Raw genomic sequence first — 57141 nt, forward strand, 5'->3', positions numbered from 1 at the left:
CGACGACCTGGTGACACATTCGATGGCGACATCGTTGATCTCCGCCGGGATCCCGGCGGTCCTGGGCTGGGACGGGTCGGTCGGCGACCGGGCCGCGACGCTCTTCGCCGAACAGCTCTACCGGCAACTGAGCAACAAAGCCGATCTCGCCGCGGCGGTCGGGGACGCCCGGCGTTCCGTGCTCGCCGCCGAAGACCAGGGGGTACGGGCGGCCTGGCACCTCGCCCGATTGTGGGTCGGCCCGACCGGGGGCGGGCCACTCGTGGGCGGCGTGCGACGGCGCTCCCGGGTCTCGGCGATCGCCGGCACCAAAGTCTTCCTGGACCGCAAGGAACACGTCCCCGTCGCGGCGCCCGAGATGTTCGTCGGACGGCGGCCGGAGCTCCAGCAGGCGCTGCGTGCGCTGCGGTCACCAGATCGCTCAGGCGCACTGCTGCACGGCCAGGGCCGGCTCGGCAAGTCGAGCCTCGCGGCCCGGCTCGCGGACCGCAGCCCCCAGCTGATCCCGGCCGTTGTCTTCGGTGAGTACACCGCTGCCGCGATCCTGGATGTGATCGAGCAGGCGGTCCGGACCATTCCGGCCGCCCGCGACATGATCGCGCAACGCCGTGGAGAGGTACGGGAGCGGCCGGAAGCATTCGAGCCGCTGCTGACAGACCTTCTCGTGGGGCCGTTGAGCCGAGCTGACGAGGGCCAGCGGGCCCTGCTGCTGATCATCGACGACCTGGAACAGGTCCTTCTCCCGGACTCACAGAACCTGCATCGGGTCGATCCCGAGGTGGCGCCCGTGCTGGCGGCCGTCCTGCGCGCTTTCGAACCCGCCGAGACGGACAGCCGGCTCCTGTTGACCAGCCGGTACCAGTTCACCCTCGACGGGCTGCAGCATCGGCTGGAGCAGGTTCACCTGCGTCCGCTGTCTTTGGTCGCCCGGCTCAAGCTGTTGAATCGGCAGCAGGCGCAGGCGCGCCCGGGGTTGCAGACGGAGAGGTCCGCACTCGCCGTCCGCGCTGCCGAGGTGAGCCGGGGAAACCCCGGACTCCAGGACCTCATCGGGTTGCGCCTGGTCTTCAGCGATCAGGTCGACACCGATCGCGCCACAGCGGCGATCACCGACATGGAGGCCTATCTGAGTCAGGGCGATCTGCCCGCCGAGGCACAGGTGCGGCAGTTCCTGGAAGACCTGGCCCTGGACACCCTGCTCGACCTGGCCGGCCCCGAGCATCGTGCACTTCTGCGCGACCTGACGCTCTTCGATCTTCCAGTTCCGGAGCCGGTCGTCGCTGCCGTCGCGCAGCACAGCGGCGGATCAGCGGCCCGGCTGCGCGGGCTCGGGCTACTCGACACCTTCCCGGACCCTTACCAGCCACAACGGACGGCCGTGGCGGTCAACACGCTGGCCGCGGGCCGCATCACGCCGCTGAACGACGACGAGATCGCCACCCTGACCAAACTGGCGGTCGCCCCGCTCTTCGCTGCCTGGGGCGGCAGCGACGGCAGGCGCGCCTATTCGATGGACCTGGAGCTAACCAGGTTGGCGTTGCCCGCCGAGAATCCTGAGGTTACGGCGGCCTGCGCCGCTGGTGCGGTGCAGGCGCTGACTGCGGGGCCGGCCGCCACGGCATTCCAGCTCGGCCAAAGTGCGATCGCGCTTCTCGACGAGCATCACCATGCTGTCCCGCTCTCGCTGTTACGCCAAGCCGCAGAAGCCGCACGAATCAGCGGAGATGGCGAGAATGCCCTCCACCTGTTCAACCGCGCCAGCAGCCACACCGGTGACCACCCGCCAGAAGGCCCGCTCGAACTGGCCCGCGTGGCCGCCCAATACGCCGACTACCTCATCCAGCGCGGCGATTTCGACCATGCCGAACAACTCCTGAACCAAGCTCACCAGACATTCGCTGACGGTGGCGCCGCCGACGAAGCCGCCGCTTGCCAAGGTAGTCTCGCCGACATCCTGTTCCGGCGAGGTGAGTTCGACGAGGCCCTGCGCATTCGTCGTGAGGTCGAGTTGCCGGTGTATGAGCGCCTCGGTGACGCCCGTTCGGTCGCGCTCACCTGGAGCAAGGTTGCTGACGTTCTGTTCCGGCGAGGTGAGTTCGACGAAGCTTTGCGCATTCGTCGTGAGGTCGAGTTGCCGGTGTACGAGCGGCTCGGCGATGCTCGTTCGGTGGCGGTCGCTTGGGGCAAGGTTGCTGACGTTCTGTTCCGGCGAGGTGAGTTCGACGAGGCCCTGCGCATTCGTCGTGATGTGCAGTTGCCGGTGTACGAGCGGCTCGGCGATGCTCGTTCGGTGGCGGTCGCCTGGGGCAAGATTGCTGACGTCCTGTTTCAGCGAGGTGAGTTCGACGAAGCTTTGCGCATTCGTCGTGATGTGCAGTTGCCGGTGTATGAGCGCCTCGGAGACACCCGCGAGGTGGCGCTTACCTGGGGCAGGGTTGCTGACTTCCTATCCCGGCGAGGCGATCATGCCGAGGCTGTCGATCTCTACACCAAGGCGTTACATGCCAGCGAGGCCCTGAAGGACGTCGACGGAATCGCGGCAGTCAAGTGGGGACTTGCTCAGATCGAGCTGGCACGGCAAGACTACGCAGCTGCATTGCCCCTTCTCGACGATTCCTTCCGGATTCTTCAACAGCTCCAGCGTCTCGACGGGATAGCGGTCGTGGGAAATCACCTAGGGCAGATCCTGATGGCGGCAGGGAGCCGTGAGAAAGCAATCGCTGTATTCGAGATGAGCATATTTGCGGCTAAAAAAATAGGCGATACTGAGCTTTCTGCGTATATCGAAGATCTGCTTGCGCGGGCGGCGTTCTCGGAATGACTCGCGGTATGGACGGCCTTGAACGGCAACTGCGTTACCGGCACGTTCGTACAACTGTGGAACATCGTCTGGGCGGGACGCGTCAGCGCAGGGCGGAACGTGTCGTCGGGGACAGCCGGAGGCCGTCGATCGAGGTGATGCCGAAGCGGGTGGGCACCTCGACCGTGTCGTCATGGCGGGCGAACCACACGAAGGCGTGCTCGTCGCGGACCGGCAGCGCCGGGAAGTCGTTCGCCGCATACTCCGTCGACAACACCGCCACCGCGCCGGTGTCCTGACTCGTGAACCATGCGGTGAACTCGTCGTCGAACGGCCGGTCTCGAAACCACACGGTTGCCGTCAAGTAACCGGACGGAGCGGGGATGATGCGGTCCAGCGGCACGATCTCCCGGAGCAGCAGCACGTCGTCCGAATCCAGCATCGTGTCGTTGGCGGCCGGGCCGTGCTCCTTCCACACCGGGCCGCCGTAGAACTCGCGCAGACCCCGCAGCCGCACCGCCATGTCCGCGAAACCGCGCAACCACACGAACCGGTCCGGCCGGTCGAGATCGCGGAACTGTCCGAGAACCATCATCCCCAGCTCCTGCTGGGACTCGACGAACTCGGCGTCGAACAACTCGACCAGGTCATCCCGCCGACCCGGCCGCAACGTGTACTGCCGCAGCTCCACGATCATGAGTTGAGGATCTTCTCCAGAATCCCGGCGATGGTACGGCGTGCGAGCGCCGCCCGGAACGCCTCGGTGGCCTCGTCATAGGTGTCGGTCAGGGCCGGCTTGATCCCCGCCCCGACCGGGCACTCCTGGTTGGGCTCGCTCCGGTGCAGGGCGAGGAGGGGCTCGGGGGAGACCGCGTTCCACACGTCCAGCATGGTGATCTCCTCGGCCGCCCTGGCCAGCGCGAACCCGGCCCCGGCACCCCGCCGTGACTTGACCAGCCCCGCCTTGTGCAGATCACCGAGGCTGCGCCGCAGGATCACCGGATTGGTCTTCACACTGGCCGCCACCTCGTCGGAGGTCAGCCACGGCCGCCCACGCTGCCGCGCCAGCTCCAGCCACGCCAGTGCGTGGGCCGCTATCGTCACCCTGCTGTTCGCCGCCATCGTAACCATTTCTATTACAACGACGCGCCCCGCGCAATGCCCGCCGGGTCCATGGTCATAGGGAACGCCGGGCCCGGCGTGTCGGGACGCCAGCCCCGGGCGTGGGCCTCGCGGATCGTCGCGGCCACGATCGAGGGGACGGCCGGTGCGCTGCCGGTGGCGTGCCACCCGGCGGGGAGTGTGGCGATCAGGACGGTGCCGCGGCGGCCGGCGCGCTCGATCGCGAACGAGAGCGGGCCCTGGTGGGCGGGGCGCCGGCGGACGCGCCAGCGGTAGACGACGCCGTCGACGGTGATCAGCCGGGAACGCTTCTTCACCACAGTCATACGTCGATCCATGCCCGGTTCGGGACGGGGTCAATCGGACCGCCTCACCCCGGCGGCCGCGTTGCGGCCGGGACGGACCGCTGACCTCGCGGTGTAGTCAGGGGACTGCGGTGGCCGTACCCCATTGCGGTGTTGATTTGAACCGTGATTCACTCCTTGCCTTGAGTTGAATCGGGATTCAGAGTTTGGGGTGCTCCGGGTGCCTTACCGACCGACCGCGTTGACCAGGAAGAACGCGGAGGACAAGCGCGACGGGTTCCTGCGTGCCGCCCGCGGTCTGGTGGCCGCCGACGGTTTCCGGGCCGCCACCGTCGCCGCCATCGCCGCCCGGTGCCAGGCCAGCGTCGGCTCGGTGTATTCGTATTTCGACAGCCGCGACCGGCTGCTCGCCGAGGTGTTCCGCAGTGCCGCGAGTCACGAGATCGACCTGGTGCGCGCCGCCGTGTCCGATGCCGGTCAGCAGGCGTCGGAGCGGCTCGGCGAGCTGGTGCGGATCTTCAGCGGGCGGGCGCTGCACGGTCGGCGGATGGCGTGGGCGCTGCTGTTCGAGCCGGTCAGCCCGGTCGTTGAGGCCGAGCGGCTGGTCTACCGCAGCTCCTACACCGACATCGGCGAGCAGATCATCCGCGACGGCCTGGCCAGCGGTGTCTTCGTGCCGCAGGACGCGCGGCTGGCGTCGTCGGCGGTGATGGGCGCCGTGTCGGAGGCGCTCGTCGGGTGGATCCGGCCGGACAGCCCGGAGCCGTCCGCCGGTGAGCTGGAGAGCGTGATCGAGGGGATCCGGTCGTTCTGCTTCCGGGCACTCGGAGTTTCGTACAGTGGGGGAATCTGATGACCGTGTCGCCAACCTTGGCCACCGCGCAGCAGGCGCTGGCCGACCAGTCCGTCACCCGGATGCTCGGGACGCGGCTCGTCGCGTTCGGCCGGGGCAGCGCCGTCATCGAGCTCGACATCCGGCCCGACATCAGCAACCAGCACGGCGCCGTGCACGGCGGGATCGTCGCCTATGCGGCCGACACGGCGATCGCGTTCGCCGGGGGCGCCGCCCTCGGGCCCGACGTCGTCACCTCGGGGCTGACCATCGACTACCTCGCACCGGCCCGGGGCCGCACGCTGCGCGCCACCGGCACCGTCCTGCGGGCCGAGGGCCGCCGGGCCGCCTGCCGCTGTGAGCTGCACGCGGTCGACGACGACGGCAGCGCGATCCTGGTGGCGGTGGCGCAGGGCACGATCATCGCTCCGCCGCCCGCGCCGGCACCGGCGGCGAAAGCGCGGACCGGCCGTCGCGGGCCGACCATCCAGGAGGTGCTCACCGAGCGCCGCCGCAGCGGCAGCAACGACGACGGCGCCACCGTCGCGCTGGTCATCGAGGGTGGCGGCATGCGCGGCATCGTGTCGGCCGCGATGGCCGCCGCGATCGAGGAGGAGGGCTTCCTCGACGCCGTCGACATGATCGTCGGCACGTCGGCGGGCGCGGTCAATGCCACCGCCGTCGCGGTCGGCGCGGCCGGGCCGATGGCCGACTCCTACGCCGAGATCTTCTCCTCACCCGAGTTCATCGACGTGCGCCGGTTCGTCCGCGGCCGCCCGGTCATCGACGGTCCGTTACTGGTGCAGCGGGTCGACGAGCTGTTCGGGTTCGGGGCGCTGGCCGGCACCGCCCAGGCCGAGAAACTCGTCATGGTCGCCACCGACGTGGCGACCGGCCGGGCCGAGGCGCTCACCGGGTTCACCGACCGTGACGACCTGGTCGGCTGCCTGCACGCGTCCGGCCTGCTGCCGCTGCTCGCCGGCGACCCGGTCGAGCTGCGCGGGCGCCGATGGCTGGACGGCGGCATCGTCGAGGCCGTGCCGATCGTCACCGCCGCCGCGCGGGGCGCGACCCACGCGATCGTGCTGGCCACCCGGCCGCCGGGCACACAGCCCGCCTACGGCGCCGCCGACGTCGTCGTCGAGCGCTACCTGCGCCGCCTCAACCCGGAGCTGGCCGCCGCCTACCGGGGCCGGCCGCACCGCTACCGTGAGACGTTGCAGCAGGTCAGGGACGGCTGGTCGCACGGTCTGAGCACCCTGTGCATGGCACCGCGCATCGACGACCCGCTGCCCGGCCGCCTCGAACGGGACCAGACCGCGCTGCGTGCCGCCCGGGACGCCGCGGCGGCCGTCGCCCGCACCGTCCTGAAGGAGCTGCGGTGACCCACGACGTCGTCAACCAGGTCCCGCCCCGGGCCGGCCTCAACGAATACCTGATCAACCCGGCGCTGACCGAGGCGGTCCAACGCTACGACGCACAGTGGGCGTCCCCGGCGCTGACCGAGGTCGGTGAGCTGGTCGGACGTGCGGACTTCCAGCGCGACGCCGAGCTGGCCAACACGCATCCGCCGGTCTTCTCCTCGCACGACCGCTGGGGGCACCGGGTCGACGCCGTCGACTTCCACCCCGGCTATCACCGGGTCATCGGCGCGGCCATCGAGCACGGCGCGCACACCAGCTGCTGGTCGGCGCCACGGCCGGGCGCCCACGTGGCGCGGGCCGCGACGTTCATGCTGTTCGCCCAGATCGAACCCGGTCACGGCTGCCCGGTCAGCATGACCCACGCCGTGGTGCCGTCGCTGCGCTTCACCCCCGAGCTCGCCGACGCCTGGCTGCCCAAGGTCTATTCGCGGGTCTACGACCCGGTTCTTGCCGATCCGGCGGTCAAGGTCTCCGCCATCTTCGGCATGGCGATGACCGAGAAACAGGGCGGTTCAGATGTACGGGCGAACGCGACCCGCGCCGAACCACTCACCGACGGAACGTGGCGCCTGACCGGGCACAAGTGGTTCTGCTCGGCGCCCCAGTCGGATGCGTTCCTCGTCCTGGCCCAGGCCCCCGGTGGGTTGTCCTGCTTCCTGGTCCCCAGGGTGCTGCCCGGCGGGGACCGCAACGTGTTCCGTATCCAGCGGCTCAAGGACAAACTCGGCAACAAGTCGAACGCGTCCAGCGAGATCGAACTCGACGGCACCATCGGCTGGCTCCTCGGCGAACAGGGCCGTGGCGTGCGGACGATCATCGAGATGGTGGCGCAGACCCGCCTCGACTGCGTGCTCGGCAGCGCCGCCGGGATGCGGCAGTCGGTCGCCGAGGCGGCCTGGCACGTGCGGCATCGCAGCGCGTTCGGGGCGGTGCTGATCGACCAGCCGGCCATGACAGCGGTGATCGCCGACCTGCAGCTGGAGGCCGAGGCCGCCACCTGGACGGCGTTGCGCCTGGCCGCCGCCTACGACAGCGACGACGACGAGTCGGCCGCCTTCCGGCGCCTGGCCACCGCGGTCGGCAAGTACTGGGTGTGCAAACGTGGGCCGAACCACGCCTACGAGGCGCTCGAATGCCTCGGCGGGAACGGGTACACGGAGAGTTTCCCGCTCGCCCGTCGCTATCGGGAGCAGCCGGTCATGGCCGTGTGGGAGGGGTCCGGCAACGTCATCGCGCTCGACGTGCTGCGGGCCATGTCCCGGGAGCCCGCGTCGGTGGAGGCGGTCGACCGGGAGTTGTCGTCGGCGCTGGGGGTGCATGCGGCGTACGACGCCCACGTCGCCTCCACCCGCAAACTGATCGCCGGTGTCGCCGCGGATCCGTCCGCGGCCGCCGGCTCGGCCCGCCGGGTCGTCGAGGCCCTCGCTCTCGGCCTGCAGGGCGCGGTCCTGATCCGCGAGGCCCCGGCCGCCGTCGCCGACGCCTTCGTCGCCGCACGTCTCGGTTCGGACCGGAGCCTGGAGTACGGCGCCCTCGACCCCGGCCTGTCTTTGGCCGCCATCGCGAGCCGCGCATGACGACGGCCCGCTGGCGGCTCCTGGACAGCTTCGACGACGAACCCGTCGCTGAATGCGCGGAGATCGACGGCCTGTTCGCCGACCTCCCGCCCCGGCCGCGGGAGCCGTTCACCCTGATCGGCTGCTCGCCCGAAGGAACACTCGCGACCTGCTCCGACGGCGACTGGCTGGGCAACATCTGGCTGGCGGCCAGCGAGAGCGATGGTGAGGAACTCTGCGACCTCGTAGTCCGCGCCCGGCGCCCGAGCGAGACCGTCCCGGGCACCGTCGACATCGACCTCGACGGGTTCGTCGACGTCCCCGAGCGCATGGACGAGGTCCGTCGCCCACGCGACACCACGGAGTTCGAGCTGACCGGTCCGGACGACACGGCGTTCGGGCGCTGCACGGACGTCACCGGGGTGTACCGGGAGACGGGGCCGCCCCTCGTTCCGCGGCTGCGCCTGCTCGGCTGCCGGCCTGCGGCCACCCTCCAGGCCGCGATCGAGTCGATCGGACAGACGAGCAACGCGGCGCGTCAGCGCCGGATGATCTGTACCTCGGTCGAGCGGCTGGCGGCCGACGGCACGATCCACACCGTCTTCGGAGGCCATGTCCGGGGGATGATCAGTGCCGCCGTCCCGTCGCCACTCGGTGACGGCCTGGTCGACGTGACCGTCGACAGCAGCGGCGGCGATCCGTTGCCGACCGGCTACCTCGACATCCTCGGGCAGTGGCCGCCCACGGAGAAGAACCTCTGGGCGCGGTACGGCCGGGAGCTCCGCCACGAGTGGTGCGGAGTCGCGCTCGCCCACCGCGCCGGCCGCCCCGACCGGCCGCCAGGAGTCACCTACCACCTGGACGGCCGCTTCGTCACCGACGTCGAGGGCTTCTACGCCGCTCTCGGCGAGGCGATCAACGGCCCCGGCGGCTACTTCGGCTGGAACCTCGACGCGGTCGACGACTGCTGCGGGGGCGGCTTCGGCGCGACGACCCCGTTCCGCATCGTCTGGCACGACTCCGCCGTCGCCCGCACCCACCTGACCGCCGGCTACGACCACCGGCGCCTGCGGCCCGCCGTCACCCTCGACTACCTCCTCGACCTGCTGGCCCGGGAGAGGGTCGAGGTCGAACTGAGGTGATGGTCGCATGGTGCGGGGACCTGGATCCGGCCGCATAGCAGCGCATGACCATGGACGACTGGCTACTACTCGGTGATCAGTTCACGACGCCACTCCGCGAACCTGTTCAGCAACTCGTCGAGGCTCTGGTCGGTGACGCCGTACTGGGCGAAATCCGCAGGGTCCAGCAGGCCCGCCTGACCGAGAGCGTCGGCGAAGATACGCCGGTCAAAGCCGGAATCGGCGCGTTCAGCAAGGCGAAGGAGATCCTCGCCGGTGTATCTGCCCGAGCGGAGAGTGGCATCGATGTCGATGAAGTCCCGGGCGAACGCCCTGCCGTAGAGTGCACTCATCTTGCTGGCCACCGCATCGTCGGGGTGCAGCACTGGTCCGATGGACATCAGGATCGGATCGTTGGCACGCCAATCTACGCCGAGCTCCACCTTTGCGGTGTGGCCGTCATCGGTCGCCATCAACCGTGCGAATGTGTCGTATTGCCGTTCGATTTCGACCGTGACACCGTCGTCTCGGTATGCCTGAACGACGGAGGTGACCGCCGAGCCGAATTCGTCGCGGCGGTCCCAGGCGGTGAAAAGGTCAACGTCCTCGCTCGGTCTCTCGAGGAGACCGGCGGCCTGGACCGCGTAACCGCCGGCAAGTGCGAAACCATAACGTCCGACCGCCCTGAGCCCGACCCGAGCGAGCCGCTCGTGAAAAGGATCCACCTATGCAGCAATCCTGCGGGTTTCGGCAAGCTCCGGGAAACGTTCCTCCCAGAGCCGCCGTAGCTGCGGCGGCAACCACAGTGTGGGCCAGAGCCGGACGAGGAGGTCACCGTCGAGCCAGTCACACAGATCCTTGACCTTGCCGGCCTCGCTGAGCACGACCTTGTACATGCCCGCCAGACGAGCGGGTCGGCTCAAGTCGTAATCTGCGCGGCCCGACCAGTCCAGATGGGGTGGCAGAGTCACCACACCTCGAGTCGGCCCCGCCAGCGCTGCGAGCGAGTCGGCCACGACATACGCCTTTCGATCACCGTAGGGGCGATATCCCACCGGCGGTCGGGCCGTATCCGAATCCATGTGCTCCGAGAACTCGCCCACCGCGTCAGCCTACTCGTTTACCTCATCGATCTGCTGGCCCGGGAGAGGGTCGAGGTCGAACTGCGCTGACCCGCACGCGGGACCGGAATGTGGGTCCGGCCCCGCAGCAGCGCGTCCAGGTCGGCGACCAGTTCGGCGATCCAGGCCTGATCGACGCCGGGCATGCAGATGATGCGGCCGGTGCGGTCGTCGCCGCCGAGCACCCACGGGTGGGGCAACCGGCTCGGCTGGGCGAGCGTGATCGTGAACGCGTCCGGCAACCGTTGCGCCGGCCAGCCGATCCGGCGCAACGCGTAGTACGTGTCGGCGGCCAGGTCCCGGGACCGCTGCGCACGCCGCCGATGCCCACTGCGACCCTGCCCCAGCAGTGACGCCGCCAGCAACAACGGCGTGTGCCCGGACCGTGAGCCACTGATCGTCGTGTCCGCCGAACCGATGTAGGAGATGGGCTGCTGGTTCTGTGCCGACGGCCGGCGCGGATAGAGGATCACCGCGCACGGCATCAGCGTCGACAGGAACTTGTGCCCGCTGATCACCAGGCTCGTCGCCCCCGCGTCGAACCCGAATCCGGATGTCGCGCCGCCGGCCAGCAATGCCCGCGGCACACCGGCCAGTGCCGCGTCGACGTGGATGCGCCGCCGTACGATCCCCAGGTCGTCGCAGAGCCCGGCGACACCTGCGACGTCGTCGACGGCCTCCCGTTCGGTCGTACCGACAGTGGCGACGATCATCGCCGCCCGCCCGGGGTGGGCCCGCAGCCGATCCCGCAGATGGTCCAGGCTCATCCGGTCGTTCTCGTCGACCTCGACCCGCACCAGCGGCGCACGGACCAGCCGGGCCGCCTTGGCGATCGAGTAGTGGGCGGCCGCCGACGCGTAGACCACCACGTCCGGGTGGGCGGTGGCGGCCTCGTCTACGGCGTGCAACGTGCCCTCGGTGGCGCCACCGGTCACATAGCCCCACACGTCGTCGCCGGCCCCGAACAGGTCACCCAGCCACCGCACCACCTGGACCTCGGCGTCCTTGGTGTGGTTGCGGCCGTGGCCCTCCTGGAACGGGTCGCCGACGTTGTTGAGCAGTTTGCCGGTGACGAGTTCGGCCAGGTGCGGGTAGGTCAGGTCGGTGGCGCCGGGGAACGCCAGCTCGTACCGGCGATCCCCCAGAACCGGCCCGCAGATCGCTGCGCGTGCGGCCATCAGACGCCCTTCCACCACGACGACGTGTCGGTGCCGGTGACGCGCCGCTGCGCGTCCGCGGCGTGGATCTCCCGGTCGAGCTCGGTCATCGCCTGCAACACCCGCCCATATCCAGACCTTTCATACAACAACGAAAGAGCCACCCGGGTGTACGGCCACCGCGACAGGATCACCGGGGTGCTGAGCGCCTCATGACTGGAGATGGTCAGCGCGTTGTGGCCGTCGGTGCCCCGGCGGTCGGCGACCAGGGCACGCTGCCCGCCCGGCATCGCCGGATCTCCGGCCAGGTAGAGGATGGTCCCGGGGATCTGGAGCTCCGAGCGGGCGGTCGCGCACGCCTGGGCGAACGTGCCGGTGCGGGTGTCCAGGCTGGAGAACGCCAGCCCGGTGTAGGCGGCCTCGTCGGGCACGTCGTGACGGTTGGCGAGGGCGGTCCGCACGTCCCACGGCCGCCGCGGGTCACGGGTGCGGGCGATCTGGACGAGCGCGGCCAGCAGGTCGACCGGGTCGGACGGTTCGGGTCCGGCCAGCCACAGCCGGGTGGCCGCGGTGACCACCATGCTGTTGCCGTCCGGGGTGCGCTGACGGAAGAGGGCGGCCAGCGCGTACGGCACGAGCGGGCGGTTGAACCGGCGTTCCCAGGCGGCGGACGCGTGCCGGGCACTGAGCGCGTGCGCCCGCTCGAACAGCGACCATTCGAGGTTCTGGCGTACCAGGGTCTCGGCGTCGGCGGCCTCGCGGGCGCGCTGCTGCTCACCCGGCGGCTGCCACACGACACCGCCGGTCTGGGGCGGGTAGGGCGTACGGGGATGCGGGATGGGGAGGTGCGGCTGGTAAGCCCCCGATTGAGGCTCGGCCAAGGCGGTCATCGGTTCCTACCGGGATAGTCCGGCCGGCGGGCCGGCGGGGAATGGGAATGTCCTGCGGGCAAGGGTCAGACTTCGATGTCTTCCAGGGCCGGGTCCAGCACGGTGCGGGAGTCGGGGATGCCCCGGCCGATGCCGCGGTAGACGTCGGGGCGGGTACGGCGCAGGTGCACGCCGACCAGCATCGCCGTCACGCCGCCGCCGCCGACGACCCCGGACACCAGCCAGGGCAGGGCCGAGCCGGGTTCGGTGCCGAGGAGGGTGCCGACGCTGCCGGCCATGAAGAAGAGGGCCAGGACGCCGAAGGTGCCGCCGGCGACCGGGCAGACGCGGCGGACGAGGATGTTCTCGCTGCCGCCGAGGCCCTTCTCGAAGAACGTGAACGCCGACCACGACGTGGCCGTCAGCAGGGCCAGTACGCAGACCGCGCCGATGGTCGACAGCCACGGGAAGATGGTGGCCATCGGGTCGGCGCCGGCGAGCGCCATGGTGGTCAGCACGACCGCGGAGGTGGCGGCCTGGACGGCGGTGCCACCGAGCGGGGCGCCGCCCTTGGCGCCGGGGCTGACCTTCTGCCAGGAGGCGGGCAGGACACCTTCGCGGGCGAGGGCGAACACGTTGCGGGCGATGGCGGCGCCGAACGAGGACTGCGCGGCCAGGATGCTGGTGACCAGCAGGACCGTGGACAGTTCGGCGATGCCCGAGCCGTACACCTCGCCGAGCAGCGCGAGCGGTTGCCGGGCGTTCTGCACGTCGGCGAAGCCGATCCATGCGCCGTACGCCCACGAGGCGACGCAGTACAGGAGTCCTCCGCCGCCGATCGCGACGGCGGATCCGATCGCCATGGCCCGGTGGGAGGTGGCCTCCTCGGCGTAGGCCAGTGCCGTCTCGGTGCCGGCGAACGCGGCGGCCGCGTACACCAGCAGGGTGGAGGTGGCGCCGGCGACGATCAGGCTGGACGGGGCGAAGGCGAGGCCCGCGCCGGCCGCCGAGCCGGTGCCGGGCGCCGGGTGGGTGAACCCGGCGAGGATGAACAACAGCACCACCGCGATCTCCAGGGCCAGCAGCACCCCGAGCACGCGGGCGCCGACGGCTCCGGGGTACTGGCCGAGCAGCAGCACGATCAGCCAGGCCACGATCGCCCACATCCACCAGGCGCCGGCCCCGACCAGTTCCGCGACGGTGGCGCCGAGCAGCGGGTACAGGCTGGCCTGGAGTGCGCTGTAGCCGATGAACGTGACGGCCGCGCCGATCAGGCCCCAGGTGGGGTTGCCGCCGCGGGCCAGTTGGGCGTAGAACGGGGCGCCGTGCGGGACGTGCCGGCCGACGGCCACGTAGGGGACCGCCAGGACGGCCATCACCGACATGATGACCAGGAACGACAGCGGTACGCCGGCCGCGCCGGTGACGGCGTAGGTGGCGGGGATGCCGCCGTTGAGCACGGTCTGCGGTGACGACGCGACGATCGCCGCTCCGGCCAGTGCCGCGGGGCCCATCGAGTAGCGGGCGAGCACCGTCATCCCGGGCTTCACCGGGTCACCGCCACGACGTCGTAGCGGCATGCGGCACCAAACGATCCGCGCATTGCGGAGCCTCCCGAGAGGTCGAATACAGGGGGGTAGGACCGGGGCCTGCGAGCAGGGGAGTGCAGGGCAACGGTGGGGGCGCCGACGGGACCCGCAGGGACGGACAGGTCAACAGTCACTGCGTGTGGGTCGGGTCCGTCAAGTACGCCTTGTGGCCTCATGTCCGGGCCGTACGCAACCCTTACACACAGGTATCAACAACGCTCGCAACGTCACGACATCGAGCGACGACGTAACCGTCTAAAGCTCAGAAAGTCGACTGAAGGATCGAAACAGGCAAAATCGTGCCTATGGCGTACGCCGGAAAGGTCGCCGAACTGCGTTGATCCGATTTGGGAGCGCTCCCGTATAGCGGGGTGTAGCGCAGGTCCACTGGAGGCTCCCAATGTACAGATCACGTTTCGACATGTCTCGTTTCCGGTCCCGCCGGTGGCAGATCGGTGCGGTGGCCGGCGTCACCGTCATCGCGCTCGGGGTCGGGCTGGGGGTCGCCTCCGCGGGGGAGGCCACGCCCACGGTCAGCTGCCCGGCCGTGAAGATCGGCGTCGCCGTTGCCGCCCAGCAGCGCGCCGACGTGCAGCGCAACCTGGAGCTGCTCAACACCCAGATCGACGAGGCCAACAAGCGGATCGTCAGCACCAAGGGTCAGGGCGGCCCGAACTTCATCCAGAACGCGATCCTCGGCCCGCTGAAGGACAAGCGCTTCGCCACCATCGAGCGCATGGAGACGGCGATCGCCCGTAACGCGGCCCGCCCCAACCTGAACTCCGAGGGCCTCGCCCCCTGCAAGCTGAACACCAAGGGCGGCACCCCGGCCAAGCAGCCGACCGCGGTCCCGACCGCCGCGGCGCCCGCTCCCTCGAAGACGACGGCGAAGCCCACGACTCCGCCGACAAAGGCGCCAGTCACCACCGCACCCACCGCGGCCCCGACCACCGCCGCCCCGGTCAACGGATCACCGGTCGCCGTCAACGGCCGGCTCCGGGTCTGCGGCGTGAACCTCTGCAATCAGGCCGGCCAGCCCGTCCAGCTGCGCGGCATGAGCAGCCACGGCCTGCAGTTCTTCCCGAACTGCGTGAACGCCGGGTCGCTGAACGCGCTGCGCAACGACTGGAAGGCCGACTTCATCCGGCTCAGCATGTACGTCCAGGAGGGCGGTCTGGAGACCGACCCGGCCGGGTTCACCGCCAAGGTCAACGGGCTCGTCAACGAGGCCACCAGGCAGGGCCTGTACGTGATCGTCGACTTCCACATCCTCACGCCCGGCGACCCCAACCGGAACACCGCGCTGGCCAAGAAGTTCTTCGCCGACGTGACCGCCGCGCACCGGGCCAAGAACAACGTCATCTACGAGATCGCCAACGAGCCCAACGGCGTCAGCTGGGACGGCATCCTCAACTATGCCAACCAGGTGATCCCGGTGATCCGGCAGAACGCGCCGGACAGCGTGGTGCTCGTCGGCACCCGCGGCTTCTCCTCGCTGGGCCTGACCGACGGCGCGGACGAGACCGAGATCCTCAACGACCCCGTCGAGTTCGACAACATCATGTACACGTTCCACTTCTACGCCGCATCGCACGGCGCCGACCGGCGGGCCGTCGTGGCCCGGGCCGCGAAGAAGCTGCCGCTGTTCGTCAGCGAGTTCGGCACCCAGACCTTCACCGGTGACGGCGGCAACGACTTCGCCAGCACCAACGCCTGGCTGGACCTGCTCAAGGCCAACAAGATCGGGTACGGCATGTGGAGCCTCTCCGACGGCCGCGAGACCAACTCGGCCTTCAAGCAGGGCACCTGCTCTGGTTCGACGTTCGCCGGCACCGGCGTGCTGACCGAGTCGGGCCGCTACATCCGCAGCCGCATCCTCACCGGCGTCGGCAACCCGAACTAACCCTGCCGGTCCGCCGGGCCGGGACCGCCACCCGGCCCGGCGGACCACCCGAAGTACCGCCGTGCCGGGCGGGTCAGCAGATTCGTGGCGGGGGGGNNNNCCCCCCCCGCCACGATCGGGTTCACCACCGTCGTCAGGGTGTCCCAGACGGTCCAGGCGGTCGGGTAGGGCGTTCCCGGCGTGGAGATCGAGGTCACCTGCACGTGCGTGACGCCGATCTCGAAAACCAGCGTCAGCGCCAGGGCGAGCAGCGGGAGCGCCACGGCGGCCAGGCTCAGCCGGTACGCCACACGGCTCCCACGGCGCAATCCGTACGCCGCTGTCGCGAACCACACCGCGAGGGCCGGCAACAGGCTGTCGTCGGGACCGGACCCGGCATCGCCGAACAGTGGCCGGGACACCAGTGTGGTGATCGCACTCAGCGCGGTCATCAGGACGAGCAGCCCCGCCACGGTGAACTGGCACCTGATCGCGGTGCGTACCGGCGATGGCGGCCCCTCCGGCGTCACTGCGGCGCCGTCCGTCCGGCGGAGAGGTAGCGCCGGGACTTTCCCGGCGCAAACATCACGGGGCGTCGATTTTGGCCTGGTTCTTCCGCAATCACCGGAGAACCCTATTGGCCGGGTCCGGCGCCGGGGGAGGGCTGATCAGCCGGGGCCGGCCATTCGTCCGGGCTGGACGAGTACGCCTAACGTGTGACGAATGCGTGGATCCTTCCGGTGCGGCGGCGTGGTGGCCCTGGCGGCCCTGGTGATGGCCGGTGGTTGCGCCCGGCAGCCGACGGCCGGGCCGGTGTTCCCCGCGCCGGCCGGCACCACCGAGGCCCCCGCCCCGGCCGCGGCCTCGGCCTCGACGTCCGCTTCGGTTTCGGCGCCGCCGGTGGTGCCGGTCGACCCGGGTCCCGCCGGGGACGGGCCGCCCAACCACGCCGACAACAACGGCTGGAAGCAGCGGCACGATCTGACCGCCGCTGAGAAGAAGGAGGGCGACCGGCTCGCCGCCCGGATCCGGCCCGCCCTGGCGGAGCTACGGGAGGCGCAGGACTTCACCCCCGAGTCCACCCGCCAGGCGCTGCTCGGCCTCGGTCTCCCCGCCGAGCGGGTGGGGGTGACAGCGATGCGCCAGCCGTCATGGATGGACACGGTGCCGCCCGGTGCGGTGTTCGAGGTGCACTTCGGCGCCGCCGGATGCATCACCGGCGACGTGCGGCCCGAGCGCCTGCTGGTCCAGGTGCAGGGCGCGGCCGCCGAGTTCGGGTGCCTGGAGCCCTACACCCACTGAGCTGGTCGCGGCCTCGCCCATCGTGACCGCGACCCACGCAGCCCCCGAAGGTGTGACGCCGGCAACAGCGTTCTCCCGGGCGTGGCAGACTGTCAATCCACGCCACCTGACCGGGGTACGCAGCCGGGGAGGGTTCCATGCACGAGCTGGCGATCGCCGAGAACATCGTGGACACGGTGTGCACCCGGGCGGCGGGACGGCCCGTCCGCCGGGTCACCCTCCGGATCGGGGCACTGACCGCGGTGCTGCCCGACCACATGCGTTTCTGTTTCGACCTGGCCGCGGCCGGGACGGCGGCACACGGTGCCGCCCTCGACCTCGACCTGCGCCCGGCCGTCGTCTACTGCCGGTCGTGTCAGGTCGAGCAGAGGCTGCCCGACCTGATCCCGCTCTGCCCGTGCGGCAGCGCCGACGTCACCGTCACCACCGGCCGGGAGCTCGACATCGTCTCGATGGAGGTGGCCTGACGGCTCAGCCCACGGTCACCGAGTGCTCTGATCCCTTTCGGACGCCCCGCCACAGCAGGTAGCTGATCATCCAGAACTCGCCGATCGAGGCCGGGATGGTCAGCGGGGCGAAGTCGACGAAGGCGCTGAGGACGTAGCCGACGCCGCCGGCGATCAGCACCCAGCCCAGAGCCTGCGGCATCCAGCCGGTGCGGAGCACCGCGGTGCCCATCGGGACCAGCCACAGGCCGAAGAAGACCGCGCCGGCCGCCCACACCTCGCTGCTGATCAGGAACAGCAGCTGAACGGTGGTCGCCGCATCGCCGAACGGACTGTCGACGATCGCGCCGGCGGTCGACAGCAGCGCCGCGCTGATCAGGATGAGAACCGCGTTGACCAGGCCGAACGCGCCGATGCCGAGGGCCGAGACCGGGTCGCCGGGGCGGAACAGGCGGTAGAACCAGGCGGCGGCGAGCGCCTGCGACACGACGATGAGCAGCTCGAAGACGACCAGGGCGGTCGCCAGGGTGGGCTCGGCGGTCAGGTTGGTGAGGGTGGCGGCGGGATCGCCGGCCACGTAGAGGCGGGGGCGGGTCAGCAGGAACCCGAGCATGCCGCTGACGGCCAGGCCCAGGTAAAGCAATCCGGTGATACGGGCGGTACGGACCATTTCTGCTCCTCGTTGGCTACCTTACGGTGTAAGGTAGCTCTCGTGCGCAAGGCGTTGAGCAGGGAGCGGGTCCTTCGGGCCGCCGTCGGGATCGCCGACCGTGACGGCATCGCCGCGGTCACCATGCGTCGTCTCGGCGCCGAGCTCGGTGTCGAGGCGATGTCGCTCTACTACCACCTCAAAGGCAAGGACGCCCTGCTCGACGGTGTCGCCGAGACCCTCGTCGACGAGGTCGTCGCCGCGGCCGCCGCCGTTCCCGGTGACGGGGAGTGGCGGGCGGTGCTGCGGGCCCGGTTCCTCGCCGCCCGTGCGGTCATGCTGCGCCACCGGTGGGGCCCGGGGTTGCTCAACACGCGCAGGACCGTCCCGTTCGGGGTGCTGCGCCACTACGACGCGATCATCGGCGTGATGCTGGCCGCCGGCTTCTCCCACCGCATCGCGCACCGGGCCCTGCACGCCTTCGGGAGCATGCCGCTCGGGTTCGTGCAGGAGGTGTTCAGCCCGTCGGCCGACGACGGCGACGACGACATGAGCGCCGTCGCCGACCTGCTGCCCCACCTGGTGGCGATGGTCGCGAGCGAGGCGCACGAGGCGGAGCTCGGCTGGTGCGACAGCCAGACCGAGTTCGAGTTCACTCTGGACCTCCTTCTGGACGGTCTCGAGCGGGCACGCTGAAAATTGTCGGTGGGCTCGCGTATGCTCCGGCGCGGCGAGGTCGTAGCGCAGAGGTCGTCGCGCCTTGGCGTCAAGCAGGAGGACGCCGGTTCGAATCCGGCCGGTCTCGCCACCCGCAGATTCAGCGCGCTGTGCCACGGGGGAGGCGGCGACATGTTGGTGCGATGCCCGGCGATCACCGATCCCGACCGTGGCCTGGCCGATCCGGCCGACTTCGACGGCATCCTCGGCCGCCTCGCCGCGCCCGGCCCGGTCACCGCGATCGAGGAGTTCGCCCGCGGCCTGCTGCGCCCCGACGGTCGCGTCGACCTGTGCAAACAGGGTCTCGGCCCGGTCCAGGCGGCCCGCGTCGTCGAGGTGGCGGCTGCCTCACCACACGCCATCCACCTGCTGCTCGGCACCAACGGCCTGGGCAGCGAGGGTGCCCGCGCGGTCGCCGAGGCCATCCCCGGCGGTCACGGCATCAGTACCGTCTATCTCGGATGCAACCGGATCGGCGCCGACGGGGCCGGCGCGCTCGCCGACCGGCTCAGCGTCGACGGCGGCATCCGTGCCCTCTGGCTCAAGCGCAACCCGATCGGCGACGAGGGCGTGTCGCGGCTCGCGTCCGCGCTGCGAGCCAACCGCGTCCTGCGGACCCTCGACCTGGTCAACACCGGCCTCACCGCGGCCGGCCTGGAGCCGCTCGCCGACGCCCTTGCCGCCCGCCCGGCCGGGCTGGAGCGCCTCTTCCTCGGCGGCAACGGCCTGCGGCCCGACGCCGTCCCGGTCCTCACCCGGTTCGTCCGTGAGGGCGGTGTCCGCGAGCTCTACCTGGGCGTCAACCACCTGGGCGACACCGGCGCCGCGGCACTCGCCGACAACCTCGCGGGGTACGGGATGACGCTCGGCCTGGGCGGCAACGGCATCACCGACGTCGCCCCGCTCGCCGCGAACCTCCGCTCGTGGACGGCCCTCGACCTGTCCCGCCCGCCCTCCGAGCGGGCCCTCGGCGGCCGCCCCAACGTGGTCGGCGACACCGGTGCCGCCCAGCTCGCCGGCGCCCTGCCCGGCAGTGCCCTGCGCCGGCTCGACGTGCGGTTCACCGGCATCACCGGTCGCGGGGCGCGACTGCTGCTCGCCGCCGGCGCCGGCCTCGACCACCTGGGCATCAACGGCGGCGTGCCCCGGCGGATGCGGCGTCTCGCCCCACGCTCGGCCGGCGCGCCCCACGAGGACATCAGCGCGATCGTGAGTGTGTATCGGTGAGACGCGACCTGTTCCTGTCCGACTGGCGCCAGGTCCGCCGCTACGCGGTGCCGGCCCGGATGATCGCCGCCTGCACCGATGCCCGGGAGCGCGGCGACTGGCGGGCCGCCTGCGCCGCCGCCCGCATCGACGTCGACCCCGGCGTGACCGACGACGCCCCGGTCGCGCATCTCGCCCCCGACCTGCTGCGCTGGCACCTGCCACGGGCCCTGCACGGGAGTACGGCGTTCACCGAGGGCGTGCTCTACCTGCTGATTCCCGACGAGCCGGTCGGGCCCGAGACGGTGCTGCTCACCGTCCGGTCACCGGACACCGCGGCGAGCCCGCAGCGGCTGCGCCTCGGCGTTGTCCGCGGGGCGGCCGACCTGCGCGGCGGGCGGGCGGTGCCGGTTCCGGCGTACCTCTGGGACGCCCGGCACACCGGCGGCCTGCGCGCCGCCCTCGGTGGCTCGGCTGACCGCCTTCCGCTGCTCACCGCCACCGGCGAGGCCGTGCCGGAGGAGAGCCTCGGCCTCGGCGACGACCTGGCCGCCCGTGCCGAGCGGGTGTGGCGCGCACCCACCCGCCGGGAGGCGTTCGCCGCGGCCGGCTTCGAGTTCGCCCCCGGCCAGGACGGCGCCTGGCGCTCGGCCGACCACTCCTGGCCGCTGCAGGATCTCGACCCGCTCCGGCTCGCCCACGAGACTCGCTGGCTGGCGGCCCGCCTCGGGGAGCGGACCTGGGTCGTCTGGCAGCATTTCTACCGCCACCTGCGGGTCGTCGTGGAGCCCGGCGACGTCGTGCGGATCTCCCTGGTCTCGGACCACGGGATGAAACCCGGAACCGCCGACGAACCGCCGGGCACCAGGATCGCCATGGTGCGGTTTGCGGCCGATCTCGAACTGATCCGGCAGGGCCGCCTCAAACCGGGGGCACTGCACCCGCTCGTGCGTGACGCGCTCTTCCCCGGCGCTCCCGCCGACCTGTTCCGCCCCACCGACGGCGAGCTGGTGCGGGTCCGCTGCAACGGTGTATGGCACGAGATCGAGGCCCGCCTCGGCCGCCTCGACCCGCTCGCCCACACCGTCGACGAGCGGCAGCGCGAGCGTGCCATGCGTGCCTTCGGCGGCGCCGTCACAGGCTGCTTCGCCGTCGAGCAGTTGTGGTATGGGGCGCTCGGCCGCCTGCCACGGCAGCTGCGCGCCTACCGTAACGAGCTGTGGCAGCACCTGGTCCACGGCGGCACCGACACACTGCTGGAGTTGCTCGACACCGGTCTCGACCCGCACCTGCGCGACAGCGCCGGTGGCACGCTCATCCACCGGATCGCCGCGTTCGACCACCGGGAGCTGCTGCCCCGCCTGCTCGCCGCGGGCGTCGGCATCGACACCGTCGACAAGGAGGGCAACAGCGCCCTGCACCGGATCGTCGTTCAGTACGGCCCGGCCGACGTGATCACCACCCTCGTCGACGCCGGTGCGAACCCGCGGATCCGTAACCGTGGCGGTCACACCGTGCTCGACCACGCCAAGCGGATGGCCGGCTACGACCGGTTGCGGCCCGACTTCCGCAGAGCCCTCGACCACCTGCGCAAACACGCGCGTTGATGCCTTCGTCGCGTATGCTCCGGTCGATTCGTGAGGGGGCGCGGTGAGCGGTCATGATCCACTCTCGCTCGCCGAGTGGCAGCGAGTGCGCCGCTACGCCGTGCCCGAGCGGATGATCGCCGAGTGCGCCGAGGCCCGCTCGCGCGGCGACTGGCGGGCCGCCTGTGCGGCCGGGCGGATCGACGTCCGTGACAACCTGAGCGGCAACCTGAACGACAACCTGAACGAAAACCTGAGCGACAACGTCGGCGACCTCGTCGTGCACCTCGCGCCCGACCTGCTGCGGTGGCATCTGCCGCGCGCTCTCGGTGGCGACACCACCCTTGCGGTCGGTGTGCGATATGTCCTGGTTCCCGGCGACACGGTCATCGGGGCGGACACCGTCGTACTCGCCGTGGACGCGCCGCTGTCGGTGTATGGGTCCCAGCGCCTCACCCTTGAGGCCGTCCCCTGGGGTGATCTTCAGGTCAACCAGGTGGTGCCGGTGCCCGCCTACCTGTGGGACGTGCGGTATGCCGGTGACCTGCGCGCCGCCGTCGGTGGCCCGGCGTCCCCCGCCGGGGCGGGCGCCGGGTTCGCCGACGCCGCAGAACCACCGTTCGCGGCCGGGTTCGTCGTCGACGTCGTGCCGCCGGCGGACTGGGCGGACCTGCGCAGTGTCGACACCGTGCGGCTGGCGTATGACGTGCGGCTGCTCGCACGGCAGTTCGGTCTCGGCACGTGGACGCTCTGGTTCGACCACGGCCGGCATCTGCGGCTGGACCTCGACGGCGATGCCATCCGGGTGGCGTGGCGGGCCACCCACGGTGGCCTGCCACGGATCTCCCCGGAGCTGGTTCGCTACCAGGTCGACCTCGATCTCGTCCGGACCGGGCGGCTCACCCCGGGCGAGGTGCATCCGCTGGTCCGTGCGGCACTGTTCCCGGACGCGGAACCCGTCGCGGCCTCACCCGCCGCCCTTGCCGTGCCGTCGGCCTTCGTCTCGCTGGACGGTCCCGGCGCGTCTGCCTCGCCCGTTGCTCTTGCCGTGCCGTCGGCCTTCGTCTCGCCGGACGGTTCCGCCGCGTCTGCCTCGCCCGTTGCTCTTGCCGTGCCGTCGGCCTTCGTCTCGCCGGACGGTTCCGCCGCGTCTGCCTCGCCCGTTGCTCTTGCCGTGCCGCCCGCTCTCGCCTCGCCGGACGGTCTTGCCGCGCCTGCTTCACCGGTCGGTGCTGCCGGGCTTCTCTCACCGGACGATTTTGTCGCTCTCGCCTGGCCGGGTGGCTCTGCCGTGCTTGCCTTACCGGTCGAGCCTGTTCGCGTGCGGTGTCGTGGTGACTGGCATCGGATCGGTGTCCGGCTCGGGCGGCTCGAGCTGCTCTCGCACACCGAGAGCGAGCGCCAGCGGGAACGTGCGCTCAGCGCGTTCGGCGGGTCGGTCACCGGCTGCTTCGCCGTCGAGCAGTCGTGGCACGGCGCACCCGGCCGACTGCCGCGCCGCATGCGCGCCCACCGCGAGGACCTGTGGCAACGGATGATCCACGGCGGTACCCGGACGGTCTTCGAACTCCTCGACGCCGGGATGAACCCGCAGTTGCGCGACAGCCGTGGCCGTACCCTCATGCACCGGGTCCGCTCTTTCGACCATCCGCGTCTGCTGCCGCGTCTTCTCGCCGACGGCCTCGACGTCAACGCCCGCGACAAGGAGGGCAGCACCCCGCTCTACCTCGCCGTGGTGCACCGCTGGCCGGCCGGCCTGATCGTCGCGCTCTCCGACGCCGGCGCCGACCCGCACCTGCCCAACCAGGGCGGGATGTCGGTGCTCGAGCACTTCGAGGAGATCCTCGACTATCACGAGGACCTCGCCCCCGACTTCGAGGCGGCCGTCGCCTACCTGCGGAAACACGCGCTCTGACGGAAAGTGTCGGAGGGTGCCCGTAAGCTCCGGCGCGGCGACACCGTAGCGCAGTGGTCGACGCGCCTTGACCTCGAGCAGGAGGACGCCGGTTCGAATCCGGCCGGTGTCGCCACCTACACCCATCGGCGGGCTCGGGAGGCAGTGTGGGCGGCAGCGACGCGCTCGCTCTGCATCGGCGGATCAGGCGGTTCGGCGTACCGGAGGAAATGATCGAAGCCTGTGCCGCGGCACGGGCCGCCGGCGATTGGCGTCTCGCGTGCGCCGCCGGCCAGATCGATGTCCGTTTCGACCCACGGCGACCGCAGCCCGACGTCGAGGACATGCTCGTCGGGTTCGCGCCCGACCTGGTGCGGTGGCATCTGCCGCGGGCACGCGGTGGTTACACCACTTTCGCGACCGGTGTGGAGTATGTGCTGGCGCCGGACGGTCCGGTCGACGCCGAGACCATTGTGCTCGTGCTGCGGTCGCCTGATTCGGTGCTCGGGTCGCAGAGGCTCACGCTCGACGCCGTCCGATGGTCCGACCGGGCGAACACGTCGTCCCTGATCCGGCTCGCGCCCTACCACTGGAATGCCCGCCGCGCGGCTGAGCTGCGGTTCGCAATCGGCGGCTCGGCCGCCCGGGTTCCGTTGTTCACCGCCGACGGCGTCGCGCTCGCCCGCGCCGAGCTCGGCGGCGGTGACGACCGGCCCGCGCTCGCCGAGCGGCTCGTGCTGGCGCCGGGTTCGGACGAGTCGTGGACGGCTGCCGGCCTCTCTCAGCACGGATGGTTCGAGGACGACAGCTGGCGGCCCGGTCGTTTCCGCGCGGTCGCGGCGACCATCGACCCTCTGCGGCTCGCGACCGAGGCCCGCCGGGTCGCCCGGCAGTATGGGCAGGCGTCCTGGGCGTTGTGGTATGACCGCACGCGAGCCGTCCGCATCGACGTCGGCGACACGACCATCACCGCCACCGCCGTGACGTCCCGCTATCCGCGGGAGCCGGTCCCGGTCCGATCACTGCCACGACTGCACCCTGGGCTGCTGCGTTTCCCGGCGGATCTGGAGCTGGTCTGGCACGGGTTGCTGACTCCCGCCGATCTGCATCCGCTCGTTCGGTCCGCCCTGTTCCCGGCCGAGCGCGCGCACCCGGTCTCCGCATCGGCCGGCCGTAGGCAGGCGGTCTCCGGGCCGGCCGACCGCAGGCAGACGACTTCCGGATCGGCTGAGCGCGGGCAGTTGGCTTCCGGGCCGGATGAGGGCCGGCAGGTGGCTTCCGGATCGGGCGGGCGCACGCAGTCGGCCCTCGTAGTGGCTGCGGCAGTACCGGTCCGGGTCCGCTGTGGGGGCCTCTGGCATGAGGTCCGCCTCCGCCATGGCCGCCTGGAGCTGCCTCATCACACCGAGACCGAGGTCCAGCGGGAGCGGTCCATGCGGGCCTTCGGTGGCGTGTCGGCCGGCTGCTTCGCGGTCGGGCAGGCATGGACCGAGCCTCGCGGGTGGCTGCCGCGAGCCCTGCGCGCCGCCCGCGACGACCTGTGGCAGCGGATGACCCACGGCGGTACCCAGGTGGTCGCCGACCTGCTCGACCGCGGGATGGACCCGGAGATCCGGGACAGCCGCGGGCGTACGCTGCTGCACCTGCTCGCCGATTTCGACCACGCTCTGCTGTTGCCGCGGCTCCTGCGGTCCGGCGCCCGGATCGACGCCGCCGACCGGGAGGGGCACACGCCGCTGGCCACCGCCGTCGCCCGCGGCGGTGATGCCGGGTTGGTCCGCGCGCTGGTCGAGGCGGGCGCCGACCCGCGTGGGCCGTCCTACAACTTCACCACGATGTCGATCCTGGAGTGCATCGACTTCCAGGATCAGACCCGCCGGAAGGAGCGTGCCCCCGAAGTACTCGCGATGATCGCCTACCTGCGGACCGTGGCGTGAAAATCGTGGCCGGAAATGTCGGTGGGGTCGCGTATGCTCCCCGCGAAGTCGGCACGGGGGAGGCGTCGATGAGCGGCTACGATCCGCTGGCACTGGCCGACTGGGCCCGCATCCGCCGCTACGCCGTGCCCGGCTGGATGATCGCCGAGGCCACCGCCGCCCGTGAGCGCGGCGACTGGCGGGCCGCCTGCGAGGCCGCCCTCGTCGACGTGCACATCACCGACCCCGCCCCGGTCGCCGACCTGCTCGCCGGCCTCGCCCCCGACCTGCTGCGCTGGCATCTGCCACGTGCCCTCGGCGGGTCGACCGAGCTGGCCTCCGACCGGACATACCTGCTGGAGACCGGCCGACCGATCACTCCGGGGGCGCCGGTGCTCGTGGCCCGGGTTCCGGCCCGCCGCCCGATGGGTGACCCGCTGATCATCGAGGTGGTGCCCGCCGGGTCCTTCGACCATGCCGTGCCACGCGCGATGTGGGATGCCCGATATGCCGCCGGGCTGCCCGGCTCGCTGGTCGACCGCTCGCCGATCGACGGTTCGCTGGTCGACGGTTCGCTGGTCGACGGTTCGCCGATCAACGGTTCGCTGGTCGACGGTTCGCTGGTCGACGGTTCGCCGATCAACGGTTCGCTGGTCGACGGTTCGCTGGTCGACGGTTCGCCGGCCAACAGTTCGCCGGCCAACGGTTCGCTGGTCGACGGTTCGTTGATCGACACCGAGCTGGTCCGGCGCGGCATGATCCGTCCCGGCGCCCTTCATCCCCTGGTCCGCGCGGTGCTCTTCCCCGACGCCGTTCCCGAGCCGCCCGAGCCGATCGTCCCGGCCGGGTTTGCGACCGAGGAGCGGGTCCGGGTCCGCTGCGGCGGCGGCTGGCATGCGATCACTCTCGGCCACGGCCGACTCGGCCTGCCCGACCACACCGATGCCGAGAGGCGCCGCGAGCGGTCGCTGCGCGCGTTCGGCGGAGTCACCGGTGGCTGTTTCAACACCGAGCTCGCTTGGTGTGGCGGGGACAGCCGCCCACCGAAACGCGTCCGCGCGTACCGCCGTGACCTGTGGCTGCGCATGCGGCACGGCGGCACCCGGGTCGTGCTTGAGCTGCTGGATGCCGGTATGGACCCGGACATCCGGGACAACCGTGGCCGGACCCTGCTGCACCGGCTCAACGCGTTCGACCACACCCGGCTGCTTCCCCGCCTGCTGGCCGCGGGCGTCGACGTCAACACCCGTGACCGGTTGGAGATGACCCCGCTCTTCGAGGCGGTCTGGCACCGATGGCCGGCCGACGTGGCGATGGCCCTGGCCGACGCCGGAGCCGACCCCCGCATGCGGGTGATGTACATGAGCATTCTGAGCCAGCTGGACATCATCGAGCGGGACGGCGCCGACGACGGCTGGACGGCCGTGATCGCCAAATTGAGGGAGAGAGCATGACCGCCGGGCTCGACGCCGCCGATACGCTGCTGCGCCAGATCCGGGTCACTCGGACCGAGCCGGTCACCGACCACCGGGCGGCCGCTCTCGCGCTGTGCGTCGCCGCGAACCTGCCGGTCCTGCTCTGGGGTGAGCCCGGCATCGGCAAGTCGGCGACCCTGGCCCAGCTCGCCGACGGTCTCGACATACCGCTGGAGACGGTGATCGCCAGCGTGCACGAGCCGTCCGACTTCGCCGGTCTGCCCATCGTCGGCGACGACCCGGCCGTCCAGGGCGTCCCGATGGCCCCGCCCGACTGGGCGGTCCGGCTCGCCCGCCGCGGCCGTGGCCTGCTCTTCTTCGACGAGTTGTCGTCCGCCCCGCCAGCGGTGCAGGCCGCCCTGCTCCGGGTCGTCCTGGAGCGCCGGGTCGGCAGCCTCACCCTGCCCGACGAGGTCCGGATCGTCGCTGCCGCGAACCCGCCGTCCTCGGCCGCCGACGGCTGGCACCTGAGCCCGCCGCTGGCCAACCGCTTCGTCCACCTGCACTGGACGCACGATCCGCGGGTCGTCGCCCGGGGCCTCACCGGCGTGTGGCCGCGCATCGACGTGCCGGTCATCGCCGCCGACCGGGCCGCTAGCGCCCTGGCCAAGGCCCGTGGCGTGATCGCCGGTTTCCTCACGGCCCGTCCCGGCCTGACCCACCACCTGCCGGCCGACGCGGAGGCCCGCGGTGGTGCGTGGCCCTCTCCACGGACCTGGGACATGGCCTTGCGCCTGCTTGTCTTCCACTTCTGTGCCGGCACCAGCCGGGAGGCGCTGGCCAGCGCGATCATCGGCGCCGTCGGGGATGGTCCCGGCCTGGAGCTGACCACCTACCTCGACGAGCTCGACCTGCCCGATCCCGAGCGCGTCCTCGCCAATCCGGCGGCGTTCGCCCTTCCCGAGCGTGGTGACCGCCAGCTGGCGTTCCTCACCGCGGTCGTGGCCGCCATCGACGCGAAGGTCACCCGCGAGCGCTGGGAGGCCGGCTGGACGGTCCTGGCCAAGGCCGTCGACGCGGGCGTGCCGGATGTGGCGGCCCGGGCGGCGTTCGACCTGGCCCGGATGCGGGAGCCGTCCTGGCCGGTCCCGGCCTCGATCGACGCCTTCCTCGGCGTGCTCACCGCGTCCGGATTGCTGTCCGGTGGCTCCTGACCCGGCGCTGCCTCGGCAGGCCCCGACCAGCGCCCCCGTCCCGGCCCAGCCGGCCCCGCCCACGCCACACTCCCCGCCGGTCGGTCCGGTGTCGGCTCAGCCGGTCGGTCCGGTGTCGGCTCAGCCCGTTCGTCCGGTGTCGGCACAGCCCGTGGGTCCGGTGTCGGCACAGCCGGTCGGTCCGGCGTCGGTACAGAGCACTGGGCCGGCGCCGGCTCAGTCGGGTTCCGGGGTGCCGTCGCAACCCCGGCCGAAGCGGGTCAGTGCCGCCCACGCCTTGGACCGGACGAAACTGCTGGCCGCGCGCCTGAAAGCGGCCGGCTCCCAGCCCTACCTGGCGTCGGCGCTCTACAGCCTCACCGTGGTGCCCAGTCACGAGGTGCCGACGATGGGCGTCGACCGGCACTGGCGCTGCTACGTGAATCCGGCGTTTGTCGACGCCACCCCGGTGCACGAGCTCACCGCCGTCTGGGTGCACGAGGTCGCCCACCTGCTGCGCGACCACCACGGCCGGGCCATGCTGGTGGCGCCGGAGATGCGGTACGACCATCACCGGGTCAACATCGCGCAGGACTGCGAGATCAACGACGACATCTCGTCGCTGCCGTCGAACGCGTTGCGCCCGGCAATGTTCGGCCTGCCCGACGGCCAGATGTTCGAGCAGTACCTGCCGCACATCCCGCCGACCCCACATCACCCGGAGTGTGGTTCCGGGGCACACGGGCGCGAGATGCCGTGGGAGTCGTCGGATGCCGCCCGGGTCAGCGCGGTCGAGGCCGCGGCGATCCGCCGGCAGACCGCCAACGAGATGCGCGCCCACGCGAAGTCGCGGGGCCGGATCCCGGAGGGCTGGCGCCGCTGGGCCGACGACATCCTGGAACCGACTGTCGACTGGCGACGGGCCCTGACCGGCGCGGTCCGCGAGGCGGCGTCGTGGGCCTCCGCTGCGGTCGACTACACCTATCAGCGACCATCGCGCCGCGGGACGGCCGTACCCCGTGTGGTCTTCCCGAGCCTGCGCCGCCCGATGCCGCGGGTGGCCGTGGTCGTCGACACGTCGGGTTCGATGGGTGACGGCGAGCTGAAGGCCGTGCTCGGCGAGGTGGCCGGGGTGCTGCGCGCGGTCGGTATCGGCCGTAACCGGGTCACCGTCCTGGCCTGCGACGCCGACGTCCACGCCGTCCGCCAGGCCAACACCGTGGGTGATGTCGTTCTGGCCGGCGGCGGCGGAACTGACATGCGGGTCGGCATCGAGCAGGCGTTACGCGCTCAGGAGCGCCCCCACATCGTCATCGTCCTGACCGACGGTTACACCCCGTGGCCGGAGGTCCGTCCCGGCAACGTCCGGGTGATCGCCGGCCTGGTCGGTGACTGCCCCGACGCCCCGCCGTCGTGGATCGAGACGGTGCCCATCCCACTTGACCAGCTGGGGACAGGTCGCACATAAGTTAATCCCACGCCGCAGCTCAGATACTGCGAATCGCGCGATGAGCACCGCACCCTTCACAGGAAGTTAATCGTGGTTTACCTTCCTGACATGGATGAAGGTCTCTTCGACGACAGCGCGGTCATCCGGCGCGTGGCCCGTGAAGGGCTCCTGCTCGCCGGGGGCGGCCGGGCCACGCTGCTCCAGATCGCACACCCGGGCGTCGCTCAGGGCGTCCACGACCACAGCGACTTCGCCGAACGTCCCCTCGACCGGCTGCGCACCACGATGAGTTACGTGTTCGGCGTGCTCTTCGGCACCGTGGAGGAGGGCCGGGCGATCAGCCGGGCCGTCACCGCGATGCACCGCAAGGTGACCGGCCCCGGCTACTACGCCGACGACCCCGACCTGCAGGTCTGGGTCAACGCCACCCTCTACGACACTGCCGTCCTCATCTATCAGCGCGTGTTCGGCCCACTGCCGGACGCCGAGCTCGACGAGTGCTTCCGCCAGTACAGCGTGCTCGCCACCTCGATCGGCTGCCCCGAGGACGCCTGGCCCGCCGACCGGGCCACCTTCGACGCCTACTGGGACCGCACGATCCACACCCTGCGGGTCAGTGACGAGGGCCGGGAGATCGCGGCCGCGCTGATGCGCCCGAAGAACATCCCGCTCGTCATGCACCCGGCCAAGCCGCTGAACCGGCTGGTCACCGTCGGATTGTTGCCGGAACCGATCCGTGCGCAGTTCGGCTACACCTGGTCACCGCGGCAGCAGCGAGCGTTCGACGGCTTCTTCGGCGTGACGAGGCTCGTCTACCCGCGACTGCCCGGCAAGGTGCGCGACCTGGTGAAGGACTACTACCTCAACGACCTGCGCCGGCGCCTGTCCCGGCGGCGCAACCCCCTCACCGCCGACGGGAGATAGCTCACCGATGAGAGCAGACGAAGGTCGTACCTCCTGGGGCCGGGCCTGCTGGCTCCTGCTCCCCTCGCTGGCCGTGCTCGGCGGCGTCACCGTCGGCATCGCCGAGGGCGCGCTCGCCGCCTCGTTCGGCGTCTCCGGCCAGCAGTTCAAAGTCAAAGCCGCAACCGTCGAGGGTACGGACGTCGCCGCCTATCTGGACACGGCGCAGAGCATCGACGGCACCCACCATCCGGTGATGCTCGCCGGCGTCGGTCAGGCCTCCCTGCGCGACGTGTGCACCTCCGCGGTGGTGGACGTACCGGTCGTCGGAAAGATCTCGCTGAAGGTGCTGGGCGGCCGCTCCGAGGCGATCACCGGAACCAACGTGGTCGCCGACGCGGACGCGCTGCTCGGCGGCAACGGCGTGATCACCGATGTGGAGGCCGGCCGGGACGCCTCCACGCTGGACCGGGTGGAGGGTGTCAGTGGTCCGCCCGGCCGGTTCGGGGTGCAGGCCGGGACGATCCGGACGGAGGACGTGAAGAGCACGGCCTGGTCGGCGAACGGCGGCACTCTGGAACTGGCCGGCGACCTCGAGGTGACCGTGACGACCGGCGTGAACGAATGCTTCTGACCCGTCTGCGCGAGTTCAGCGCCGACTTGGACGAGCGGGTTCCGGGCCGGGCGGCGTTCCGTCACTGGCGCCGGACCCGTCCGTTCTGGGGCGGGGTGTCGGTCGTCCTCGGCGGCCTGGTGATTCTGACGCTGCCGATGGCCCCGCTACCCGTCATGATCCACGTCGGGATGGCCGCCGTCTCCGGAGTGGCGATCGGTTCGATTCTGATCGCGGCCGGTCTGTTCTTCTGGTTCGCTCCCGCCCAGCGGTCGTTCGTGGCGGTGGTGGCCTCGATCTGCGCCCTGGTCTCCGTGGTGACGACGAACCTGGGCGGCGGAGGCATCGGAGCGTTGCTGGCCCTGGTCGGTGCAGCGATGGCGTTCGGCTGGCGTCCCTTCACCGCGGAGCCGTCCGCCGAGCACGACCCAGCGCAACCGCCGACTGCACACGACGAGTCGACTCAAGACGTGCAGTCGACTCAAGACGTGCAGTCGACTCAAGACGTGCAGTCGACTCAAGACGTGCAGTCAACTCAAGACGTGCAGTCAACTCAAGACGTGCAGTCAACTCAAGACGTCCAGTCAACTCAAGATGTGCAGTCAACTCAAGATGTGCAATCAACTCAAGATGCCCAGTCAACTCGAGGTGTGCGGTCAAGTCCGGGTGTGGAGTCGTCTGCCAGGGCGCTGGCGTCGAGCCCGGCGCGATGGCGTCAGCTGATGGCGAGTCTGCTCGTCGCGGTCTGTGCGGGGTTGATCGTGTCGGTCATGGTGTACCGCCCGGTGAATGCGCGGGCCGCGGAGGTGAATGGCACGGTGCAAGAGGCGGCTGCGGTTCCCGCGGTCTCGTTGTCCTGTGTTCCTGTGCCGGGCGCCACGCGTCCGTGGTGGATTCCGGAATGGCTCTGGCTGGCATGCCCGAATCCCTCCACGAATCCGTCGGCCGGCGCGCCGGCATCCGGGAGCCCGTCCCCATCGGCGACGCCCGCGCCGACTCCGTCACCGAGCGGGACCCCGACCGGCGGCACCGGGACCGCATCGCCGGGCACGGGAGGCAGCGGCGATCCCGGGCCTGGCGCGTCCGCGTCCGCCTCGGCGTCCGCGTCCGCTTCTGTTGGGCCTGGCATGACGGCGGCACCTCGGATGAGTGATCCGGGGCGGATCGCCTCCACCACATACGGCGAGAACGTCCCTGAGGTCATGGCGGACAAGCTCATGGCGACCGGGTTCACGTTCCGGGGGACCGTGGAGATGCCCACCGTCGACGGAACGGTCAAGGCGCTCGTGTTCCACGCCGACAACCTGAAGGCCGACAACTACCGGATCCTCACCAAGGACCCGGGCCCCGACCTGCGTCTCGGCATCGACCTCGACATCGACGACGTCGACATCTACGCCACCCGTCTCGGGGGCCTCATCACCGTTCCCTATCTCGACGTCCCGCTGCTCCCGGTGGAGATCACCGCCGACCTGATCCCCACCTGGCTGCCGCTGAACATCTGGCTCCCGGCGTTCTCCGGGAACGACGTGAAGGCCGGCCAGGTGTTCATCCGCGCCGGCACGGTCCGGGGCAGCGATCTGTCGGCCGACGTCATCGGCTCGGCGGGTTCCCGGTCCTGAACCGGTCCGCCACTCCCTCCAGGCCGGTGTCGAAATGCGATTACGTCGACGAGCGCTGAACGAACTCAACGGGTGAAAAAGCAGGTCACGGTCACCTCGCCGGATGTCTCCCGGGAACATCAGCAATCATGCTGAGGAAAATCATCGCGGTGGCCACGGCCGCCGCCGCATTTCTGGTGCCCGCCGGTCCGGCCCTGGCCGACTCGCAGGACGGCATTCCGGAGACCGAGGAGTACGTCCAGTGGATGTACGAGGACTATTCGGGGCCGATCTTCGACCAATGGCAGGGCGACCTGAGTAACTACATGGGCGCCTACTTCGTCAACACCCGCGTCCTGGTCGACCAGAACACCAGCAGTGTCAAGAACCTGCATCCCCGCATGTATGTCCGGGCGTTCACGGGACAGAACTACACCGGGGCCAGCATGACCCTGCTGCCGTTCGACCGGGCGGAGAACGGGATGAGCTGGCGCTACCCGAGCCTCGGTTCGTTCGACAATTCCTTCCGCTCGCACCGCTTCGACTGGGCGAAGTGATCCGGAGGATCGTCGTCACCGCGGCCGGCGTGCTTCTCGCCGCCGGCTGCACCCCGGCGGAGGTGGCGACGCCCGTGATCCGGACCGGGTCCGACATCCGCCTGCCGCTCGACGAATACCTCCTCACCGACGAGCAGATCCAGCTGATCAGCAGCGCGCACACCGTTCTGGGGCGCCGGTGCCTGGCTCGGCTCGGCCTGCGCTGGCCGAAGCCTGAGCCGTCGGCCGAGGCTGTGCCGGAGCCACGCAACGCGCGCCGCTACTACGTGCTCGAACTCGACGAAGCCCGGGCCCGCGGCTACCGGGCCGCGCGACCGCAGCGCCCGTCCGTGGTGGGCGAGGAACCCGACCCGGAGGCCGTGGCCGCGTGGACCCGTGAGGGCGGATGCGCGGTCAAGGCGTCACGCGCGCTGTCCGTCGGTGGGTCCGGCGTCGACCCGCAGGTCCTGCAACTGCAGACCTTCTCGCGGATGCAGACCGACGCCCGGGTTCACGAGGCCAACGACCGCTGGTCCCGCTGCATGCGGGACGCGGGGTACACCTACCCGGACCCGGAGACCGCCGACAGTGATCCCCGATGGACACAGACCCCGGACGCGACTCCCGTCGAGATCGCCACGGCCACGGCTGACGTTCTCTGCAAACAGCGGACCCGGCTGCCTGACACGATGTTCGCGGTCGAGACGGCCCTCCAGGAGGAGGTCGTCGCACAGAATCGCGCCGGCCTGCTCGACGTGCGGGCCACGAACCAGGCCGCGCTCGACAGGGCCGGCCGGATTCTCGCCGCAGCCGAGCGCGGTTGATGTCATCCGTCGGCCGGCGACGATCGCAGGGTCAGCAGGGCGGCGGTGAGCAGGAGGACGAGTCCTGCGGCGAAGACCATGCCGGTCCGGGTGAGGGTGGCGGCTGCCCGGTCCGGGAGTAGCCGCTGGTGGGCGGGGGAGATGACGGCCACGGCCCGGCCCCGGACCTGGGTGGTGGGGAGAGTCCCGTCGCCGTCGGCTGCGGACGGGGTACCCGCGGCTGCCCGGGAGTCCAGCGATGCGGCCGCGTTGTCGCCGAGGACGAAAAGGCGGCCGGCGGGTATCCGTACCGTGAAGGGGGTCGTGCCCGTGCCGACCGTGACCTGACCGGTGGTGATGGCCGACGCATCGCCGCAGCAGGTGATGGTCTCGCCGCCGGTTGCCGCGACGCGTTTGAGCAGCAGATTTTCGCCGTCCAGCAGCACCACGTCGCCGCTGGCGGCATCCTGGGACCAGGTGTCCACCACGACCCGGTCACCGGGGGTGATCAGCGGAGCCATGGAGACGGTCGGGATCGCGTAGACGCGATAGCGGAGCAGGAACCAGCCGGTCGAGGCGAGCAGCATCACCAGCCCGGCGGCGAGTGCGGCGCTCCGGGCGATGTGCAGGCGACGTCCGTACATCGAAAGGGATCGTATCCGCCGGGAAGGCCGGTTGCTATGCACCTAGTTGCACAGCAACGATGTGCATAGCAGGATGCGAGGCATGGCGCTGGAACACGCGATCCTGGTCTCCCTGCTGGAGCAGCCCGGGTCCGGATATGAGCTGGCCCGGCGCTTCGAGCGCTCGATCGGCCGGTTCTGGACCGCCACCCACCAGCAGATCTACCGCGTCCTCAAGCGCATGGAGTCGGACGGCTGGGTCACCGCCGAGGAGATCGGCCAGGACGGGCGGCCCGACAAGCGCCGTTTCTCGGTCGCCTCGCCGGGACGGACGGCCCTCGTCGAGTGGCTGCGGGCGCCGGTGCAACCGGAGGCGGTGCGGCACGAGCTGGCCGTGAAGATCCGGGGCGCGGCGTTCACCGACGACGCCGGGCGCGCCGAGCTGATCGGTGAGGTGGAGCGGTATCGCGCTGAGCACGAGACGCTGCTCACCACGTACCTGAATGGTGAAAAAAGGGATTTTCCTGATCCTGACAAGCTGGACGCCGGGCAGCGCCTGCAGCATGTGGTGCTGCGCGGTGGCATCGCCTACGAGCGGATGCTGCTCGACTGGCTCGACGACGTCCTCGACACGCTCCGAGCACTGTAGAAAGGAACGTTCCGTGCTCTTCAACCCGAACACCTACGACCCCGCGCACCTCGACGCCGAAAGTCGCCGGCTGCTGCGTGCCCTCGTCGACTTCTTCGAGGAGCGCGGCAAGAACGCGCTGGTCAAGAGCTATATCGACCGGGCCTGGTACGACGACTTCCTCGCGTTCTCGGCGAAGGAGGGACTGTTCGCGACGTTCCTGACACCCTCGGCCGACGGTGGCGGCGACAAGCGCTGGGACACCGCCCGTAACGCCGCGCTCAGCGAGATCCTCGGCTTCTACGGGCTCGACTACTGGTACACGTGGCAGGTGACCGTTCTCGGTCTCGGGCCGGTGTGGCAGAGCGCCAACCCGGTCCAGCGGCAACGCGCGGCCGAACTGCTCGACGACGGGCACGTGATGGCGTTCGCCCTGTCCGAGCGCAGTCACGGTGCCGACATCTACGCCACCGACATGATTCTCACGCCGACCGGGGACGGTGGATTCACCGCCAGCGGCACCAAGTACTACATCGGCAACGGCAACGTCGCCGGGCTGGTCTCGGTGTTCGGCCGGCGCTCCGACGTCGAGGGGCCGGACGGGTACGTGTTCTTCGCCGCCGACAGCCGGCACGAGAACTACCACCTGATCAAGAACGTCGTGAACAAGCAGATGTACGTGAGCACGTTCGAGTTGACCGACTATCCGGTCCGTGCGCAGGACGTCCTGCACACCGGCAAGGCCGCGTTCGATGCCGCACTCAACACCGTCAACGTGGGCAAGTTCAACCTGTGCACGGCCGCGATCGGGATCTGCGAGCACGCCATGTACGAGGCGGTCACCCACGCGCACCGGCGGATGCTCTACGGCCGGCCGGTCACCGACTTCCCGCACGTGCGGCGGGAGCTGACCGACGCGTACGCCCGGCTCGTCGCCATGAAGCTCTTCAGTGACCGCGCCGTCGACTACTTCCGTAGCGCCGGGCCCGACGACCGTCGTTATCTGCTGTTCAACCCGATGACGAAGATGAAGGTCACCACCGAGGGCGAGAAGGTCGTCGACCTGATGTGGGACGTGATCGCGGCCAAGGGCTTCGAGGCGGACACCTACTTCGACAAGGCCGCCATGGACATCCGTGGCCTGCCGAAACTCGAGGGCACGGTGCACGTCAACCTGGCCCTGATCCTCAAGTTCATGCCCAACTACCTCTTCAACCCCTCGGCGGAGTACGCGCCGGTCCCGACCCGCCACGACGCGGCCGACGACGAGTTCCTGTTCCGGCAGGGTCCCGCGCGCGGGCTCGGCGCCATCCGGTTCCACGACTGGCGGACCGCGTACGACACGCACGCCGGCCTGCCGAACGTGGCCCGGTTCCGGGAGCAGGCCGACGGCTTCTGCACGCTGCTGCGCGACCACGCGCCGACCGAGGCACAGCAGAAGGACCTCGACTTCCTGCTGTCGGTCGGCCACCTGTTCGCGCTGATCGTCTACGGACAGCTGATCCTGGAGCAGGCCGAGCTGACCGGCGTCGACCGGGTGCTGCTGGACGAGATCTTCGCGATCCTGGTACGGGACTTCTCCGCCTACGCCACCGAACTGCACGGCAAGACCGCGACCACCGACGAGCAGGCCGCCTGGGCGCTGGCCAACCTCCGCCGGCCGGTCGGCGACGAGTCCCGCGACGCCGCCGTCTGGCAGCAGGTGCTGGGCCTGGTCGGCGCCTACGAGATGCGCCCCTGACGGAGCGTGCCCTGGAGAAGCGGGTCGTGGATCGCTCTCGGATATGGCGTTCCGCAACAGGCGGGAGTAGCCTCCGTGACGCGAACCACGGCTCGCCATCCACTGTGGAGATCGATCGGCTGGTGGGCGGCCCGGACGGGCCGATTAATCAGCTGTTTACCTGAGGAGTCCTCGGATCCCGGTGCGGCTGTCCGATACAGCAGGGGAGCACCATGGGAGGGGATGACTGTTGACCGACACGCAACCGGCCGGGCGTCCGGTGGACCACCTGCGCCGGGATCCGGTGCTGCGTGGGCTGATCGGGTTCACCCTGGGCGCATGCGTGCTGTTCTTCCTGCTCAACGGCCATGCGGTGCGGCAGGCGCAGGTGTACTGGGCGGCCCAGGTGCCGCTCGACGCGGCGCTCGCGTACGGCGGATGGCGACTGCGGCGACTCGCCGACGTGCGCTATCGACGCTTCTGGTCGATGATCAGTTTCGCCGGAGCATCGTTCACGGTCGGTGACACGTACCATTGCCTCCAGGTTCTGATCCGGTCCGGTGAGCCCTCGCTCACCGGAGGATCAGTGCAAACCGTATTCTTCGCCATCGGGATGACCAGCAACGTCGTCGCCTGCCTGATCTTCCCGCAGGGTCTGCGCACCGCCCGCGAGCGGTTCGTCTTCTGGCTCGACGCCACCACCGTGCTCGTCGGCGGCGGCGTGGTCGCCTGGTGCTTCGCCTTCAACCCCCTCGACGGCGCCGGCACCGACCGGGTCAACGCGAGCGTCACCGCGGCATTGGTGCTGGTCGCGACGTTCTCCGCGACCAAGGTCGCGCTCATCCGCAATCCGCCGATGGCGCGGATGGCGGCCTGGCCGATGGTTTCCGCCGCGATGGTCCAGGGCGTCAGCACGTTCCTGCCCGGCGATTTCCAAACCCTTGACCATGCGTACGTGTACGCGATCCGCCTCCTGCCGAGCGTCCTGATCGCCATCGGCCCGTGGATCCAGATCGTGGTCGTCCGCGTCGGCGACCCGCGCTACACCGCCAAACGCCGCCCCTACAGCCTGCTGCCGTACGGCATGGTCGCCGTCACGTTCGTGGTGTTCTTCCTGATGCTGCCGGACACCGCGTCGTCGCAGCTGGTCGGCGCCACCGTCGGTCTCGTCGTGATCACCTGCCTGGTCGCCGGTCGCCAGCTGGTCGCCTTCCACGACAACATGAACCTGATCGGCCGCCTCGACGTGGCCCTCGGTGAGCTGCGCGTCCAGGAGGTGCAGCTGCGCGAGCAGGCGTCCTTCGACGGCCTGACCGGACTCGCCAACCGCACCCACTTCGGGGAGGAGACGGCCCGCCTGCTCACCACCGACTCGTCGGTGCTGCTCATCGACCTGGACGACTTCAAGACCGTCAACGACACGATGGGCCACGCGGCCGGTGACGCGCTGCTGGTGATCGTCGCGTCCCGGCTGCGCGGCGCGCTCGGCGACGGCCTGGTGTGCCGGCTCGGTGGCGACGAGTTCGCGGTGCTGCTCCCCGGGATCGGCCGTGCCGGCGCCGAGGCGGTCGCCGCCCAGATCCTGCACCGCCTCGCCGAGCCGATCGTCCTGCTCCAGCACACCCTGATCACCCGGGCCAGCATCGGCCTGACCGGCGCCCGGCCCGGCGACGACCCGTCGACCCTGCTCGCCAACGCCGACATCGCCATGTACGAGGCGAAACGTCGCGGCAAGGGCCAGTGGATCGCCTACGCCGACGAGATGGGCGCCCGGATCAGCGCCGAGGCGGTGCTGATCCGGGAGCTGGACGCGGCCGTCGAGCAGGAGCAGTTCATGCTGCTCTTCCAGCCGATCGTGCGGCTCTCCGACGGCCGGCTCACCGGTGTCGAGTCGCTGATCCGCTGGAACCATCCGACCCGCGGCCTGGTGCCGCCGATCGACTTCATCCCGGTCGCCGAACGCACCGGCCAGATCGTGGCGATCGGCCGGTGGGCGCTGCGGCAGGCATGCCGCCAGGGTGCCGCGTGGCTGGCCGAGTTCCCGGGGGAGGCCCCGCTGCAGGTCGGCGTCAATGTGGCCGGGCCGCAACTGCGTGACCCGAACCTGGTCGCCGACGTCGCCGCGGTCCTCGCCGAGACCGGTCTGCCCGCCGGGAGCCTGGTCATCGAGGTCACCGAGACCGCCGTCCTGGACGACGAGCAGTCGCACGCCACGATGATCGCGTTGCGGGCGCTCGGCGTGAAGCTGGCCCTCGACGACTTCGGCACCGCCGCGTCCTCCCTCGGACTGCTGCTCACCTGCCCGGTCAACTCGCTGAAACTGGACCGCTCGTTCGTCGAGTCGATCACCACGGTCAGCCGGCAGGCGGCGGTCGCGACGGCGGTCAGCCAGATGGCGGCGGCACTGGAGTTCGGGTCGGTGGCCGAGGGCATCGAAACCGAGGAACAGCGCGATCTGCTGCGCGGACTCGGTTACGAGTACGGCCAGGGCTACCTGTACTCACGGCCTGTTCCGCCGGAGCGGATCAGTGAACTCCGCGTCCGGGGCCTGGTTCCGCTGCCCGCCGCGCCGTGACCGTGCGCCCGGTCTCCTGACCGCCTCGGCAGCCCGATGGTCAGCGCGATCCCGCCGGCGATCCGGCAGGTCAGGCCATCACGCTGTCGAACTCCCAGTAGGCGCGCAGGGCAGCGATCTTGCCGGCGTCGTTGCCGCGATAGGTGAAGACGCCGTGGACCTGGACGGTGTGGCCGCCGGGCATGGTGAGGTGGATGGTGCCGACGTCGGCTATCTCGTCGCCGCACAGGTAGGAACGCTCGATCGCGAAATGCATCTTCTCGACCTGGCCGATCACCGTGTCGTAGAAGCCGGCGATGGCCTCGGCGCCGCGATGACCGAGGCCGTCGGGGCAGAGCGGTGACGGGCCGATCGGGTCCTCGACGACGGCGTCGTCGGCGAACAGGCCGAGCCAGGTCTCGCGGTCCTTCGTGCCGGCCGCTGCCTGTGACTGTCGTGCCAGATCCCGAACCGTCGACATCAGGTGCCTCCCCGTCCCGCCGCAATCGGCTCGTCGATACCGCTGAGACTAGAACGCGTTCTAATTCCGGGCAACCGTATCCACCCGTGGGACGCCTTGCCGGGCCGGACCCGCCGCCTGCGTCGCGGTGTAGCCACGGTGCTTCGGGTGGCCGTACCCAATGATTAAGGTTTTGGGGTGCCTCGCGTCTCGGAAGCCCACCTCGCCGCCCGCCGCCAGCAGATTCTCGACGCCGCCGCGCGGTGTTTCGTGCGCAACGGTTTCCATCAGACGTCCATGCAGGACGTGATCAAGGAAGCGGGGCTGTCGGTCGGCGCGTTCTACCGGTACTTCAAGAGCAAGAACGAGCTGATCACGGCCATCGCGGGGGAGAAGATCACCGCGGTCACCGGGGTGCTCGACGGGTTGCTCGCGCTCGACCCGATGCCGTCGATCCCGGAGATCCTCGACCGGCTCCTCGAACTCATCGACGTGGCCGCGGTGGAGGACGGCACGGTGCGCATCGCCGTCCAGGTGTGGGGGGAGGCCGTCCACGATCCGGAGGTGGGGGCGCTGGTCGCCGAGGTCTACGGCCGTGTCCGCGAACGGGCGGTGCTCACCGCGCAGCGCGCCCAGGCCGCCGGCCAGATCCCGCCGGACGCCGACCCGGTCGGCATCGGGGCCGCCTTCTTCGGGCTGGTCCAGGGCTACATCCTGCAGCGAATCCTGCTCGGCCGCATCGATCGCCAGCAGTACATGAACGGTGTCCGTGCATTAATGGGTTGACGTCAGGTTGCGCCGACCGTCAGCAGGATCAGGAGGCTGGCGGCTATCTCGACGAGACCGACCTGCTTCGGTGTCATCGGACGGCCGGGGAGCAGCCAGGCGCGAGCGAGCAGGGCCGCGAAGACCGCCGCGGCGAAGGCGCTGATCGTCGTCGCAGCGGCCAGTGCGGCCAGGTGGTAGCCGATCGAGGCCCGGCGGTACGCGCTGGAGCCGCGCTCGCGGATCATCGTCTTGACGAAAGCTCGGGGCGGACCACGATGACAGGCACCGCCAGGGCCACCGTGATCCGTGTCGCGCTGAGCAGGGCGACCGCGGCCCCCGACGTGTTCACGTCCCCGATGCTAGGGCGGCGCAGGTCGCGGGTGTCAGGGCAACAGGTCCCGCCGGTTCGGGCCGGCGGGCCGGGACCTTCGGCCCCTGAACGGCTCTGTGATGATCGGATAACCTTGCCGGCATGAGTGAGCAGGATGCCCAGCAGCGGATGGCCGGTTACCGGTTCGCCGTGCCGATGGCGGGCTCACACGTGCGGCGCGTCTTCGACGAGCGGTGTCCCAGCCAGCGCGACTGACGCCCCCGCCGTCGACTCAGTGGATCCGGCGTGTGCCACCGTGGGGCCCGCTCTCCGCTCCCGTTCCCCGAGGAAAAGTTCCGTGCTGGAAGACATCCGCGCCTACTGCCGGCGTGACCCCGCCCTGTACGGGATCAAGGTGGCCGAGGTGCTGCTCTATCCCGGCCTCTGGGCGCTCTGGGGCCATCGCGCCGCGCACCTGCTGCACCGCGCCCACATCCCGTTCCTGCCCCGGTTCGTGTCGCAGGTGATGCGGTTCCTCACCGGCATCGAGATCCACCCGGGCGCGGTGATCGGCCGGCGCTTCTTCGTCGACCACGGCGCCGGGGTGGTGATCGGCGAGACCGCCCGCATCGGCGACGACGTCACCATGTATCACCAGGTCACCCTTGGCGGGCGCGGCTGGCAGCGCGACACCAAGGGCAGCCGCCGTCACCCGGAAGTGGGAGATCGGGTCACACTCGGGGTGGGCGCCACCGTCCTCGGCCCGGTCAGTATCGGCGACGACGCCGAGATCGGCGCTCTCGCGCTGGTCGTCACGGACATTCCGGCCGGGGCCCGGGTGCGCGCCCCGGCCGCGGAGATTGTTCCATCAACACCGAACGCCGGCATCAACTCTGGAGCGAGGCCATGATCTACAACGACGTCACCGAGCTGATCGGCCGGACACCGATGGTCCGGCTGACCCGGTTCGAACCCGGACTGCCGGCCAAGCTGGTCGCCAAACTCGAATCCGCCAACCCGGGCGGCAGTGTCAAGGACCGGATCGCCCTCGCCATGATCGAGGCCGCCGAGGCCACCGAGGAACTGCGCCCCGGCTCGGCGATCGTCGAGGCCACCAGCGGCAACACCGGCATCGGCCTGGCCCTGGTGGCGGCCGCGCGAGGCTACCGCCTCACCCTGACGATGCCGGACAGCATGAGCGCGGAGCGGCGGGCGCTCCTTCTGGCGTACGGGGCACAGCTTGTCCTGACTCCGGCGGCCGAGGGCATGAAGGGCGCTGTCAAACGAGCCCTGGAGATCGCCGAGGAGCAGCGGGCCTGGCTGCCGATGCAGTTCGACAACCCGGCGAACCCGGACATGCACCGCCGTACGACCGCACTGGAGATCTGGAACGACACCGACGGGCAGATCGACCTGTTCGTCGGCGGTGTCGGCACTGGCGGCACTCTCACCGGTGTCGGTCAGGTGCTCAAGGAGAAGCGGCCGGAGCTTCGGGTCTACGCGGTCGAGCCGGACGAGTCGCCGGTGCTGTCCGGTGGCGAGTCGGGACCGCACGGCATCCAGGGTATCGGCGCCGGGTTCGTGCCCGAGGTCCTCGACCCGACCATCTACGACGAAGTGGTCCGGGTGACCGTCGAGCAGGCTCGGGAGGCGGGGCGGCAGCTGGCCCGTACCGAAGGGATCCTTGCCGGTGTGTCCAGCGGCGCGGCGCTGCACGCCGCCCGTGAGCTGGCTTGGCGCGCCGAGAATGTCGGCAAGACGATCGTGGTCGTGCTGCCGGACACCGGTGAGCGGTACCTGAGCACGCCGCTGTTCTCCGCACCCTGATTGTGCGGACGGCCCGGCGTGCGTCGCACGCCGGGCCGTCCAGGGGGGGTGGGGTGGAAGATCAGTACTGGGTGGTGACGCCGGCCTTCTTGCAGGCGGCGTTGAGGTCCTTGCCGGCCTTCGTCGACTCCGGGGTGTCGAGGGCGGCGGTCGGGTCCTTGGCCGCGGCGGCCTCGGTGGCCTGCGTCGCGATGAGCTTGACGGCCTTGCCGACCTCGGTCTCGCTGGTGCCGACGGCCTTGTCGAGCTGCTTGGCCATGTCCGCCAGGATCGTCTGCTGGTCGGCCGGCTTGAGGTCGCCGGTCGTCTGGTAGATGGTCGTCATGGCGTCCTTCATCGCCTCGCTCGCCTTGTTGGCGCCCTCGCAGATCTCCTTGTCGGAGGGCGCGGCGGCGGCAGCCTCGGTGGTGGCGGCCGGGGCGGCGGCGCTGGCGGTGGTCGCGGCCGGCTGCGCGGAGGTGGCGGGGGCCTTCTCCTCGGAGCAGGCGGACAGGCTGACAAGGAAGACGCCGGCGAGAGCGGCGGTAGCGATGCGCTTGGTGATCACGCCGAGAAGCTAGTAGATCAACTTCATCTTGATCAACCCCATAAGCAACGCCTTGGTTACGACGACCCGGCCGACCTGGTTACATCGCCCGGTGATGGCACACGATCGAGCACACGATCGATGCGGGGGTGTCGTGCGCAGGACGTTGTCCGGGTTCGTCGCGGTGCTCGCCGGGCTGATGCTCGCCGGGTGCCCGTACGATTCCGCCGAGCGGCTGGAGTACCGGATCGGCGTCGCGCGGATCGGTGACGACTACCACCTGTTCGCGCCGCTCTGCGCCGGCGACAAACTGTCCGGGGTGCAGATCGGCGAGTCCCCGTACACCTGGTGGTCGGTCTCCGGGCCCAGGGATCCCGCGGCCGAGACGGCCGAGTTCGTGGTCATCGGCGACGGGAGCCCGTTCCGTCACGTCACCGCGCCGCCCGGGAACGACACGAGAGCGCCCGGTCTGCCCGACGACTTCCGGGTGACAGTGGACTACGCCGACGGGTACGGGTCCGGGATCGGCAAATCGATCACCCTGCAACTCGCGGCGGTGCCGTCCTACCCGTCCGGTACCGACCCGAGGCAGGTGCGGTATCTGACCCGGCCCCTCGACGACATGGGTGATCTGGCCGGGCCGGAGGAGATCCGGGCCCACTCCGACTGCGCCGGTGACGCCGAGACCCCGCTGCGGCAGACGGCCGAGTCGATGCGTTCCGGCGCGGCCGAGCGGGCCGAGTCGGCGCTGCTCGACCGCGCCGCCGTCAACTGGCTGACGCCGGTCACGCTCGACATGCCCGACAGCGAGGACATCGCGGCTCACGTGTGTGACAACGGGCCGGGGTTCGGGGCGCTGGTCGCGGCGTTCGGGCAGGAACGGCTGTGGCGCGAGGAGGAGTTCGACGTCGACACCGGTGCCGAGGTGCGGCAGTTCGTCGGTGCCTACGGGCGGATCACCGCCACCGAGGCGATCGATCAGGTCGGTGGCCGGTTCGGGTGCGAGCGGTATTCCGACTTCGGGGTCGAGTACAGCGGGATCCGCCGGGTCGGTCTGGCCGAGCTGCCCGGTGTCGACCGGCGGATGCTCTACTGCGAGGAGTCCGGGCATCGGGCCGGCCGGTGCACGTTGTTGCTGGCCAAGGGCGACATCCTGAGTCGTGTCGTGGTGCAGGGGGAAACCTTGGAGCAGGCGACCGTCTCGGCCCGGGCGCTGGCCGACGACGCCGCGGCCGCGCTGGCCGGATAACGGCGCCGGTCACCGCGGGACGTGGTCGTACAGGACGAAACTCGACCACCGGGCCGGATCCGGGTCGTCGGCGGCGATGGCGTGGCGGGCCTCGTGCAACGAGACGGCGGCGTCGCCGGAGGCGACGAAACGCTCGTAGAAGCCGGTCATCAACCGGCGGCCCACCTCGTCGTCCACCCGCCACAGGCTCACCACCACCGCGCGTGCGCCGGCGATCGACAGCGCGTAGACCAGGCCGGTCACCCCCTCCTGGACGCGGATGTCGCCGAGGCCGGTGTCGCAGGCCGACAGCACCGCCAGCTCGGTGGCATCGAGGTCGAGCCCGGCCAGATCCTCGCCGGTCACCACGCCGTCGTTCGGTGACCGGGGATCGTCGGCGCCGGCCAGCGCCAGCCCGCAGCGCAGCATCGGCATGGGCGCAGTCATCCACATCAGCCGGCTGTCGGTGCTGCGGTGCGCGTCGCCGGTGATCCGGGCGAAGACCGATCGGCGCAGGTCGGCGTCGTTCTCGTCCAGGTAGAAGCCGTGCGTGGCCAGGTGCAGGATCCGGGGTGAACGTGCCTGCAGGACGCGATCGCGAGTGGCCTCCGGGCCGGTCCAGGCGTGCGTGCCGAGTATCCGGGCGACCTCCTCACCCTCGCGGGCGGCGCCGGGAAGCTCCGGAAAGCCCTGCGGGAACTGTGCCGACAGGCTGCGCCACCCCGGGGGGTGCTCGACGGGGTGATCCGCCGGGTGGAAGTCGGGGCCGGCGACCACCAGCGGCTCACCGGCCGGCCCGGGAGCGGCTTCGCGCAGCAGCACCCGGGCCGACGTCAGGTAGGAGACCCGCATCCGTTCGCCGAGCGGGATCCCGGCCGCGTCCGGCAGCACGTCCCACGGGATCAGGCCGAGCGCACCGTCCGGGGCGACCAGCAGCGCCGCCGCCCCGGCACACGCCGTCCGCAGCGGCTCGGCCAGCCGATGCCCCAGATCACCGGCGACGTGCGGATCGGCCCGCCCCGCGGCGACCGCGGCCCGGAACCGGGTGACCAGCCGGTCCACGTCGCCGTGCGGTCCGAACCGGAGCACCCGGACCGTATTGTCGACGGCGAGCAGGCCCAGGTACTCCACCCCGTTGCCGCTGCCCGCCTCACCGGTGGACAGGTCGGCCCGTACCCACACCTGCACCTGGAGCAACGCGGTGCCCGGCGGCAGCGCGGCCAGCAGATCAGCCGTGGCCGGAGCGGTGACCGGCCCGGCCTCGGCGCCCATCCGCATCTCCAGCAGCCACTTGCGCGACAACAGCGCCGTGTACTCCTCGCGGGGCCGCTCCGCACCGCCGACGCTGAGCGCCGAGATCTCCCGGGTCACCTCGCGCAACTCGTCGGCGAGCGGACCGGCCGGCCGGTTGCGGCGGGCCCGGCGCAGCACGTCCAGTTCCAGGCCCTGCCGCTGCAGAACGGTCTGGAACAGCACGTCCGCGGCGTCGGCGGACCCGGCCTCGCAGGCCGCCACACACACCGCCAGGAACAGGCTGTACCGGCGGAAATGCCGGTCCACGGCGACGCGCAGCTGCTCGCTGTCATGCAGGGTGGCGTGACCGGCGATCTGCCGGTACTCGATGTCACCGGCGAGGCGGACCGCGTCCAGGGCGATGTCGAGTTCCCCGCGAGCCGCGGCCGTCCCGGCGATCACGGCGAGCACCTCGGCCACCATCGGATGGTCGACACCGAACGCCCGGCGTGCCACCGGCAACGCCCGCCCCGCCCGGGCCAGCGCCTCGCCGGTCAGTCCGGCCCGGTACTCGCGGCGGGCCAGCGCGTTCTGCTCCTGCGCCCAGTGCTGTGCCTCGTTGCTGCCGGCGAGCGACCACCCGTACGCCCGCTCGCCCGGAACCGGAAGGTCGATCATCTCCCGCAGCCGGTCCAGATCGATGGACGGATCGGCCGCGGCGATCATCGTCTGCAGGTGGGCGGCCTGCCCGATCAGCCCGCGGTCCGCGCCGCCGGACTCGGCCAGGACCGCGTCGACCCGATCCAGCAGCCGGATCGCGCCGGCCGTGTCATCGGCCCGGTAGCGGATCCGCGCGCCGGTCAGCAGCGTGTCGAGCAGCAGGTCGGCCGGAGTGGTGCTGACCCCCGGCAGCTGCGGGAACTCGCCCGGCCCGGCGGCGATCCGCTCGGCCTCGGCGATCATGTCGTCGGCCATGTCGGCGGCCATGTCGTGGTAGCCGGCCGCGGACAGCGCCCGGGCGATGGTGGAACCGGCGTCCAGGAGCAGAATCCGGGCCTCGATGTCGGTGTCGTCGGGCTCGGCCAGCTCGATCCGGTCGATCTCCAGCAGGGCCGTACCGGGCCGGCCACGGTCGAGGGCCAGTTTGGCCAGGACCACGTGGAACCAGGTCGCCGCGAAACCGTCCGGCGGCACCAGGGCCAGACCGTCGGCGGCGAGCCGCTCGGCCGCACCGGTGTCACCGCGGGCGAGCTCCATCACCACTCTGAGCTGGAGCAACGTGACGTCGGTGTCGCGGAGGGCGGCGAGCAGGTCAGCCGCCGAGGCGGGGTCACCGGCCTGCAGATGCAGCAGCGACAGCCGTACCACCTGGCTGGTCAGGTGTGCCCGGGTCGCGGCCGCCTGCCAGTCGCGACGGGCCTTCACGGCGTCGCCGCGCCGCAGGTGCCGCAGACCCGACGCCACCAGCCCCTCGAACAGCATCTCGTCCCACCAGCGCGGCATCGCGTCACGTCTCCGCGGGAACGGCCGGGAGCAGATCGGACAACTCCTGCTCGGGTGCGTGAGCGGTCCGCACCCGGATCCGGTGCAGCCCCTCCGGCAGACCGTCCGGCAGGATCACCAGCCCGCCCGGCGGGTCCACCACCCGCACCTCCACCGGGCCGTCGACCGCCTCCACCAGCACCTCGATGCTCCACAGACCGGCCCGTGGCGCGGTCACGGCGAACTCCACCGGCGCACCGGCCGGCACCGCCTCCGGCGCGTCCAGCGACAGCGGGAAACCGGCCCGGTGCACGTCACGGAACGCGGCGAGACGTCGTGGCTCGGCGATCGCCGACAGCCAGCCGGTCAGCTGGTCGAGGACGACCCGCATGCCCGGCAGCGACAGGTGACGGCCGGCCACCCACGTCGCCGACCGGGCACCATCCCACTCGATCGGGTACGCCGAACCCTCCGGAACCGTGCCGTCGCCGCGCGGGTCCCGTACCCCCGCGGCGGTGACGGCGAGTGACGCGGGCCCGCCGCCGTCCGGCAGATGCAGCAGCCGTGCGGTGTCCTGATCGACGCCGACGATCGCATGCGCGAGCGGGCCCGCCTCGCCGGCGTTCGCCCGCGCCGCCGTCTCGATCTCCCGCAGGAACGCGGCGCCGTCGCGGACCAGGCCGGCGTCCAGACCGTGCACGACCTCCGGATCGGTGAGCCGCGCGTAGCGGTCCGGCCTGGTCAGGAACGGGAAGACCGGCAGCAGCTGGTGCACCGACGGCATCCGCCGCAGCTGCTCCAGCAGGCCCGGGAACAGACGCAGCACCGGCAGGCCACCGGTCAGGGCCCGCAGAGCCTTCGGCGCGCCGCGATGTGGCGTGCCGATCGTGACGACGCCCGCGGTCAGGTCGCGCAGCCCCTGCACCTCGATCGCGTGCCGGGCCACGAGGCCACCCATCGAATGGGCGACGAAGACCAGCCGCGCGTGGTCCGGCCCGCCCGTCGCGCGCCAGTCCGCCAGCCAGCCGGGCGCCTGCCGGGCGAGCAGGCCGGCGTTGACCCGGTTGTCGAGACGCCAGTCGTACGGGAACGTGATCAGGTTCCGGCCCGGCTCCAGCCCGAGTGAGGAGGTGAGTTCGCGCAGGCAGCGGCCGTAGAAGTCGACGCCGGCCAGCCCCGGAAGCACACCGGCGCCGAGCAGCACACCGTCGGCGGTGACGCCCGGCTCGGCCGCGCGCCCGTCGCCGGAGAGAGCCAGCCGCCGCGCCCCGGCCGCCGATCGCGCGAGGGTCGCCGGGCTGCCGGTCCAGATCGGGCCGGCCGGGGTGACCAGCCGACTGCCGGCGATCCCCGGGACGAAGACCACGACGTGCGGAAAGCCCATGGGACAACGTAACCGCGAAGTCCAGTGTGGACGCAAGCGCCGATTAGCATGGCGGGGTGCACGATGACTTCTACACGACCCTCAGCCAGGTCCTCGGGGTGCTGGTGCTGTCCCTCATGTGGGACTCGCAGTACCTCCACCGCCTCACCCGTCAGGACCGCACCCGTGTCCTCTTCTGGACCAAGCCCCGCGTCCGGATCTACTCCCTGATCGTCGCCTCCTTCCTGATCGCCGGGATCGGCGCCGCGATGGGCGTGCTCGCCGGCTTCCTCGACGACACGACACCGCTGCGGATCGGCCTTTTCGGTGTGCTCGGACTCGGCCTGATCACGTTGCTGACCCGGCTCAGCGCGGACATCATCACGGCGACACGCATGCCGCCGGTGCCGGCCGCGCTCCCCGAGGAGTGACGCCATCACCTCAGCCTGGCCCGGTTCCGGCCGATCTGGGACCCGGAAGGTGCCGACGGGCGAGAGGCCGACAATGCGTGGATCCGACGTCACCCCGGGTCCGCCGCCACGGGACCGGGTGCTGGTCGTAACCCCGATCCTGAGCCTGGTGGCTCTGGTCGGCGTGATCGTCTGGCTGTGTCTGCGTAAACCCGACGACACCCTGCACGGCCTCGCCGGTAGTTTCGTGATCACGGCATGCGGCACCATCGCCTGTTACCGGGTCAGCCGTCTCGCCAAGGTGCCCCAGGTTGCGGCCTTCTGGCGGCTCTGGGCCGGATCGGCGGCCGCCCTCATGGCCAGCACGGTGTGTGCCACGATCGCGGTGTTCCGCGGCGACGCCGACATGCCGCCCTACGAAGCCGCGTCCAACGTGATCAGCCTGGTCCTCGCCATGGTCGCCTTCCGCCACGTTCCCATCACCTCCCGGACCCGCCTGGACTGGGTGCGGCTGCTGCTCGACGGGGCGGCCGTCATCGTCGCCGGATCCGTCTTCTTCGGCTACATCGTGCTGCGCACCCTCCCGGACAGCACCCGGCCCGACGGCGACACCCTCGCCGCCCGAAGCGCGGTCGGCGTCGTCGGCATCTGCTGCCTCCTCGGCCTGGTGATCTTCAGCCGGGCCGCGATGAGCCCACACGGGCGGGTCGACCCGCTCGCGCTCGGCATCCTCGCCTTCGAACCGGTCGTCGGCCTGGCCACCGTGCTGGCCTTCCTGGTCGGCAACGACCTCAGCGTCACCGTCGTCTCCTACCTCGGCTACCCGCTCGTCGGCCTCGGCATGTGCCTGGCCGCCTACCGGCAGGGCCTGGTCGTCAACATCGAACCACGGCATCTGCGCTGGTCCTTCGCCGACCCGCTGCAGTTCCTGTCGGTCGCCGTCACCGCCGTCCTGGTCATCATCGTGTCGGCCCGCGACCTCGACCTGCGCGGCCGCGCCGTCATCGTCGGCGCCGTCCTGATCGCCTCCATCATCGTGGCCCGGCAGCTGCTCAGCCTCCGGGAGAACACCCGGGCCCTCCGCGGCATCCGCACCCAGCAGGCCGAACTCGAGCGCCTCGCCCTCACCGACAACCTCACCGGTCTCGCCAACCGCACCGGTTTCCTCGTCGAACTCACCGAACGTCTCGAAGCCGGGCAGCCGTCCACCGCCCTGTTCATCGACATCGACGACTTCAAGATGGTCAACGACACTCTCGGGCCGGCCGCCGCCGACCAGCTGCTGCGCCAGGTCGCCGAGCGTCTCCGGGACAACGCCGGCCATCCGGTCACCGGGAACGCCGGCGAGTGCGTGGCCCGGCTCGGCGGCGACGAGTTCGCGATCCTGCTGCCCACCGACCGGCCCGCCGTCGCCGAGGCCGCCGCCACCCGCTTCCAGGCCACCGTCGGCCAGCCCGTGCACGCCGGTGAGCAGCAGTTCCTCCTGCACGCCAGCGTCGGCATCGCCGTCGCCGAGGCCGGCGAAACCGCCGACGAAGTACTGCGCAACGCCGACATCGCCCTCTACGCGGCCAAGGAATCCGGCAAGGCGTCCTGGGTGCGTTTCGAACCCCGCATGCGCCAGGACATGACCGCGCACGCCCGCCTCGCCGGTGAACTCCACGACGCCATCCTCGGTGGCCAGCTGCGTCTGCTCTACCAGCCGGTTTACGACCTGGTCACCGGGCGGATGCACGGCTGCGAAGCCCTCGTCCGGTGGCAGCACCCGGATCGCGGTTTCGTCTCCCCGGCCGACTTCATCCCCGTCGCCGAACGCTCCGGGCTCATCGTGCCGCTCGGCGTGTGGGTACTCCGCGAGGCGTGCAACCAGCTCGCCGAATGGCACGCCACCCTCGGCACCGACGCGGTCGAGGCGGTGAACGTCAACGTTGCCGTCCGCCAGCTGCGCGAGACCGGCTTCGTCGACGAGGTCGCCGCCATCCTCAGCGAGACCGGCCTGCAGCCCCGCAACCTGATCATCGAGGTGACCGAGTCGTCGGTCGCCGACGGGCCGCAGGTCACCGAAGCCCTGGAAGCCCTCCACGAGATGGGCGTCCGGCTGGCTCTCGACGACTTCGGGACCGGGCAGTCCTCGCTGAGCCTGCTGCGGGCCTTCCCCGTCGACGTCCTCAAGTTGGACAAATCGTTCGTCGACGGCATTGCCGACGGCGCCGACCGGGGCCGCCTCGCCGTTGCCGCCGCGGTCGCTCAGCTGGTGGAGTATTTGCAGCTCAGGGCCGTGGCCGAGGGCATCGAGAGCCAGGCGCAGCTGGAACGGCTCCGGGACATGGGATACCGCTACGGCCAGGGCTACTTCATGGCGAAACCCCTTCCGCCGGCCGAATGCGGGGCCCGGATGGCTGCCGCGCCGCAGCCGGTCTGATTTTTCGATTTCGTACGCCCCACCGAACGGTCCCGTGGCAATCCCGCGGCCATATCCGGTCTTCCCGGTCTCTGGCCCTCCGGTCTCTGGCCCTCCGGTCTCTGGCCCTCCGGTCTCTGGCCCTCCGGTCTCTGGCCCTCCGGTCTCTGGCCCTCCGGTCTCTGGCCCTCCGGTCACTGGCCCTCCGGTCTTCCCGTCTCTCCGGTCTTCCCGTCTCTCCTGGCCCTCCGGGCCCTCCCGTCTCTCCGTCTCTCCTGGCCCTCCCGTCTCTCCGTCTCTCCTGGCCCTCCCGTCTCTCCCTTCACTCGCGTGCCGCCGCTCGGGTCTCACGATCGTCGGCGAGCTCGTCCGCGAGCAGGAGGTCGCGTCGGAACAGCCGGGCGCGATAGGCGGTCCGGCCCACCATGTGTGCCGCCACCGGTGCCGTGACCAGCTGGAACACACCTACGAGCACCAGCGTCGTGATGTCGACGGCCGTGCCCAGACGGATCGCGGTGCCGGCCAGGATCAGCAACAGGCCCAGAACCTGCGGCTTCGTCGCGGCATGCATCCGCGACAGCAGATCGGGGAATCGCAGCAGCCCCACTCCCGCCGCGAGGCTGAGGAGTGCCCCGCCGAGCAGGCAGACTCCGGCGACCGCGTCGAGAACCGCGGTGACGCTCATCGGAGAGCCTCCGGTGACTCATCAGCGTGCATCGAAGGGAATCCCGCTGATGCCGGCAATGTCGCCGGTGAAGGCTGTGGCGCCGAGTGCACGGCCAGTGGCGAGTGCGGCGTCGATGGCGGTGGTGAGTGCGGGGTCGATGGCGGTGGTGAGTGCGGGGTCGATGGCGATGGTGAGTGCGGGGTCGATGGTGGCGGCGAGTCCACGGCCGACGGCGATGGTACCGCTCGCGGGCGGGCGGCCGGATCGGCGAACCGGGCCACCGCCACCGACCCGGCCGCGCCGAGCAGCGACAACCCGAGCAGGATCGGCAGTCCAGTGGCATCGCGGCTGTAGGCGGCCTCGGTGGCGATCGCGCACACGGTGATCGCCAGCAGCACATCGGTGCCCACGATCCGGTCCAGTGTCGACGGCCCGCGGATGATCCGGACCAGGGCCATACCGGCCGCTGCAGCCAGGAACACCGCGGCGACGATGGCGACCACGTTCATCGGGCTACCTCCTGAATCGAACCGGCACCAGCGGCGAGCATGCTGATCTCGGCATCCGAACCGACCGCCCGGACGATGCGCTCCTCGAGCTCGCGAACATCCCGCCGGAACCGCTCCATGTCGGCCGCCCCGGTCACGTCGAACACGTGGATGTAGAGGACTCCCTCGGCCCGATCGGTGTCGACGATCAAACTCCCCGGCACCAGGGACACAGCCTCCGCGCACAGGGTCAGATGCAGATCGGAGCGCACGGCCAGCCGCACCGCCAGAACCGCACTGCGTGGCACCCGCCGCCCGGCGAACGCCGTCCACACGAGCTGGAAACTGGCCACCACCAGGTCGGTCATGAACCGCACCGCGAACCGGGCGAGCCCGACCGGTCGCAGCCGCCCGGCGAACGTCACCGGCGGCAGCGGGAACACCGCCAGCACCAGCATCGACACGAGCAGCCCGCCGAGCAGGGTGAACCAGGAGAACACGCCCCACAGCAGCACCCACACCACGGTGAGAGCGACGACGGCGAGAACCCTGTCCCGGGCACGATCCATCACGGCAGCACCGCCTCGACATACGGGGTCCGGGCGAGCAGGTCCCCGGCGACGTTGTCGGTCAACGCATACAGCGGTCCGGCGGCCACGGTGAGCACCACACCGGCCACGACCAGCGCGGCCGTCGGAGTGACCATCAGCCGTGGCGATCGCAGCGGCGTCGCGTCCGGCGAGACCGGGGTGCGCCAGAACGCCAGATTCCACACCCGGGCCAGCGCATACAGGGTCAGCAGGCTGGTCAGCGCCGATCCGGCGACGAGCATCCACGACAGCGCGGCCCCGTCGTCGACACCGGCCTGGATGAGGCCGAGCTTGCCGAGGAACCCGGAGAACGGTGGGATCCCGGCGAGGTTGAGCGCCGGCAGGAAGAACAGGATCGCCAGTACCGGGGCGGTCCGTGCCAGACCACCGAGCCGATCCAGTGCGGTACTACCCCCACGCCGCTCGATCAGGCCCGCGACTAGGAACAACGTCGTCTGCACGACGATGTGATGCAGCGTGTAGAAGACGGCCGCCGCGATCCCGGCCCGCGAGGCCAGACCCACCCCGAACAGCAGATAGCCGATATGGCTGACCAGTGTGAACGACAGCAACCGCTTGAGATCCGACTGTGCGACCGCTCCGAGGATCCCGACCATCATCGTGGACAGGGCCGCCACCATCAACAGGTCAGCGACCCGCCCACCGGGGAAGAGCAGCGTCTCGGTACGGATGATCGCGTACACCCCGACCTTGGTGAGCAGGCCCGCGAACACCGCCGTGACCGGGGCCGGCGCCGTCGGGTAGCTGTCCGGCAGCCACGCCGAGAGCGGGAAGATCGCCGCTTTGATCCCGAAGGCCAGCAGCAGCATCCCCTGTAGCACCATCCGCACGCCATCCGGCAGCGCGTCGAGCCGGCCGACAAGTTGTGCCATGTTGAGCGTGCCGGTCGCCGCGTAGATCAGCCCGATCCCGGCCAGGAAGATGACCGACGACAGCAGGCTCACCACGACATATGTCGTCCCGGCACGGATCCGGTTCTCCGTCCCGCCGAGCGTGATCAGCACATAGCTGGCCGCCAGAAGGATCTCGAACCCCACATACAGATTGAACAGGTCACCGGAGAGGAACGCGTTCGTCACGCCGGCGGTGAGGATCAGATAGGTCGGGTGGTAGACGGACAGCGGATGCTCCTCGTCGCCGTCCGCGCCTCCCTGCCCGATCGAGTAGAGCAGCACGCACAACGTGACCGCGGCGGAGACGACCAGCATCAGGGTGGCGAGCTGATCGGCGACGAGCACGATCCCCAGCGGCACGGGCCAGCCGCCGACCGCCACGACCAGTGGCCCGTCCGCGGACAGCACCAGCAGGACCGCGGACACCACCAGAGTGGCGGTCAGCACGCTCACACTGATCGCCCGCTGCACCCGGGGCCGCCGGAACATCAGCAGTGTCGTCGCCGCCCCGAGCAGCGGCATGATCACCGGAAGAGGCACGAGCCAGGTCATGCGCGGACCTCCACGGGCTCGGTCTCGTCCGCGTCGAGGTCCTCGGCGTCCGAGCCCTCGTCCCGCTCGGCGAGCTCACGCACCCGCCGGTCCTCGGCGTCGTCCTGCACCTCGTCGTGGCCGCTCAACCGCCAGCTGCGATAGGCCAGGGCGAGCAGGAACGCCGTCATCCCGAGCGTGATCACGATGGCGGTGAGGATCATCGCCTGAGGCAGTGGATCGGTCATCTCCGCCGGATCGACGGTCCCGACGATCGGCGGTGCCCCGGGCTCGGCGGCCGCAAGCACCAGCAGGTTGGCACCGTTGCCCAGCAACATGACGCCGAGCAGAACCCGTGTCAGTGTCCGTTCCAGAAGCAGTGTCGTCCCGGCGGCGAACAGCACGCCCACCGCGATCAAAAGCACGATGCTCGGTCTCATACCAACTCCTCCTGAGGCCGTCTCTCGTGTTCGGTCTCCTTTTCGGTGGCCTCCGGCAGGGCATGCCGGTCCACCTCGGCGCCGAGACTGCGCAGCACGTCCAGCACCAGCCCGACGACGATCAGATAGACACCGATGTCGAACACCGTCGACGTGACCAGATGCAAGTCACCGAAGACCGGCAGATGCAGGTCGAACACCGCGCTCTGCAGCACCTCCCCGCCGGCGACCAGGGCCGCCGCCCCACTGCCGACCGCGATCAGCAGCCCGGCCCCGAGCACCGCCCCGGCGTCGACGGGCGCGGCGGTCGCCAGCTCGTACCGCCCGCCGGCCAGGTAGCGCACGATCAGCGCTAGCCCCGCGACCAGGCCACCGGTGAAACCTCCGCCTGGCGTGTCGTGCCCGGTGAACAGCAGATACACCGACAGCAGCACGATGATGTGGAACAGCAGTCGCGTGACGACCTCGAGCATCGTGGACCGGCGCCCGGCCTCCAGCGTGTGCCCCGCCATCAGCCACACCGGCTCGTCGTGCGGCGGCTCGGGCGGCGTCTCCACCGGCCCCCGCCGGTTCAGCCGCTGCGCCCGCCGGAAGATCAGGCTCGCCACACCGGTCGCCACCGCGACCAGCACCGCGACCTCACCCATCGTGTCCCAGGCCCGGATGTCGACCAGGATCACGTTGACGATGTTGTGGCCGCCGCCGTAGGGCACGACCATCTCCGGATAGGCCTCCGAGACCGGCACCGCCTGCCGCGCCGACACAGCCAGATATCCCACCCCGGCCATCACGGTGCCCACCGCGACACCGATGCCGACCCGGATCCGCCGCCGCCACGACCCCGGCCGCTGCGAGAAATGACTCGGCAGCCGCCGCAGCACCAGCACCACCATGACCAGCGTGACCGTCTCGACCAGGAACTGCGTGAGCGCCAGGTCGGGCGCTCCGTGCAGGAGGAAGATCCCGGCGTTCGCATACCCCGTCACACCGACGAGGATCACCGCGGTCAGCCGCCGTCGCGCCGGCACCGCGAACGCCGCCGCAGCGATCGACACGGCCACCGGCACCAGGTGCAACGGCGTGTCCCACACCCGGAACGACGTCTGATCGGGCCAACCGGCCACCATCGCCGGACCCGCGGTGGCGATCAGCACGATCAGGATCACGGCCAGATAGAACGGCAGTGAACCCCGCTGCGTCGCCCCGGTGACCTCGACGGCGATCCGATCCATCCCGGTCATCACACGCTCGTACACACCGCCGCCGGGGCGCGGCCCGGCCTTTCCGGCCGGCATCAGCCGGAACAGCGCCAGCCCACCGGCGACGGCAAGAACGGACAGCAGCAGCGGCACACCGAGCCCGTGCCACAGCGCCAGGTGGGCGACGTCCCCGGCCCCTTCAAACCCTTGGTGGTACGGCGAAAGCACCCCCTCGACCACGTCGGCGAGACACCCCGCCACCACACCGGCGACCGCCAACACCGCGGGCGCGAACAGCAACAACCCAGCCGGCGCGGGCACCGTCGGCGTCGCCGGCACCCCGGCGCGCTCACCGCTTTGGCCCGCCCTGCCCGCCGCTTGCCCTGCTGTATCGGTGCCCGGCTTGCCGTCACCGTCTAGCGCTCGCCCGGGTGCATCAATGCCTGGTTTGCCGTCGGCGTCTATTGCTCGCCTGGCTGCATCAATGCCTGGGTTGCCGTCGGCGTCCGCCGCTCGCCCGGGTGCATCAATGCCTGGGTTGCCGTCGGCGTCCGCCGCTCGCCCGGGTGCATCAATGCCTGGGTTGCCGTCGGCGTCCGCCGCTCGCCCTGCCGTGTCGGTGCCGGGTTTGCCGTCGCAGGGCGCCGCCGGGTTGGCGTTGGCGGCCTCCGATGATGGTGTTTGGCCGTGCGTGGCTGCGGCGGCCTCGACAGTCACGTGGGTGTCCTTGGTGGCGAAGGCACCCCACAGGAAGCGTTTCGTGTAGGCCAC

General features: G+C 70.7%; 51 protein-coding genes and 2 tRNA genes (1 of these 53 only partly in view). 32 read left to right on the plus strand and 21 right to left on the minus strand.

What is annotated here, in order from left to right; all coding sequences use genetic code 11:
• A partial coding sequence (locus ACFO0C_RS15345; protein ID WP_378067279.1) for a tetratricopeptide repeat protein occupies positions 1–2821 on the plus strand: 2821 nt, incomplete at its 5' end.
• Between the two features lie 82 nt (positions 2822–2903).
• Here the strand turns inward: ACFO0C_RS15345 and ACFO0C_RS15350 are convergent.
• Genes ACFO0C_RS15350 through ACFO0C_RS15360 form a run of 3 tightly spaced genes read right to left on the minus strand, consistent with a single transcriptional unit; the run spans position 2904 to position 4248 of the window.
• Entirely contained in the window at positions 2904–3497 is a 594-nt protein-coding gene (locus tag ACFO0C_RS15350) for an NIPSNAP family protein (protein ID WP_378067280.1), read from the minus strand.
• Positions 3494–3922 carry an Rrf2 family transcriptional regulator gene (locus ACFO0C_RS15355; protein ID WP_378067281.1) on the minus strand — a complete coding sequence of 143 codons (429 nt, stop codon included), beginning with the start codon at positions 3920–3922 and terminating at the stop codon, positions 3494–3496. The genes ACFO0C_RS15350 and ACFO0C_RS15355 overlap by 4 nt, the downstream gene beginning before the upstream one ends.
• A 14-nt stretch (positions 3923–3936) precedes the next feature.
• Positions 3937–4248 carry a hypothetical protein gene (locus tag ACFO0C_RS15360; protein ID WP_378067282.1) on the minus strand — a complete coding sequence of 104 codons (312 nt, stop codon included), beginning with the start codon at positions 4246–4248 and terminating at the stop codon, positions 3937–3939.
• A 199-nt stretch (positions 4249–4447) separates the two neighbouring features.
• Here ACFO0C_RS15360 and ACFO0C_RS15365 point away from each other — a divergent pair, with 199 nt between their 5' ends.
• Genes ACFO0C_RS15365 through ACFO0C_RS15380 form a run of 4 tightly spaced genes read left to right on the plus strand, consistent with a single transcriptional unit; the run spans position 4448 to position 9181 of the window.
• On the plus strand, positions 4448–5080 hold the full coding sequence (locus ACFO0C_RS15365) for a TetR/AcrR family transcriptional regulator (protein WP_378067283.1): 633 nt from the start codon (positions 4448–4450) through the stop codon (positions 5078–5080).
• Positions 5080–6444 (plus strand): patatin-like phospholipase family protein, encoded by a 1365-nt coding sequence (locus ACFO0C_RS15370; RefSeq protein WP_378067284.1) that lies wholly within the window; start codon positions 5080–5082, stop codon positions 6442–6444. The genes ACFO0C_RS15365 and ACFO0C_RS15370 overlap by 1 nt, the downstream gene beginning before the upstream one ends.
• Positions 6441–8060, plus strand: a complete 1620-nt coding sequence (locus ACFO0C_RS15375) for an acyl-CoA dehydrogenase family protein (RefSeq protein ID WP_378067285.1) — start codon at positions 6441–6443, stop codon at positions 8058–8060. Before ACFO0C_RS15370 ends, ACFO0C_RS15375 begins: the two co-directional genes overlap by 4 nt.
• Positions 8057–9181, plus strand: a complete 1125-nt coding sequence (locus ACFO0C_RS15380) for a barstar family protein (protein WP_378067286.1) — start codon at positions 8057–8059, stop codon at positions 9179–9181. Before ACFO0C_RS15375 ends, ACFO0C_RS15380 begins: the two co-directional genes overlap by 4 nt.
• Positions 9182–9246: 65 nt before the next feature.
• Here the strand turns inward: ACFO0C_RS15380 and ACFO0C_RS15385 are convergent, their stop codons facing one another.
• The 5 genes from ACFO0C_RS15385 to ACFO0C_RS15405 form a co-directional block, all read right to left on the minus strand.
• Entirely contained in the window at positions 9247–9885 is a 639-nt protein-coding gene (locus tag ACFO0C_RS15385; protein WP_378067287.1) for a nucleotidyl transferase AbiEii/AbiGii toxin family protein, read from the minus strand.
• Positions 9886–10263 (minus strand): hypothetical protein, encoded by a 378-nt coding sequence (locus tag ACFO0C_RS15390; RefSeq protein ID WP_378067288.1) that lies wholly within the window; start codon positions 10261–10263, stop codon positions 9886–9888. It abuts the gene before it with no gap.
• A gap of 17 nt (positions 10264–10280) precedes the next feature.
• Positions 10281–11459, minus strand: coding sequence for a pyridoxal-dependent decarboxylase (locus tag ACFO0C_RS15395; protein WP_378067289.1), 1179 nt, complete (start codon positions 11457–11459; stop codon positions 10281–10283).
• Positions 11459–12328, minus strand: coding sequence for a hypothetical protein (locus tag ACFO0C_RS15400; RefSeq protein ID WP_378067290.1), 870 nt, complete (start codon positions 12326–12328; stop codon positions 11459–11461). Before ACFO0C_RS15400 ends, ACFO0C_RS15395 begins: the two co-directional genes overlap by 1 nt.
• A 65-nt stretch (positions 12329–12393) precedes the next feature.
• Positions 12394–13887 carry an APC family permease gene (locus tag ACFO0C_RS15405; protein ID WP_378067291.1) on the minus strand — a complete coding sequence of 498 codons (1494 nt, stop codon included), beginning with the start codon at positions 13885–13887 and terminating at the stop codon, positions 12394–12396.
• 430 nt (positions 13888–14317) lie between these two features.
• On the opposite strand from ACFO0C_RS15405, the gene ACFO0C_RS15410 reads away from it, so the two are divergent.
• From ACFO0C_RS15410 to ACFO0C_RS15420, 3 genes are all read left to right on the plus strand, one after another.
• The gene (locus tag ACFO0C_RS15410) at positions 14318–15799 is read left to right on the plus strand and encodes a glycoside hydrolase family 5 protein (protein ID WP_378067292.1); all 1482 of its coding nucleotides are present in this window, start codon (positions 14318–14320) and stop codon (positions 15797–15799) included.
• 702 nt (positions 15800–16501) lie between these two features.
• Entirely contained in the window at positions 16502–17080 is a 579-nt protein-coding gene (locus tag ACFO0C_RS15415; RefSeq protein WP_378067293.1) for a hypothetical protein, read from the plus strand.
• A gap of 137 nt (positions 17081–17217) precedes the next feature.
• Positions 17218–17547 carry a hydrogenase maturation nickel metallochaperone HypA gene (locus ACFO0C_RS15420; RefSeq protein ID WP_378067294.1) on the plus strand — a complete coding sequence of 110 codons (330 nt, stop codon included), beginning with the start codon at positions 17218–17220 and terminating at the stop codon, positions 17545–17547.
• 4 nt (positions 17548–17551) lie between these two features.
• Here ACFO0C_RS15420 and ACFO0C_RS15425 read toward each other — a convergent pair whose 3' ends face one another.
• Positions 17552–18196, minus strand: a complete 645-nt coding sequence (locus tag ACFO0C_RS15425) for a DUF4386 domain-containing protein (protein WP_378067295.1) — start codon at positions 18194–18196, stop codon at positions 17552–17554.
• A gap of 42 nt (positions 18197–18238) precedes the next feature.
• Here ACFO0C_RS15425 and ACFO0C_RS15430 point away from each other — a divergent pair, with 42 nt between their 5' ends.
• From ACFO0C_RS15430 to ACFO0C_RS15500, 15 genes are all read left to right on the plus strand, one after another.
• Positions 18239–18871: a TetR/AcrR family transcriptional regulator C-terminal domain-containing protein gene (locus ACFO0C_RS15430; RefSeq protein WP_378067296.1), complete on the plus strand. Its 633-nt coding sequence runs from the start codon at positions 18239–18241 to the stop codon at positions 18869–18871.
• A gap of 36 nt (positions 18872–18907) precedes the next feature.
• A tRNA-OTHER gene (locus tag ACFO0C_RS15435) sits at positions 18908–18983 on the plus strand.
• A 41-nt stretch (positions 18984–19024) separates the two neighbouring features.
• Positions 19025–20119 (plus strand): gala protein, encoded by a 1095-nt coding sequence (locus ACFO0C_RS15440; RefSeq protein WP_378067297.1) that lies wholly within the window; start codon positions 19025–19027, stop codon positions 20117–20119.
• Positions 20116–21705 (plus strand): ankyrin repeat domain-containing protein, encoded by a 1590-nt coding sequence (locus tag ACFO0C_RS15445; RefSeq protein ID WP_378067298.1) that lies wholly within the window; start codon positions 20116–20118, stop codon positions 21703–21705. The genes ACFO0C_RS15440 and ACFO0C_RS15445 overlap by 4 nt, the downstream gene beginning before the upstream one ends.
• A 43-nt stretch (positions 21706–21748) precedes the next feature.
• On the plus strand, positions 21749–23599 hold the full coding sequence (locus tag ACFO0C_RS15450) for a hypothetical protein (protein WP_378067299.1): 1851 nt from the start codon (positions 21749–21751) through the stop codon (positions 23597–23599).
• A 39-nt stretch (positions 23600–23638) separates the two neighbouring features.
• Positions 23639–23714: transfer RNA gene (locus tag ACFO0C_RS15455), tRNA-OTHER, on the plus strand.
• Between the two features lie 31 nt (positions 23715–23745).
• Positions 23746–25515: an ankyrin repeat domain-containing protein gene (locus tag ACFO0C_RS15460; protein WP_378067300.1), complete on the plus strand. Its 1770-nt coding sequence runs from the start codon at positions 23746–23748 to the stop codon at positions 25513–25515.
• A 68-nt stretch (positions 25516–25583) separates the two neighbouring features.
• Positions 25584–26948: an ankyrin repeat domain-containing protein gene (locus ACFO0C_RS15465; RefSeq protein WP_378067301.1), complete on the plus strand. Its 1365-nt coding sequence runs from the start codon at positions 25584–25586 to the stop codon at positions 26946–26948.
• Positions 26945–28123, plus strand: coding sequence for an AAA family ATPase (locus ACFO0C_RS15470; protein ID WP_378067302.1), 1179 nt, complete (start codon positions 26945–26947; stop codon positions 28121–28123). The genes ACFO0C_RS15465 and ACFO0C_RS15470 overlap by 4 nt, the downstream gene beginning before the upstream one ends.
• A gap of 232 nt (positions 28124–28355) precedes the next feature.
• Positions 28356–29570 carry a vWA domain-containing protein gene (locus ACFO0C_RS15475; protein WP_378067303.1) on the plus strand — a complete coding sequence of 405 codons (1215 nt, stop codon included), beginning with the start codon at positions 28356–28358 and terminating at the stop codon, positions 29568–29570.
• Positions 29571–29660: 90 nt separating this feature from the next.
• On the plus strand, positions 29661–30476 hold the full coding sequence (locus tag ACFO0C_RS15480; protein WP_378067304.1) for an oxygenase MpaB family protein: 816 nt from the start codon (positions 29661–29663) through the stop codon (positions 30474–30476).
• A gap of 7 nt (positions 30477–30483) precedes the next feature.
• The gene (locus tag ACFO0C_RS15485) at positions 30484–31089 is read left to right on the plus strand and encodes a DUF6230 family protein (protein WP_378067305.1); all 606 of its coding nucleotides are present in this window, start codon (positions 30484–30486) and stop codon (positions 31087–31089) included.
• Positions 31080–32690 (plus strand): DUF6114 domain-containing protein, encoded by a 1611-nt coding sequence (locus ACFO0C_RS15490; RefSeq protein WP_378067306.1) that lies wholly within the window; start codon positions 31080–31082, stop codon positions 32688–32690. The genes ACFO0C_RS15485 and ACFO0C_RS15490 overlap by 10 nt, the downstream gene beginning before the upstream one ends.
• Positions 32691–32818: 128 nt before the next feature.
• Complete coding sequence (locus tag ACFO0C_RS15495) at positions 32819–33226, plus strand: hypothetical protein (RefSeq protein WP_378067307.1); 408 nt, start codon at positions 32819–32821, stop codon at positions 33224–33226.
• Complete coding sequence (locus ACFO0C_RS15500) at positions 33223–34029, plus strand: hypothetical protein (protein WP_378067308.1); 807 nt, start codon at positions 33223–33225, stop codon at positions 34027–34029. The genes ACFO0C_RS15495 and ACFO0C_RS15500 overlap by 4 nt, the downstream gene beginning before the upstream one ends.
• Positions 34030–34031: 2 nt before the next feature.
• Here ACFO0C_RS15500 and lepB read toward each other — a convergent pair whose 3' ends face one another.
• A complete protein-coding gene (gene lepB / locus ACFO0C_RS15505; RefSeq protein ID WP_378067309.1) occupies positions 34032–34652 on the minus strand; it encodes a signal peptidase I in 621 nt (206 codons plus the stop codon).
• Positions 34653–34734: 82 nt separating this feature from the next.
• Between lepB and ACFO0C_RS15510 the strand changes: the two genes are divergently transcribed.
• From ACFO0C_RS15510 to ACFO0C_RS15520, 3 genes are all read left to right on the plus strand, one after another.
• The gene (locus ACFO0C_RS15510) at positions 34735–35280 is read left to right on the plus strand and encodes a PadR family transcriptional regulator (RefSeq protein WP_378067310.1); all 546 of its coding nucleotides are present in this window, start codon (positions 34735–34737) and stop codon (positions 35278–35280) included.
• A gap of 13 nt (positions 35281–35293) precedes the next feature.
• Positions 35294–37000 carry an acyl-CoA dehydrogenase family protein gene (locus ACFO0C_RS15515; protein ID WP_378067311.1) on the plus strand — a complete coding sequence of 569 codons (1707 nt, stop codon included), beginning with the start codon at positions 35294–35296 and terminating at the stop codon, positions 36998–37000.
• A 229-nt stretch (positions 37001–37229) separates the two neighbouring features.
• Positions 37230–39554, plus strand: a complete 2325-nt coding sequence (locus ACFO0C_RS15520) for a putative bifunctional diguanylate cyclase/phosphodiesterase (protein ID WP_378067312.1) — start codon at positions 37230–37232, stop codon at positions 39552–39554.
• Positions 39555–39624: 70 nt separating this feature from the next.
• Here ACFO0C_RS15520 and ACFO0C_RS15525 read toward each other — a convergent pair whose 3' ends face one another.
• On the minus strand, positions 39625–40014 hold the full coding sequence (locus tag ACFO0C_RS15525; RefSeq protein WP_378067313.1) for a nuclear transport factor 2 family protein: 390 nt from the start codon (positions 40012–40014) through the stop codon (positions 39625–39627).
• A 177-nt stretch (positions 40015–40191) separates the two neighbouring features.
• On the opposite strand from ACFO0C_RS15525, the gene ACFO0C_RS15530 reads away from it, so the two are divergent.
• On the plus strand, positions 40192–40779 hold the full coding sequence (locus ACFO0C_RS15530) for a TetR/AcrR family transcriptional regulator (RefSeq protein ID WP_378067314.1): 588 nt from the start codon (positions 40192–40194) through the stop codon (positions 40777–40779).
• A 2-nt stretch (positions 40780–40781) separates the two neighbouring features.
• Here ACFO0C_RS15530 and ACFO0C_RS15535 read toward each other — a convergent pair whose 3' ends face one another.
• A complete protein-coding gene (locus tag ACFO0C_RS15535; protein ID WP_378067315.1) occupies positions 40782–41006 on the minus strand; it encodes a hypothetical protein in 225 nt (74 codons plus the stop codon).
• 423 nt (positions 41007–41429) lie between these two features.
• Here ACFO0C_RS15535 and epsC point away from each other — a divergent pair, with 423 nt between their 5' ends.
• Positions 41430–41981 carry a serine O-acetyltransferase EpsC gene (epsC, locus tag ACFO0C_RS15540; RefSeq protein ID WP_378067316.1) on the plus strand — a complete coding sequence of 184 codons (552 nt, stop codon included), beginning with the start codon at positions 41430–41432 and terminating at the stop codon, positions 41979–41981.
• A complete protein-coding gene (cysK, locus tag ACFO0C_RS15545; RefSeq protein WP_378067317.1) occupies positions 41978–42898 on the plus strand; it encodes a cysteine synthase A in 921 nt (306 codons plus the stop codon). The genes epsC and cysK overlap by 4 nt, the downstream gene beginning before the upstream one ends.
• A gap of 61 nt (positions 42899–42959) precedes the next feature.
• Here cysK and ACFO0C_RS15550 read toward each other — a convergent pair whose 3' ends face one another.
• Positions 42960–43445, minus strand: a complete 486-nt coding sequence (locus tag ACFO0C_RS15550; RefSeq protein ID WP_378067318.1) for a hypothetical protein — start codon at positions 43443–43445, stop codon at positions 42960–42962.
• Positions 43446–43578: 133 nt separating this feature from the next.
• Here ACFO0C_RS15550 and ACFO0C_RS15555 point away from each other — a divergent pair, with 133 nt between their 5' ends.
• Positions 43579–44673 carry a hypothetical protein gene (locus tag ACFO0C_RS15555; protein WP_378067319.1) on the plus strand — a complete coding sequence of 365 codons (1095 nt, stop codon included), beginning with the start codon at positions 43579–43581 and terminating at the stop codon, positions 44671–44673.
• Positions 44674–44682: 9 nt separating this feature from the next.
• Here ACFO0C_RS15555 and ACFO0C_RS15560 read toward each other — a convergent pair whose 3' ends face one another.
• Both ACFO0C_RS15560 and ACFO0C_RS15565 read right to left on the minus strand, forming a co-directional pair.
• Entirely contained in the window at positions 44683–47388 is a 2706-nt protein-coding gene (locus ACFO0C_RS15560; RefSeq protein ID WP_378067320.1) for a CHAT domain-containing protein, read from the minus strand.
• 4 nt (positions 47389–47392) lie between these two features.
• Positions 47393–48751 (minus strand): esterase/lipase family protein, encoded by a 1359-nt coding sequence (locus ACFO0C_RS15565; protein ID WP_378067321.1) that lies wholly within the window; start codon positions 48749–48751, stop codon positions 47393–47395.
• A gap of 56 nt (positions 48752–48807) precedes the next feature.
• On the opposite strand from ACFO0C_RS15565, the gene ACFO0C_RS15570 reads away from it, so the two are divergent.
• Together ACFO0C_RS15570 and ACFO0C_RS15575 are read left to right on the plus strand one after the other, a co-directional pair.
• The gene (locus ACFO0C_RS15570; protein ID WP_378067322.1) at positions 48808–49161 is read left to right on the plus strand and encodes a hypothetical protein; all 354 of its coding nucleotides are present in this window, start codon (positions 48808–48810) and stop codon (positions 49159–49161) included.
• 73 nt (positions 49162–49234) lie between these two features.
• Positions 49235–51562 (plus strand): putative bifunctional diguanylate cyclase/phosphodiesterase, encoded by a 2328-nt coding sequence (locus tag ACFO0C_RS15575; protein ID WP_378067323.1) that lies wholly within the window; start codon positions 49235–49237, stop codon positions 51560–51562.
• 301 nt (positions 51563–51863) lie between these two features.
• On the opposite strand, the gene mnhG is transcribed toward ACFO0C_RS15575, so the two are convergent.
• The 6 genes in view from mnhG to mbhE are tightly spaced (each overlapping or abutting the next) and all read right to left on the minus strand, a layout consistent with a single transcriptional unit that may run on beyond the window.
• The gene (mnhG, locus tag ACFO0C_RS15580; RefSeq protein ID WP_378067324.1) at positions 51864–52226 is read right to left on the minus strand and encodes a monovalent cation/H(+) antiporter subunit G; all 363 of its coding nucleotides are present in this window, start codon (positions 52224–52226) and stop codon (positions 51864–51866) included.
• A complete protein-coding gene (locus ACFO0C_RS15585; RefSeq protein ID WP_378067325.1) occupies positions 52223–52717 on the minus strand; it encodes a monovalent cation/H+ antiporter complex subunit F in 495 nt (164 codons plus the stop codon). Before ACFO0C_RS15585 ends, mnhG begins: the two co-directional genes overlap by 4 nt.
• Positions 52714–53265, minus strand: coding sequence for a Na+/H+ antiporter subunit E (locus tag ACFO0C_RS15590; protein ID WP_378067669.1), 552 nt, complete (start codon positions 53263–53265; stop codon positions 52714–52716). The genes ACFO0C_RS15585 and ACFO0C_RS15590 overlap by 4 nt, the downstream gene beginning before the upstream one ends.
• Entirely contained in the window at positions 53265–54752 is a 1488-nt protein-coding gene (locus tag ACFO0C_RS15595; protein ID WP_378067326.1) for a Na+/H+ antiporter subunit D, read from the minus strand. The genes ACFO0C_RS15590 and ACFO0C_RS15595 overlap by 1 nt, the downstream gene beginning before the upstream one ends.
• The gene (locus ACFO0C_RS15600; RefSeq protein WP_378067327.1) at positions 54749–55171 is read right to left on the minus strand and encodes a Na(+)/H(+) antiporter subunit C; all 423 of its coding nucleotides are present in this window, start codon (positions 55169–55171) and stop codon (positions 54749–54751) included. Before ACFO0C_RS15600 ends, ACFO0C_RS15595 begins: the two co-directional genes overlap by 4 nt.
• Positions 55168–57141, minus strand: the 3' portion of a protein-coding gene (mbhE, locus tag ACFO0C_RS15605) for a hydrogen gas-evolving membrane-bound hydrogenase subunit E (protein ID WP_378067328.1). It continues 1239 nt past the right edge of the window; the window shows 1974 of its 3213 coding nt (coding positions 1240–3213); its start codon lies off the right edge, out of view — the gene reads right to left on this strand; it ends in the stop codon at positions 55168–55170. Before mbhE ends, ACFO0C_RS15600 begins: the two co-directional genes overlap by 4 nt.

Source organism: Actinoplanes subglobosus (assembly GCF_042650585.1).
GTDB lineage: Bacteria > Actinomycetota > Actinomycetes > Mycobacteriales > Micromonosporaceae > Actinoplanes > Actinoplanes subglobosus.

Excerpts from the sequence above, each read along its gene's own strand:
- ACFO0C_RS15590 (WP_378067669.1), bottom strand. The coding sequence starts at position 53,265 with ATGGATCGTGCCCGGGACAGGGTTCTCGCCGTCGTCGCTCTCACCGTG.
- ACFO0C_RS15370 (WP_378067284.1), top strand. The coding sequence starts at position 5,080 with ATGACCGTGTCGCCAACCTTGGCCACCGCGCAGCAGGCGCTGGCCGAC.
- ACFO0C_RS15420 (WP_378067294.1), top strand. The coding sequence starts at position 17,218 with ATGCACGAGCTGGCGATCGCCGAGAACATCGTGGACACGGTGTGCACC.
- ACFO0C_RS15490 (WP_378067306.1), top strand. The coding sequence starts at position 31,080 with ATGCTTCTGACCCGTCTGCGCGAGTTCAGCGCCGACTTGGACGAGCGG.
- ACFO0C_RS15415 (WP_378067293.1), top strand. The coding sequence starts at position 16,502 with ATGCGTGGATCCTTCCGGTGCGGCGGCGTGGTGGCCCTGGCGGCCCTG.
- cysK (WP_378067317.1), top strand. The coding sequence starts at position 41,978 with ATGATCTACAACGACGTCACCGAGCTGATCGGCCGGACACCGATGGTC.
- mnhG (WP_378067324.1), bottom strand. The coding sequence starts at position 52,226 with ATGAGCGTCACCGCGGTTCTCGACGCGGTCGCCGGAGTCTGCCTGCTC.
- ACFO0C_RS15560 (WP_378067320.1), bottom strand. The coding sequence starts at position 47,388 with ATGCCGCGCTGGTGGGACGAGATGCTGTTCGAGGGGCTGGTGGCGTCG.
- ACFO0C_RS15360 (WP_378067282.1), bottom strand. The coding sequence starts at position 4,248 with ATGACTGTGGTGAAGAAGCGTTCCCGGCTGATCACCGTCGACGGCGTC.
- lepB (WP_378067309.1), bottom strand. The coding sequence starts at position 34,652 with ATGTACGGACGTCGCCTGCACATCGCCCGGAGCGCCGCACTCGCCGCC.
- ACFO0C_RS15405 (WP_378067291.1), bottom strand. The coding sequence starts at position 13,887 with ATGCCGCTACGACGTCGTGGCGGTGACCCGGTGAAGCCCGGGATGACG.
- ACFO0C_RS15380 (WP_378067286.1), top strand. The coding sequence starts at position 8,057 with ATGACGACGGCCCGCTGGCGGCTCCTGGACAGCTTCGACGACGAACCC.
- ACFO0C_RS15355 (WP_378067281.1), bottom strand. The coding sequence starts at position 3,922 with ATGGCGGCGAACAGCAGGGTGACGATAGCGGCCCACGCACTGGCGTGG.
- ACFO0C_RS15400 (WP_378067290.1), bottom strand. The coding sequence starts at position 12,328 with ATGACCGCCTTGGCCGAGCCTCAATCGGGGGCTTACCAGCCGCACCTC.
- ACFO0C_RS15600 (WP_378067327.1), bottom strand. The coding sequence starts at position 55,171 with ATGAGACCGAGCATCGTGCTTTTGATCGCGGTGGGCGTGCTGTTCGCC.
- ACFO0C_RS15470 (WP_378067302.1), top strand. The coding sequence starts at position 26,945 with ATGACCGCCGGGCTCGACGCCGCCGATACGCTGCTGCGCCAGATCCGG.
- ACFO0C_RS15350 (WP_378067280.1), bottom strand. The coding sequence starts at position 3,497 with ATGATCGTGGAGCTGCGGCAGTACACGTTGCGGCCGGGTCGGCGGGAT.
- ACFO0C_RS15485 (WP_378067305.1), top strand. The coding sequence starts at position 30,484 with ATGAGAGCAGACGAAGGTCGTACCTCCTGGGGCCGGGCCTGCTGGCTC.
- ACFO0C_RS15565 (WP_378067321.1), bottom strand. The coding sequence starts at position 48,751 with ATGGGCTTTCCGCACGTCGTGGTCTTCGTCCCGGGGATCGCCGGCAGT.
- ACFO0C_RS15410 (WP_378067292.1), top strand. The coding sequence starts at position 14,318 with ATGTCTCGTTTCCGGTCCCGCCGGTGGCAGATCGGTGCGGTGGCCGGC.
- ACFO0C_RS15495 (WP_378067307.1), top strand. The coding sequence starts at position 32,819 with ATGCTGAGGAAAATCATCGCGGTGGCCACGGCCGCCGCCGCATTTCTG.
- ACFO0C_RS15595 (WP_378067326.1), bottom strand. The coding sequence starts at position 54,752 with ATGACCTGGCTCGTGCCTCTTCCGGTGATCATGCCGCTGCTCGGGGCG.
- ACFO0C_RS15440 (WP_378067297.1), top strand. The coding sequence starts at position 19,025 with ATGTTGGTGCGATGCCCGGCGATCACCGATCCCGACCGTGGCCTGGCC.
- ACFO0C_RS15395 (WP_378067289.1), bottom strand. The coding sequence starts at position 11,459 with ATGGCCGCACGCGCAGCGATCTGCGGGCCGGTTCTGGGGGATCGCCGG.
- ACFO0C_RS15465 (WP_378067301.1), top strand. The coding sequence starts at position 25,584 with ATGAGCGGCTACGATCCGCTGGCACTGGCCGACTGGGCCCGCATCCGC.
- ACFO0C_RS15425 (WP_378067295.1), bottom strand. The coding sequence starts at position 18,196 with ATGGTCCGTACCGCCCGTATCACCGGATTGCTTTACCTGGGCCTGGCC.
- ACFO0C_RS15510 (WP_378067310.1), top strand. The coding sequence starts at position 34,735 with ATGGCGCTGGAACACGCGATCCTGGTCTCCCTGCTGGAGCAGCCCGGG.
- ACFO0C_RS15585 (WP_378067325.1), bottom strand. The coding sequence starts at position 52,717 with ATGAACGTGGTCGCCATCGTCGCCGCGGTGTTCCTGGCTGCAGCGGCC.
- ACFO0C_RS15525 (WP_378067313.1), bottom strand. The coding sequence starts at position 40,014 with ATGTCGACGGTTCGGGATCTGGCACGACAGTCACAGGCAGCGGCCGGC.
- ACFO0C_RS15480 (WP_378067304.1), top strand. The coding sequence starts at position 29,661 with ATGGATGAAGGTCTCTTCGACGACAGCGCGGTCATCCGGCGCGTGGCC.
- ACFO0C_RS15535 (WP_378067315.1), bottom strand. The coding sequence starts at position 41,006 with ATGATCCGCGAGCGCGGCTCCAGCGCGTACCGCCGGGCCTCGATCGGC.
- ACFO0C_RS15575 (WP_378067323.1), top strand. The coding sequence starts at position 49,235 with ATGCGTGGATCCGACGTCACCCCGGGTCCGCCGCCACGGGACCGGGTG.